Below are 54921 nucleotides of genomic sequence, written 5' to 3'. Positions count from 1 at the left end.
GACCGTGCAGACCGATCCGCACGAGCTGACTTCCGTAGTGCGCGTGGCGCTGGGCCGGGCGATTACCCAGCAGTGGTATCCGGGCAACGGCGAAGTGCAGGTTATCGGACTGGATACCACGCTGGAACGTCTGCTGCTGCAGGCGTTGCAGGGCGGCGGCGGTCTGGAGCCGGGCCTGGCAGATCGTTTGCTGGCGCAGGCGCAGGGCGCGCTGGCGCATCAGGAGTCGCTGGGCGCGCCGCCGGTGCTGTTGGTTAACCATCCGTTGCGCGCGCTGCTGGCCCGCTTCCTGCGTCGCAACCTGCCGCAGCTGATGGTGATTTCTAACCTGGAGCTGACCGATAATCGTCAGATCCGCATGACGTCGACTATCGGTGGTCATTGATGAAAAAGGCGCTGCTGTTTTTGTGCTGTCTGCCACAGCTGGCGTTGGCTGCCGGCGGCGCCTGGCACGCCTCCGCGCCGGGGCCGGGATTGCTGAATCGCGGGATGCAGTTAACGTCGCCCGCGCTGAAGGCGTCGGAGACGGTGACCGGCGCGATAACGGAGATCAGCTGGCGCTATGAGCTGACCGGCTCAATGCCTTCCGGTTTTGCCGCCTGGCTTTGTGCCGAAAGGCGTTGCGTGCCGCTTGACGGCGCGAGCGGCGCGACGCGAGGGTTAACCAATATTCATGCCGGAGAAACGCTGCACTTTGTCTATGGCGTGCAGGGACAAGGTCGGCTGCCTCAGACGCTGCGCGTGCTGAGTAATGAAGTGATGGTGAATTACCGGTAGCCTGGCGGGCAAAGCCAGGCAGTGCAGGGCAAAAGCAGGCAGTGCAGAAAGGGGCGAAGCGATTCGCCCCTTTTTTGCGTTCTGAAGCCGGAGAAAAGCCGCTGTGACTTGGGGCAGGTTACAGAAGTCGCTGCGGGGCAAGTGGCAGGCAGCAAGGGACGGTGCGGAACACGGACGCGCCGTAAATCCATCCGTGGAGGCTCGGTTGGCGCGTCCCTGCGCCAAACGGTCCGCTTATCCGCACTGCCCCTTACTGCGGTCAGGCAGCGGCGTTGCGGTAAGAATGGCTTTGGGATTGGCGATGGGTTACGCAAGTCTGCGGGAAAAGGTCGTTGCGATTAGAGGCAGGTTACAGAAGTCGCTGCGGGGTGAATGGCAGGCAGTAGGGGGCGGGTTGCAAAGGTCGCTGCGGCACTGAAGAAAAGCAAAAGGACAGACCGCTGCGGATTGAATGCGGCCTGTCTTTCCCGGTGAATTTAGCGAACCTGGACTAAACCGTTCCAGGTTTCCATATAGCGCGGGGCTTTCAGCTCGTCCACCTGATAATTGACCAGATCGAACAGCAGATCGTTGAGCGTCAGTCTGGCTTCCGCATCAATCTGGTTGTGAATTAATAGCCGGGTTAAAGCCTGGCAATATTGGGTGACTCTTTCCGGTTCCGCAATAAAAGTGACAGGATGAAAAGCCGTAATAGTCGACGCCGTTAGCTGTGGAAGGCGCTCGTCAGGCACCGGTTCTTCATAAGTCGTCGCCAGCTGTTCAAGGCTGGCGGCCATTTTTTTATAAAGAGAAAGACGCTCCATATCATTATCCGTTTCCATTAAGGCGGCAACCAGACGCTCGTTATATTCCGCCAGATCGATAAAGTCCATTCCCGCAGGTAGCGAGGAAAAATTTGTAAACTCAGGGCGAGTTTGGGTACACTGTTTTACAGCCATGATGTTAGTCCTCATAACATTGTGGTCAGAGGCTCGTCAGTGTTCCACCACTGGCGGGCTTCGCTATTTCTGCTTCGCTTCAGGCGTCGCCCATCAACTCTATGCTTTTTCTTTACGCCGTCAATACTCCATGGATCGTTTTCTTTCAAAGGATTGTGCCTTTATTTAGTTATGGAAAGCTGCTCGTAAAATAAGATGAAAATAAACAGGTGTTGCTTATTTTTTTGTGAGGCAGGCCGCAAGCAAGCGGCGTGAGATCGCACGGCTATTTATTGTCTGCAAAGAACTCAGCATTAATCCTGTTTAACTTTCGGTAATTAAATAACAATGTGGTCAGAAGGTGGGAAACGAAAGTAGCTCGGCAGTATTATTATATAACGGTGTTATTTTCAAATATTTTGTGCAGTTCCTGATAAACAGGCTGAATCAGTCCGCTTATCCGCATGGCCTCTTACTGCGGTCAGGCAGCGGCGTGGCGGTAAGGATGGTGCGGGATTGGCGATGGGTTACGCAAGTCTGCGGAAAAGGTCGTTGCGGCATGGGCGGCAGGTTACAGAAGTCATTGTAGGGCAGGCGACGGCATCAGGGAGCGGTTTGTCATAACAGACAAAACGTAAATAGTGCAATAAGGTGAACTTAATCATTTTTTTGCGGTGCGATGTGTGATGAAAATACGTTGCCCGCTTTTCAGGAAGAGGGGGAAATAACGGCGGGTATCCCACTCATTATGCTACTTATTTTCGAAAAGGATAGAGCGTATAAGGGGCAGTCCGCTTCAGCTAAACCAGAATAATTTTGGCATATCCTGGTCGCTAAATCACCTAATCAGGCCACCTGGAACCGCACAGATTTGTATAAGGATAATGCACATGGCATGGATTTATCAGCAATCTACGGGAAATCTTTATCACGATAGCGAGTATATCGACCGTGGTTATTCAGGTATGCTGACCAATAAGAATAATCCCGACCGACAGCAGGTAAGAGGAATGGGGCCGATCCCGCGTGGTAAATGGCGTATCACGCAGCGTACCCACACAAAAGGGCCAATGACGATCGTGCTCAGGCAAATCACTGGTGAAACCTTTGGGCGCACGGAGTTTCGTATTCATGGCGAACGTATAGGCAAACCAGCAGGCTTTGCTTCCCAGGGATGTATTATCCTGAGGTCTGCGACCCGGGATCGTATCTGGTCTTCCCATGACAGAGAGCTGGAGGTAATAAGATGAGAAATCTATCTTTCTTGTTGATGACGTTATGTCTGTTTTCCACTTCCGCAGCCTGTAGCTCAGTGATGGTCGAAGAAAACTGGGGGCAATTTATTAGCAATATTGCAAAAGGGAATAGCCAGACGATTGCGGTATTACCTGGAAAAATAAAAGCGATAAGTCATTCAATTACCGACCCACAGGCTATTGAGCTCGTTGAGGCAATAAGTTTTGCATTGATCAATAAGCCGTTGGCAACGCTTCAGGCAACGGAAGAAATAGGGACATCCGCTGATACGCTTGTTCAGCGATTTGATTCCGGCAGCATTTGCTCTGTACCTGCCATCCTGTCTTACACGAAATCTTCTGTGCTGAAATATTACGCTCTGGCAACGGAAGCGCTTAAAAAAGCAGGTAAACCAGCCGCAGAGTGCCTGAATATTATGCAGGCAGCTATGGCGGAAATTCAGCAGGAGGATGAGCGAGGCGAGATGAAATGGGGAAATAAAAGCTTTAATCCGGTACGGGCTTCCGGGTAAATTTTCCAGGCAGAATAAAACAGACTAAATCTTTAGCGATAAAAAGGGACGAAAGCTCGTCCCTTTGCGGATCGCCTGTTACATTCTTTCGACGGTTTCGATACCCAGCGTATCCAGACCCTGCTTCAGGGTTTTCGCGGTCAGCAGCGCCAGCTTCAGGCGGCTCTGCTTCGTCGCTTCGTCTTCGGCAGACAGGATCGGGCAGTGCTCGTAGAAACCAGAGAACAGACCGGCCAGATCGTAGAGGTAAGCACACATCACGTGCGGCGTGCCGTCGCGCGCGACCTGGGTGATGGTTTCTTCAAATTGCAGCAGGCGTACGGCCAGTGCCGCTTCGCGATCTTCAGCAATCACGGTTTTGCCCGTGACGGCGGATTCTTCAATGCCCGCCTTGCGGAACACGGAAAGCACACGCGTATAGGCATACTGCATATACGGCGCGGTGTTGCCTTCAAAGGCCAGCATGTTGTCCCAGTCAAACACATAATCCGTGGTGCGGCTTTTAGAAAGATCCGCATATTTGACCGCGCCGATACCCACCGTGTTGGCAAGCTTCGCCAGTTCGTCGGCTGGCATATCCGGGTTTTTCTCGCTAACCAGCTTCGTGGCGCGCTCGACCGCTTCGTCCAGCAGATCGGAAAGCTTGATGGTGCCGCCCGCGCGGGTTTTAAATGGCTTGCCGTCCTTGCCCAGCATCATGCCAAACGCATGGTGTTCTAAAGGCACGGACGTCGGCACATAACCGGCTTTACGCACGATGGTCCACGCCTGCTGTAGATGCTGGTGCTGACGTGAATCGATATAGTAGAGCACGCGATCGGCATGAAGCGTTTCATAACGGTATTTCGCGCAGGCGATATCGGTGGTGGTATAAAGATAGCCGCCATCCTTTTTCTGGATGATAACGCCCATCGGCTCGCCATCTTTATTTTTGTACTCGTCCAGGAAAACCACGGTAGCGCCTTCGCTTTCTACCGCCAGGCCTTTGGCTTTCAGATCGGCAACGATGCCCGGCAGCATATCGTTGTACAGGCTTTCGCCCATGACGTCTTTGCGGCTCAGCGTCACGTTCATGCGGTCGTAGACTTTCTGGTTCTGCGACATGGTGATGTCCACCAGACGCTTCCACATTTTACGGCAGTATTCATCGCCGCCCTGAAGTTTTACCACGTAGCCGCGCGCGCGTTCGGCAAAAGCCGGATCTTCGTCATAGGTACGCTTGGCTTCGCGGTAGAAGGCTTCCAGATCGGATAAAGCGATCTCTTCATGGGCTTCGTTCTGCTGTTTTTCCAGGTAAGCGATCAGCATCCCGAACTGCGTGCCCCAGTCGCCCACATGGTTGGCGCGGATCACGTTGTGGCCCAGGAAGGAGAGCGTGCGCACCGCCGCATCACCAATGATGGTGGAGCGAACGTGACCAACGTGCATCTCTTTGGCGACGTTAGGCGCAGAGTAGTCGATAACGATAGTCTGCGGTTCGACCGGCGACACGCCCAGGCGCGGCGCGTCGACAACGCGGTCTACCTGGGCGGCAAGCCAGTCGGCGTCAAGAAACAGATTGATAAAACCCGGTCCGGCGATTTCAACCTTGCTGGCGATCCCCTGTAGATCGAGATGGGTCAGCACCTCTTCAGCAAGCTGGCGCGGCGCCTTGCCCAGTTTTTTCGCAACGGCCATAATACCGTTTGCCTGGTAATCGCCGAACTGTGCCTTAGCGGACTGACGCACCTGCGGCTCGCAGTCGGCCGGAGCCCCTGCCGCGATCATCGCCTGACTGACTTTATCTGAGAGAAGAGCCTGAATATTCACCGGATTACCTTTATATGCAAAAACGCCTGCGCGCTGAGGCCAGGCCGTCATACTAAACGGAGTCGGACAGCAGAGTGGCTGTTCGCTACCGCTAAAAAAGAAGGGAAAAAGTATACTGCATTTAGGCTGTAGTTATCCAGGCGTGTAAACAGGAGAAGGCACAGGAAACAGCGGGCGCTGCTTCCTGGTTGTCTGGTCAGGTGCGACGACGGTGAGGGCGATGCGGGCTGGCGATAGTCGTCTTTTCGTTACGAAGCTTCCAGTGCCTCACCAGAGCAAAGCCCGTCATAACGATAAGCGCTGCAATAAGTATTAACATCAGCATTTGCTATTCCTTGTGTGAGAAGCGAAACGAATCTATAAGAAATAAGAATACCCTGGAGTCGACGAACGGGATTTAAGAATAGTCGCATTGTATAAATTTAACTAAATTAAAACATTAAGTTAAGCCAAATTTTCTAAATAATATGCTGGGACTAAACCAAATTTAACTAAAGAAAAGGATAATAATCCGCAATTATCGAGCTATCCTGGGCTGTTACGTTTTTCTTCATCAGGAAAGCTGGCCCGAAAACGGGGTGTGATGGCATAAAAATGATTAATATTTTTAAAGTAATTTAACGAGGAAGGCATGTTTTCAGGTAAAGTAGCGGAAGAATTAAACGATTTAGTTAAGGATTCTGGAGAGTTTCTATACAAAATTAACCATCTGGCGACGCGGCTCGGGCTGGATCTGGCTGCGCATCATGCCGATCACATCGCCGTACGCTGCCATCAGGTCGCGACGGCGGAACGCTGGAAAAAAGGTTTTTTGCAGCACGGCGTGCTGTTTTCAGAAAAGATGATAGGCGGACGGCCGGTCGCGCTGTTTGAGCTGCATGAACCATTACGGGTCGGGCCATGGCAAATCAGCATGGTGGAGCTGCCCTGGCCCGGTGAAAAAGTCTATCGGCATGAAGGCTGGGAGCACGTTGAGATCGTGCTGCCGGGCGATGAAGCGCAGCTGAGCGTGCGTGCGCTGGCGCTGTTGTCGGATGAGAGCCTCTCTAAACCAGGGATAGCCATTAAAAATAGCGCGCCGAAAGGAGAGGGCGAAAGGCTGCCTAATCCGACGCTCGCGGTCAGCGACGGCCAGGTGACGATCAAGTTCCATCCCTGGAGCCTGAAAGAGATTGTAGAGAGCGAGCTAGCGTCGTAACGTCCGCACGGCTTTTTCCATCCGTCGCACCGCTTCCACAATCAGATCGCGCGGGCAGCCAAAGTTAAAGCGTACAAAGCTATCGTCGCCAAAATCGCGCCCGGCGGAAAAGCCCAGCCCGTGCCGTTCAAAAAACAGCGCCGGGCTGGCAACATTAAGCTGGCTGGCGTCAATCCACGCCAGATAGGTCGCCTCCGGGCGGGCCAGCGAAAGCCCCTCAATAGCGTTGACACGCTCGGTCAGCCAGTCCCTTGAGGTTTTAAGATAGGCCAGCTGCTCGTCCAGCCACGGCTGCCCGTCTCGCCAGGCGGCCGTCGCGGCGACCAGCGCCAGGATATCCGGTTGCGGCACAATACCCAGGCGTGCTTTGTTGAAACGCGCGCGCAACGCTTTATCGGGAATAATGGCCAGCGAAGCGCCCAGCCCGGCAATATTGAACGTCTTTGAGGGCGAAATCAGCGTCACGGAGCGTCGCTGCGCGTCTTCGTTAAGACTGCCAAAAGGAATATGCTGCACGCCGTCTTCCAGCAGCAGGTCGCAGTGAATTTCATCAGAGCAGACGATCAGATCGTGACGTTGCGCAAAGCGCAGCTGTGCCTCCAGCTCCTCGCGACGATAAACCGTGCCGCCGGGATTTTGCGGATTGCACAGCATTAACAGTTTTTCGTTGCCGGTCATGGCGGTTGATAGCTCGTCAAAATCCGCCAGCCAGCGTCCCTCATGCAGTTTTAACGGCACGTTAAGCTGCGCGCGGTCGGCCAGCTTCGCCGCAGAGCGGAACGGCGGATAAATCGGCGTGGGCGCGACGGTGCCTTGATGCGGCTCGGTAAAAGCGCGTACCGCTAAATTCAGCCCGCTGACCACGCCCGGCAGTAAAACCAGCCATTCCGGATCGATTTTCCACTGATAGCGCGCCAGCATTCGCGCCGTGGTGACGGCAATCAGCTCATCCGGCGTGGTGCCATAGCCGAAAATACCATGGGCCACGCGCTGCTGAAGCGCGTTAATCACACATTGCGGCGAGCGGAAATCGGTATCTGCTACCCAGAGCGGCAAAATATCCTGACCGCCATATTTCTGCCATTTCAGACTATCGCTGTGACGGCGATCGATACGCTGGTCGAAAGTGCATGTCATGTTGGTGATTCCCGTTACTATTATTTTTAATGTTCGAAAGCAGACTAAACAGCGAAACAGATTTACACAACCAGCCGGCAGTCATTAACAGGAGAATGAAATGTTAAAACTGGAAGTATGCTGCTATGGGATTGATTGCGCGCTGGCCGCGCAAACCGCTGGCGCCGATCGGGTGGAGCTTTGCGCTGCGCCTTCGGAAGGCGGATTAACGCCTTCGGCTGGCAGCCTGTTGCAGGCTCGCGAAACCGTGTCCATACCCGTTCATCCCCTGGTGCGTCCGCGCGGCGGTGATTTCTGCTTCAGTGACAACGAGTTTCGTCAGATTAAAGACGATGTCGCCTGGATCCGCGAGCTTGGTTTTCCGGGCGTGGTGGTCGGCATACTGGATGTGGACGGGCATATTGATATCGCCAGGATGAAGCAGGTCATGGCGCTTTGCGCAGGCATGGAGGTGACCTTTCACCGCGCTTTCGATCTCTGTCACAACCCGCTGACGGCGCTGCGGCAGCTTACCGACCTGGGCGTGGCGCGCATCCTGACTTCCGGCCAGCAACAAAGCGCCGAAAGCGGTTTACCTTTATTAAGGGAACTTAATCAGCTTACCCAGGGTCCAATCATTATGGCCGGCGCTGGCGTCCGCATGAGCAACCTGCATAAGTTTGTGGAAGCCGGATTGCGTGAGCTACACAGCTCCGCCAGCCAGCGAATCGCCTCTGCAATGCGCTACCGTAAAGCCGGTGTTTCCATGACTTCCGTCGCGGAAACGGACGAGTTCAGCCGCGCCTGCGTTGACGGCGATATGGTGGAAGCCATGAAAGCCTCGCTCTCGCTCTCGTTTGGCTCGTCGGCAAGCGTAGCCTGACCCCGATTTTGCCGCACAGCACGCCAGGTTAACGACGTGATGTTTGCAAGTACCAGGCCTCATCATTTTGGTGAGGCTTTTTTTCTGCCGCAGAACCGAAATTCCTCTTACACTGAACACATCTCTGGCTGCTGCGAGTTCACTGATGAAAGTCATAATGACCGCCAACGTTTTTCTGCTGCCGCTCATGCTATTGGCGGGCGCGGCACAGGGCGCAGATACCTGTCCCGCCAACGCCGCACGGGTTAACGACAGCAACAGCCTGCTGCTGCTGGGCGGTACCGCGAAAGGGCCGATAAAACAGGTTGTAATGGGCGAGTTTGGTAAGGATGTCGACCAGCAAAAACGCATTCTCGGTGAGTTCGATCGCTGTGGCGCGCTGCTGCGGGCGGATATCAGCTTTGACAAGAACGAAGGTAACGTCGCGCTCAGAATGGTGCAAAGCATTACTCGCGTCGCCACCGGCTGGCAGGCCGACTACGTTCTGTCGATCTTCGTGCTGCAAAAGGGCAAGCTGGTGGAAGTCAGCAATAAACAGGGAACCGTCAACTATCTGACCGGTAAAACGGGCACCATTACCAGCTCGTCCGAGGCGTTTCTGTTGCAGGGAAAAAAGGGCTTTACGGAAACCACTAACAGCTACGACAGCCGTCAGCGGCTGATAAAAAGCGTGGCGAGAGGATCGGACGCGCAGGCCAACGGCGAGTTTCACTATAGCTGGAATGCGGAAAATCTGCTGATCGCCAGCCGCTCGGGCAACAGCGAAATGCAGTGGAGCTATGACGATAAAAAGCGGGAAAAGGGGCTACTGATGCAAACGCATAACCCCGATAGCGAGCTGACCACGCAGGATGAATGCCAGCTGTGGGACGAGCGGGGCAACTGCACGCTAAGCTACTCGCATGAGAGAGAAGTCTTTGCGCACGGTGAAGTGCTGCGCAATATCAGCGCGGCTTACCGCTTTGAATACTGGGATAAAGCGGAAGGCGCGGACAAATAAGCGGCCCGCGCCAAACGCTGTTATTTCACGGTCTGGCTGAAAGCGTCTACTGCCAGGATAGCGCTGACGATATCCTGCGCGCTAAGGTTAGGGTTAAGGTTCTTCAGCGTATCGCCTTCGCTGTTAGCCAGTTCGCCCACTTTCAGCAGGTTCTCCCAGCTTTCGTTTTCCAGATGCATCTCTTTTAGCGTGGTCGGCATTTTTATCGCGCGATAAAAGCGGACATAGCGTGCAATCTCTTCATCGGGCCGCTGCTCCAGCACCATTTGCGTCAGCGTGCCGTAGGCGACCTTTTCACCGTGCGTCAGATGGTGGATGTCGCCGTCGATAGCGGTAAAGCCGTTATGGATAGCGTGCGCGCCCGCTAAACCTGCGTTTTCAAAGCCCAGGCCGGAAAGCAGCGTATTGGCTTCCACTACCGCCTCTACGGCTGGCGTAACCACTTTTTTCTCTACCGCCTGATAAGCGCTGTATCCCCAGGTCAGCAGCGTTTTTTCGCAGGCTTCGGCAATCGCCATACCTGCAATCGTCGGATCGCCATCCACCATCGATTTGCTGTGCGAACGTTTGACCGCCTGCGCTTCGACAAAAGTCGCCAGACCATCAGCGATGCCGGAAGCGAACAGCCTGACCGGCGCCTGGGCGCAGACCTGCGTATCCACCAGCACCAGATCCGGGTTTTTGTTATAGAAGCGGTAGCTTTCGAATACGCCGCTGTCGGAGTAGATCACGGAAAGCGCGCTGCACGGCGCATCCGTCGAGGCGATAGTCGGTACAATCACCACCGGCCGCTTCAGCTCGTCGGCCACTGCTTTAACCGTATCCAACGTTTTGCCGCCGCCTACGCCGATCACCAGCTGCGCATCGGCCTCTTTCGCCAGCGCCGTAAGGCGAGCGATCTCATTGCCGGAAGCCTCGCCGTTGAACTGCTGATAATGAAACTCGACGTTGCGCTGCTGCAAAGCATCCTGCACCGTCTTGCCCGTCAGTTTCCAGACGATTTCATCCGCCACCACAAAAGCTTTATTGCCCAGTTCCGCTACGTAGTCGCCCAGCTGAGCCATGACGCCAGCGCCCTGAACGTACTTGCGCGGTGAAGAGAATACGAACTTACTCATGGGAACTCCTTTTGGTGAAATAAAAGTCGTACAGGTTCAACCGTAGACCTTTTAACGCAAAAAGGGGGGATGGAAATGTGACATAACGAAAATTGGTAGTAGGCAATCAGCCGCGTAATCGCTAAACTTTTTTTCCTTTCCAGGGAAATCAGTATGACCTCGTTATTAACCTTTCTGTTCGCCATTACGCTGCTGACCATGACGCCGGGTTTCGATACGGCATTGATCCTGCGTACGTCCGCCGCCAGCGGCTGGAAAAAAGCGCTGGCGACCAGCATGGGCGTCAATGCCGGCTGTATGACGTGGGGCACTGCGGTGGGCGTGGGGCTTGGCGCACTGCTTCTGGCATCGGAAGTGGCCTATAACATTTTAAGGCTGGCGGGCGCGGCGTATCTGCTATGGCTCGGCGTGGGGCTACTGTTAAAACCGCGCAGCGCCTTCCAGGACGCTCTGCCGCAGGCTAAGCAGGACGGCTATCGCCGCGTATTTATGCGTGGTTTTTTAGGCAATTTGCTTAACCCTAAGGTCGGCATCTTCTACGTCTCGTTTTTGCCGCAATTTATTCCTGCTGGTGGCTCGGTGGCGCTCTGGAGTATCGGCATGGCCTTTACCCACGTGGTCGTCGGCACGTTGTGGAACGGGATGCTGATCGCCTGCACGCATTACTTTGCGGAAAAGCTGCGTAAGCCGGCGGTGATAAAAATCATGGATCGCCTGACCGGCTGCGTCTTTATCGGCTTTGCCGCAAAGCTGGCGCTGGCGAAGCGTTAAGACCTGCCGGGGAAGGGGGAAAGCACGGATAATGAACGCACTTTTCGCGCGTCCCTGCGCGAAAATGGTCGTCCGGCTTTATTTACTACAGCGAGGCTAAAACCAGCAGCCACCCGCGCCGGACGAACTAAGGCTGGCTATCAGTCAGGCCGCTTATGCCCGAAGCTTGCGCACCGCGTCAGCCGCACGGGTAGCTAAAGCTGGCAGTTATGAGCCACGAGTAAAGCTAAGGCTTTACGCCCACGGCGACGCCGGTCGTGCTAAGGCTTGCGCGCCACCAGTACGGCACGCAGCGGCGCCGGATAGCCTTCGACGGTTTTGCTGCTGTCGTTGGGATCCAGAAACTCCGCCAGCGATTCGCTGGTCATCCAGTCGGTGCGGCGCTGCTCTTCCGTCGACGTCACGGAATAGTCCGCGATCTTCACATCAACAAAGCCGCATTTCTCCAGCCAGTTTTTCAGCGCGCCGGTAGAGGGAATAAAATAGACGTTGCGCATCTGCGCATAGCGTTCGCCTGGCACCAGCACCGCGTGCTCGTCGCCTTCGACCACCAGGGTTTCCAGCACCAGCTCGCCGCCGCTGACCAGCTGGTTCTTCAGCTGATAAAGGTGATCCAGCGGCGAGCGGCGATGATAGAGCACGCCCATCGAAAAAACCGTATCAAACGCTTTCAGCTCCGGCAGCTGCTCGATGCCGAGCGGCAGCACGTGCGCGCGCTGATCGTTGCCCAGCAGCTTGCGCACGGCCTCGAACTGGCAGATAAACAGCTGCATCGGATCGATGCCCACCACCAGATTTGCGCCCGCACCAACCATGCGCCACATGTGATAGCCGCTGCCGCAGCCGACGTCCAGCACGGTTCGGCCCGCCAGCGGGGAAATATGCGGCAGCACGCGGTCCCATTTCCAGTCGGAGCGCCATTCGGTATTAATATGCACGCCATACAGCGAGTAGGGGCCTTTGCGCCACGGCATCAGATTACGCAGCAGGCTTTCGATACCGCCGCGCTGCCGCTCACTGAGCTGGCTGCTGTCGGCGGTGACACCGTGCAGCAGATCCAACGTTTCCGGCACGATGGTCGGCAGATGCTCAACCGAGCGATCCCAGTTTTTAAAATGCCCGTGCAGCTGTTCGCGCTGCCAGGCGGCAATCTGTGCAGGCAGCGTTTCCAGCCAGTGCGACAGCGGGCTTTTGGCGATCAGCTGATAAAAATTACCGAAATCCATCAGTCCGTCCCAGCCTTAAGCGCAATTAACGAGCCAAAATTAAAGCACTGGAACCAGAGTTCGGCGTGCTCAAAACCGGCCAGGCGCAGGCGCTCTTTGTGCGTTTCCACGCTGTCGGTCAGCATCACGTTTTCCAGCATACTGCGCTTCTGGCTGATCTCCAGTTCGCTGTAGCCGTTAGCCCGCTTGAAGTCATGATGCATATTGAACAGCAGTTCGCCCACGCTGGCGTCGGCGAAGCTGAATTTTTCGGAAAGCACCAGTGCGCCGCCGGGACGCAGGCCTTGCCAGATGGTATTCAGCAGGCTCTGCCGCTCGGCAGGCTCTAAAAACTGCAGCGTAAAGTTCAGCACCACCAGCGAGGCGTTTTCAATCGGAACGGCGCGAATATCGGCCTCAATCACCTCGACCGGCGTGTCGGCGCGGAAAGCGTCAATATGGCGACGGCAGCGCTCCACCATCGCGGGCGAGTTATCAACGGAGATAATTTTGCAGCCTTCGGCTTTGATATTGCGGCGCACCGAAAGGGTGGCGGCGCCCAGCGAGCAGCCCAGATCGTAAACCTGGCTGTGCGGCTGTACAAAACGCTCGGCCAGCATCCCGATCATCGAAATAATATTGGAATAGCCAGGCACGGAGCGCTGGATCATATCGGGAAAAACTTCGGCCACGCGCTCGTCAAACGTCCAGTCGCCCAGTTTGGCAATCGGCGCGGAGAACAGCGTATCGCGGTTAGACATAGTGGTAAGTCCGGAACAAAAACGGAAAGGGCGTATTCTGGCAGAAAGCGGCGCGGGCTGCACCTTTTCCGCCTCAGCCCAGTGTGAAAACCAAATCCCAGGGCAGAAAAACAAGGTTAAGCACGATCATGCCCAGCAGCGATGCCAGCGTCAGGATCATACCGTTTTTCCGCCACAGCAGCGTGCTGGTGCGCATACCGTAGCTGTGCAGCGCGCGGCCCAGGAAAAAGAAGAGGCCGGTCAGGTGCAGCATCCACATTTCCGCGCCGTTCATTTCCATAATCACCAGCAGCAGCAGGGCGAGCGGAATATACTCTACGGCGTTGCCGTGAATACGAATGGCGGTCTGCAATTCATAAAAGCCGCCGTCGCCGTGCGCCACGTGATACTGGCGACGCAGCCGCACTACGTCAAAAGAAAACTTGATAATAAACAGTGCTCCCAGCACTACATACAGCGCGCTGACCATCCTTACTCCACCCGGTCGAAAATTTCTGGCGCCATCATAGCGGTGAAAAGAGCAGCTGTCAGCATATGTGCAGCGTCGCCCGGGATCAGAACAGACTGTCCTGCTGCGGCCAGTCCGGCGGCTCGCCGATATCGGGCACCGCCTGGCGCAACGCCCCCCACAGGCTCTGCACCATCGCCGGCGCAAAGGCCACGTCAGGCGTATGAATAAACAGCCACGGCTGGCCCTGTTCGCACCACTGCGGCAGCTTGTTTTGCCAGGCTGTAAACCATTTCAGGTTAGCGCTTACCTCGTCGCCGCCGATAAAACGGATCATTGGCTGGTCGGCTGTCATCACCGCATGCACCGGCAGGTGCGGTTTTTTGCGCTGCGCGTCAATAATGGCCGGATTGCTGGGTATGGCGGAATGGACGCCGCGCGTATCCAGGATCACCCGATTCACGCCGCGCTGATGCAGCCCCGCGTTCAGGGCTTTTTCAGCCTCGCCCTTGGCAAAAAATTCCGGATGACGCACTTCCACGCCGTAGCTGAAGCTTTTCGGCAGGCCGTCAAGAAAGGCCCAAAGCGCCGGGAGATCCGCCGGCGAAAACGCGGAGGGCAATTGCAGCCAGTACTGACCGATGCGGGAGGCGAGCGGCGTCAGCAGGCTGAAAAATTCGGCGGTCAGATCGCCGCTGTCGCGCAGCGCGGCCTTGTGGCTGATGGTGGCAGGAAACTTAAAGCAGAAGCGGAAATCGTCATGGGTCATATCGTACCAGCGCTGGACGATCTCAGGGCGCGGCAGCGCGTAGAGCGTTGTATTGCCTTCCACACAGTTAAAATAACGCGCGTAGTCGGCAAGGGTTTCCATGCCCAACTTTTTCCATTGCGGATGCTGCCACTGCGGCAGACCCAGATAAAAAGGTTTCATCGCTCCTCTCTTATCATGCCGACGATAACGATCGCTTCCCTGCGATCGCGGGGAAAATTACAGCGCGGCCATAATCTCGTCTGAGGTGCGTACACGACCCAGACGGGGGAAAATATGCTTAAAGCTGCCGTTGTGCTCTTCGCTGCTGCCCGCGCTACAGATATCTTCCGCGACGATCAGGTTAAAGCCCAGCTCCCAGGCGTTACGGGCGGTAGATTCCACGCCGATATTGGTCGAGATGCCGCCCAGCACAATAGTATCAATACCGCGACGACGCAGCTGCAGCTCCAGATCGGTGCCGTAAAACGCGCCCCACTGATGTTTGACCACTTCAATATCGCTGTCCTGTTTGCCCAGGGCTGTCGGCCAGTCCCACCAGTTTTCCGGCAGCGGGCCGCCGTGGCTGTTATCAACTACCTGCTTCGGCGCGTCGCCGAAATCTTTCGCCCAGCCCACGCGCACCAGCACGACGGGCGCATTGACGGCGCGGAATTTATCGGCCAGCTTTGCCGAACGGGCCACCACGTCTTCTGCCTTATAAGGGCCGCCAGCGAAAGGCAGAATGCCTTCCTGCAAATCGATCAGCACCAGCGCGGTGGTTGCAGCGTTTAATTCCAACATACTTGCTCCGGGTGTTTGGGGAAAACCGTTGAGAATACAGGCAGTCAGCCTTAATGCGCGATAACAACAATGTCAGAGACGCGGGAAATTTGTTAGCTTTTGTGAGGCGCAGGCTAATTGTAGCGACTTTCGGCATAGCTTGCAGGAAGCGACTCTTATCGCGCCGGGCTTTTTCCATTATAATAGCCGCCTTTTTCGCGGCGGCATCGCCCCGAACAGATAACTAAAGATGCTGCCCGCGAGCGGCGAAGTTAAAAGGATAGCGTTATGCGTACCGAGTATTGCGGACAGATCAACCTGTCTCACGTAGGCCAACAGGTGACACTTTGCGGATGGGTTAACCGCCGCCGCGATCTGGGCAGCCTGATCTTCATCGATATGCGCGACCGTGAAGGCATCGTGCAGGTCTTTTTCGATCCCGATCGCCAGGAAGCCTTTCAGCTGGCCTCTGAACTGCGTAACGAGTTCTGTATCCAGCTGACCGGCACCGTGCGTGCGCGTGACGAAAAAAACAAAAACAGCGAGATGGCGACGGGCGAAGTAGAAGTGTTCGCCACCGATCTGACCATTATCAACCGCGCCGAGCCGCTGCCGCTGGATCCCAATCAGACCAACAGCGAAGAAGCGCGCCTGAAATATCGCTATCTGGATCTGCGTCGTCCGGATATGGCGCAGCGCCTGAAGGCCCGCGCGAAAATCACCAGCTTCGTGCGCCGCTTTATGGACGACAACGGCTTTCTGGATATCGAAACGCCGATGCTGACCAAAGCCACGCCGGAAGGCGCGCGCGACTATCTGGTGCCGAGCCGCGTGCACAAAGGCAAATTCTATGCGCTGCCGCAGTCGCCTCAGCTGTTCAAGCAGCTGCTGATGATGTCCGGCTTCGACCGCTACTATCAGATTGTCAAATGCTTCCGCGATGAAGATCTGCGCGCCGACCGCCAGCCTGAATTTACCCAGATCGACGTCGAAACCTCCTTTATGACCGCGCCACAGGTGCGGGAAATCATGGAGAAAATGGTGCGCGAGCTGTGGCAGGACGTGAAAGGCGTCGAACTGGGCGATTTCCCGATGATGACCTTCGCCGAAGCAATGCGCCGTTACGGTTCCGACAAGCCGGATCTGCGTAACCCGATGGAGCTGGTGGACGTGGCCGATCTGCTGAAAGATGTAGAGTTCAAGGTCTTCTCCGGCCCGGCCAACGATGCCAAAGGCCGCGTCGCCGCGCTGCGCGTGCCGGGCGGTGCTCAGCTCAGCCGCAAGCAGATTGATGAATACGGCAAGTTTGTCGAAATCTACGGCGCGAAAGGCCTGGCGTGGATGAAAGTCAACGAACGCGCCAAAGGTCTGGAAGGCGTCAGCAGCCCGGTCGCCAAGTTCCTGAACGCGGACATCGTGGAAGCGATCCTGAGCCGTACCGAGGCCGCTGACGGCGACGCGATCTTCTTTGGCGCGGACAGCGAGAAAATCGTGGCCGACGCGCTGGGCGCGCTGCGCCTGAAGCTGGGTCGCGACCTGGATATTACCAACGGCAACGCCTGGGCGCCGCTGTGGGTCGTTGACTTCCCAATGTTTGAAGACGACGGCGAAGGCGGGCTGACTGCGATGCACCATCCGTTCACCGCGCCGCGCGACATGACACCAATCGATCTGAAAAACGCGCCGGAAACGGCGATCGCCAACGCCTATGACATGGTGATCAACGGCTACGAAGTGGGCGGCGGCTCGGTGCGTATTCACCGTGGCGACATGCAGCAGACGGTATTCGGCATTCTGGGCATCACCGAGCAGGAGCAGCGTGAGAAGTTCGGCTTCCTGCTGGATGCGCTGAAGTTCGGTACGCCGCCGCACGCTGGTTTAGCCTTTGGTCTGGATCGCCTGGTTATGCTGTTAACCGGCACCGACAACATCCGCGACGTTATCGCCTTCCCGAAAACCACGGCGGCGGCCTGCCTGATGACCGAAGCGCCAAGCTTCGCCAATCCGGCTTCGCTGACGGAGCTGGGGATCCAGGTGATAAAAAAGGATAAGCCTGAGAGCAACTAAGATGGCTTTCAAGCGGCCCGTATCGGTTCTGGTGGTGATCTTCGCCCGCGATACCGGGCGGGTGCTGATGCTGCAACGGCGCGACGATCCGGATTTCTGGCAATCCGTTACCGGCAGTCAGGAAGAGGGCGAAAGCCTGGCGGAAACCGCGCGGCGGGAAGTGCTGGAAGAAACAGGGATTGATATCAACGCCGGGCAGCTCACATTAGTGGACTGCCGGCGTCGGATAGAATTCGAAATCTTTGCGCATTTTCGCCACCGCTACGCGCCGGAGGTCACGCATAACAGCGAACACTGGTTTTATCTGGCGCTGCCTGCCGAACAGCCGGTCACGCTAAGCGAGCATCTGGCCTGGCGCTGGATGGCGGCCGCAGAAGGTGCGGCGCTGTGCAAGTCCTGGAGCAACCGCCAGGCCATTGAAGAATTTGTAGTTTAGCTCCCTGGCTTCTGGCTAATGGCCGGGTAAAGGGATGGAATTAGTTAAATGTTCAGGCTTTTATCGGCGCGGTGAGTTTGTTCGCTGCCGGCATGCGTCCGTGAGGACTGCGGACACTGCCAGCGGACAACATCACGCGCAGGATAGCCTGTCCGATCTATATCTGGAGAAAGAGTTAATGGCTGGTCACAGTAAATGGGCTAACACCAAGCACCGTAAAGCGGCTCAGGATGCCAAACGCGGTAAAATTTTCACCAAAATTATCCGCGAGCTGGTTACGGCAGCTAAGCTGGGCGGTGGCGATCCGGGTTCTAACCCGCGCCTGCGCGCGGCAATGGATAAGGCGCTGTCCAACAACATGACGCGCGATACCATGAACCGTGCTATCGCGCGCGGCGTGGGCGGCGAAGACGACAGCAACATGGAAACCATCATCTATGAAGGCTATGGTCCTGGCGGCACGGCGGTGATGGTGGAATGCCTGAGCGACAACCGCAACCGTACCGTTTCCGAAGTGCGTCACGCCTTCACCAAAACCGGTGGCAACCTGGGCACCGACGGCTCCGTGGCCTATCTGTTTACCCGCAAAGGCGTGATCTCTTTCGCTCCGGGTCTGGAAGAAGACACCCTGATGGATGCCGCGCTGGAAGCGGGTGCGGACGACGTGGTGACCTATGACGACGGCGCGATGGATGTCTTTACCGCGTGGGAATCGCTGGGCGAAGTGAAAGACGCGCTGGCCGCAGCGGGCCTGACTGCCGACAGCGCCGAAGTCACCATGATCCCTTCCACCAAAGCGGATATGGATGCGGAAACGGCGCCGAAGCTGCTACGCCTGATCGATATGCTGGAAGATTGCGACGACGTGCAGGAAGTTTACCATAACGGCGAGATCTCCGACGAGGTCGCGGCAACGCTGTAATGGCGCACTTCACGCAACGGCCGGGAGAGGCGTAATGGCGATCATTTTAGGTATCGATCCCGGCTCGCGGATAACCGGCTACGGTATTATCCGTCAGGTAGGTCGCCAGTTGACCTACCTGGGCAGCGGCTGCATCCGCACCAATTCGACCGATCTGCCGTCCCGCCTGAAGCTGATTTATGCGGGCGTCAGCGAGATCATTACCCAGTTTCAGCCGGAATACTTCGCCATTGAGCAGGTCTTTATGGCGAAAAACGCCGATTCGGCGCTGAAGCTGGGCCAGGCTCGCGGCGCGGCCATCGTGGCGGCGGTCAATCACGATCTGCCGGTGTTCGAATACGCGGCGCGTCAGGTCAAGCAAACCGTGGTCGGCATCGGCAGCGCAGAGAAAAGCCAGGTGCAGCATATGGTGAAAACGCTGCTGAAGCTCTCCGCCAGCCCGCAGGCGGACGCGGCAGATGCGCTGGCTATCGCCATCACCCACTGCCATCTCAGCCAGAATATTAACCGGCTGGGCGAAGGCAAACTCAACCTGGCGCGCGGTCGCCTGCGTTCCTGATAAGCTGGATATCTATCCAGCTTTTTTTATGATATAAATCCCCGCATTAACACATTTCTGAAGGAAGCTTACGGTGATAGGTCGTCTGAGAGGCAAGATTCTGGAAAAACAGCCGCCGCTGGTGCTGTTGGAAGTCGGCGGCGTGGGTTATGAAGTGCATATGCCGATGACCTGTTTTTATGAGCTTCCCGAGCTGGATCACGAAGCAACGCTGTTCACCCACTTTGTGGTGCGCGAGGACGCGCAGCTGCTGTTCGGTTTCAACAGCCGTCAGGAGAGAGCGCTGTTTCGCGAGCTGATCAAGGTTAACGGCGTTGGGCCAAAGCTGGCGCTGGCGATCCTGTCCGGCATGTCGGCGCAGCAGTTTGTTACGGCCGTAGAGCGCGAAGAGATCGCCTCGCTGGTGAAGCTGCCGGGCGTGGGCAAAAAGACCGCCGAGCGTCTGGTGGTCGAAATGAAAGACCGCTTTAAAGGGATGCATGGCGACCTGTTTGCCGCCGATGCGCCTTTCGCGCTGACCAGCGAAGTGCAGGCGCCTGCCGCAGGCAACAGCGCGGAAGAGGAAGCCGTTGCCGCACTGGTGTCGCTGGGGTATAAACCTCAGGAAGCCAGCCGGATGATCGGCAAAGTCGGCCGCCCGGATGCAGATTGTGAAACGCTGATCCGTGAAGCCCTGCGCGCAGCTATTTGAGGTAAAGCATGATTGAAGCCGATCGCCTGGTATCGCCGGGAACCTTCAGCGAAGAAGAAGTCATTGATCGCGCCATCCGGCCGAAGCTGCTGGAAGAGTATGTCGGCCAGCCGGTAGTGCGCGAGCAGATGGAGATTTTTATCCAGGCCGCCAAAATGCGCGGCGACGCGCTGGATCATCTGCTGGTATTCGGCCCGCCGGGGCTGGGAAAAACCACGCTGGCCGGGATCGTCGCCAACGAGCTGGGCGTCAACCTGCGCACCACCTCCGGGCCGGTGCTGGAGAAAGCGGGCGACCTGGCCGCCATGCTGACCAACCTTGAACCGCACGACGTGCTCTTTATCGATGAGATCCATCGTCTTTCGCCGGTGGTGGAAGAGGTGCTTTATCCGGCGATGGAAGACTATCAGCTGGATATTATGATCGGTGAAGGTCCGGCCGCGCGCTCCATCAAACTGGATCTGCCGCCGTTTACCCTGATTGGCGCGACGACGCGGGCCGGCTCGCTAACGTCGCCGCTGCGTGACCGTTTCGGTATCGTGCAGCGTCTGGAGTTTTATCAGGTGAAAGACCTTCAGCATATCGTCGGCCGCAGCGCCAGCTGTCTGGGCCTGCCGCTGAGCGAAGAGGGCGCGCTGGAAATCGCCCGCCGCTCGCGCGGCACGCCGCGTATCGCCAACCGTCTGCTGCGCCGCGTCAGGGATTTCTCCGAGGTCAAAGCGCAGGGCAGCCTGAGCGGCGACGTGGCCGCCAGAGCGCTGGATATGCTGAACGTGGACACGGAAGGCTTCGATTATATGGACCGCAAGCTGCTGCTGGCGATCATCGATAAGTTTACCGGCGGCCCGGTCGGGCTGGACAACCTGGCGGCGGCGATCGGCGAAGAGCGCGAAACCATTGAGGACGTGCTGGAGCCTTATCTGATCCAGCAGGGCTTTATTCAGCGCACGCCGCGCGGCCGGATGGCGACGCAGCATGCCTATAAGCACTTCGGCATCACGCGGGAAGAGTAAGCCATAAAAAAACCGGTCAGCGACGACCGGTTTTTTATTTTCCTGACGGACATTTCAGACCGCCGGTTTTTTTACCATGCTGAGCATAAACATCAGCGACGCGCCCAGCACCACCGACGGCCCGGCCGGCGTATCGTAAAAGGCGGAGAAGGTCAGGCCGGCAGTCACCGCCAGAATCCCCACCAGCACCGCGACCCCAGCCATCTGCTCCGGCGAGCGCGCAAACCGTCGTGCCGTTGCGGCAGGAATGATCAGCAGCGAGGTGATAATCAACGCGCCGACGAACTTCATCGCCACGCCGATGGTCAGCGCCGTTACCAGCATCAACACCATCTTAGTCCGCTGGATATTGACGCCGTCTACCTGGGCCAGCTCCGGGCTGATGGTCATGGAAAGCAGCGAGCGCCAGTTAGCCGCCAGCACCGCCAGCACCACGACCACGCCAGCGGCGATGGTATAAAGATCGGTCGGCGTCACGGACAGCAGATCGCCGAACAGATAGGCCATCAGATCCACCCGCACGCCGGACATCAGGCTGACCACCACCAGGCCCAGCGACAGCGCGCTGTGCGCCATAATGCCCAGCAGCGTATCGATAGCCAGATGCGGCCGACGCTCCAGCCAGACCAGCAGCAGCGCCAGCAGTAGCGTAACGGCGATCACCGCATAAAACGGGCTGACGTTCAGCAACAGTCCAAAAGCCACGCCAAGCAGTGAAGCGTGCGCCAGCGTATCGCCAAAATAGGACATGCGGCGCCAGACCACAAACGAGCCGAGCGGGCCAGCCGCCAGCGCCAGAAAGAAACCCGCCAGCCAGCCGGGCAGCAACAGTTCAATCACTTGGTTTGTCCTCTGCGTAAAACGATACGTCCCTGAAGGTCGTGACGATGGTTATGCTGATGGCGATAGATAGCCAGCTGCTCGGCGCCGCGCGGGCCAAACATAGAGATAAATTCCGGATGCTGAGAGACCGCCTCCGGCGTACCGGAACAGCAGATATGCTGATTCAGGCACAGCACCTCGTCGGTCTTTGCCATAACCAGATGCAAATCATGGGAAACCATCAGCACGCCACAGTTCAGCTCGCGCCGTAGCTGATCGATCAGATCGTAAAGCGCCACCTGGCCGTTCACGTCAACGCCCTGCGTCGGCTCGTCCAGCACCAGCAGCTGCGGCTGGTTGAGCAGGGCGCGGGCCAGCAGCACGCGCTGCATTTCCCCGCCGGAGAGCTTTTGCAGCGGCGCGTCCACCAGCTGTGCGGCCTGCACCCTTTTCAGCGCGGGCAGGATATCGCCGCGCTTGACGCCGCCGCGCAGCAGCATAAAGCGCTCGACGGTCAGCGGCAGCGTAGCGTCCAGATGAATTTTTTGCGGCACGTAGCCAATACGCAGCTGTTCGTGGCGCACCACGCTGCCTCGCGTTGGCGAAATTAGTCCCAGTACCACGCGCACCAGCGTAGACTTACCGGCACCGTTAGGCCCGAGCAGCGTTAATATTTTGCCCGGCTCCAGCGTCAGCGAAACGTTAGAAAGCACGGCGCGCTGACCAAAGCTGACGGAAATTTTTTCAAGGCTAATCAGTGAGGTCATAGTGATTACGGGTTGCAGAAGTTATCGAATGTTATAATATCACAATTCTTCGACCTGTCACGATGGACTGAATCATTATGTTACATAAAACCAAGCCCTTGTTAACGCTGCTTTCTGCCCTGGGATTTGCCGCTTCGCTGACCTCTACCGCCCAGGCTGCGGTAGTGGCCTCTGTTAAACCGTTGGGCTTTATCGCTGCCGCTATTGCCGATGGCGTTACGCCGGTGGAAATTTTACTGCCGGATGGGGCTTCAGAGCATGACTACGCGCTGCGTCCTTCGGACATTAAACGCCTGCAGAGCGCGGATCTTGTGGTCTGGATCGGGCCGGAAATGGAGGCTTTCTTGCCGAAGGCGGTCGCCGCGCTGCCCGCGCAAAAAAACCTCGAACTGGCTGAGTTAACGGCGGTTAAACCCCTGCTGGTTCGTGGGGCGGATGACGATGCGCACGAGCATGAGGAGGGCGCTGAAGCAGCGGATGAACATGCCCATGCGCACCACCACGGCGAATATAATATGCACTTGTGGATGTCCCCGGAAATCGCAAGGCAATCTGCGGTTGCAATCCATGCAAAATTATTGGAACTTATGCCGCAGAGCAGAGACAAACTAGACGCGAACCTGCAGCATTTTGAGGCAGAATTGGCCACGGCTGATACGCAAATAGCCGCTCAGCTTGAGCCGGTAAAAGGGAAGGGTTATTTCGTTTTTCACGATGCTTACACCTACTTTGAAAAACATTTCGGTCTGACTCCTGCGGGTCATTTTACCGTCAACCCTGAAATCCAGCCCGGCGCTCAGCGTTTACATCAAATTCGAACAGAGTTGGTTGAGCAAAAGGCCGTCTGCGTCTTTGCTGAGCCACAATTCAGGCCGGCCGTGATCGATGCTGTTGCCAGAGGAACCAAAGTGCGTACAGGAACGCTGGATCCGCTGGGAACGGACATCACTCCGGGAAGAGACAGCTATGTGAAATTCCTCTCACAGCTGTCCAGCCAGTACGCGAGCTGCCTGAAAGGAGCTTAGAGGAACTAATACGTGCAGCAAATTGCCCGCGCTGTCGCTATGGCGTTTAATACATTGCCGCGAACCCACCGCGTTATGCTGGGTTCGCTCACCGTTGTTACGCTGGCCGTCTCCGTATGGCGGCCTTTCGTTTACCATCCCACCGTCAGCGGTGAAAATCCGATCGTCAAAAGCATAGAGCTGGATAAAGAGCAGCTGCGTACGCTGTTGCCGGAAGCCAGCGAGCCAATCGATCAGGATATGCCTTCGCCTGATGACGACGTGCCGAAAGATGAGATAGACCAGGATGTGCCCAGCGAAACCGGCACGCATGATTACGTGGTGTCATCGGGAGATACGTTAAGCAGCGTTCTTAATCAGTATGGCATCGATATGGGAGATATCAACCAGCTGGTCAAGGTGGATAAGGATCTGCGTAACCTGCAAATTGGTCAGCAGCTCTCCTGGACGTTAACCGACGACGGCCAGCTGCAGCGGCTAACATGGGAAGCGTCGCGCCGCGAAACCCGCACCTACGATCGTTCCGGCAACACCTTTAAATCCTCCGCTGCGGTTCAGCAGGGCGAGTGGCAAAACAACGTGCTCTCCGGCACCGTGGAGGGCAGTTTCGTGACCAGCGCGCGAAACGCCGGGCTGAGCAGCGGCGAAATCAGCGCCGTGATCAAAGCGTTGCAGTGGCAGATGGACTTCCGTAAGTTGCGTAACGGCGACCGTTTCTCCGTGCTGATGTCACGCGAGATGATGGATGGCAAGAGCCAGCAGAGCCGCCTTGCCGGCGTTCGTCTGCAAACCGGCGGCAAAGACTACTATGCGATTCGCGCTGCCGACGGCAAATTCTACGATCGCAGCGGCGCCGGACTGGCGCACGGCTTTATGCGCTTCCCGACGGCCAGACAGTATCGCGTGTCATCCAACTTCAACCCGCATCGCCTGAATCCGGTGACCGGTCGTGTCGCGCCGCATAAGGGCGTGGACTTCGCTATCCCGCTGGGCACGCCGGTGCTGGCGGTAGGCGACGGTGAAGTGATCGTGGCAAAACGCAGCGGCGGCGCGGGCAACTATGTTGCCATTCGTCATGGCCGTCAGTATATGACGCGCTATATGCATATGAAAAAGCTGCTGGTGAAGCCAGGCGATAAAGTGAAGCGCGGCGAGCGCGTTGGTCTGAGCGGCAATACCGGCCGCTCAACGGGGCCGCATCTGCACTTTGAAGTCTGGATCAACAACCAGGCCGTCAATCCGCTCACGGCGAAGCTGCCGCGTATGGAAGGGCTGACCGGTAAAGACCGCAGCGATTATCTGGCGCAGGTTCGCGAAGTCACGCCACAGCTGCGCTTTAAGTAAGCATTAACTTTCCCGCGAAAAAAGCCGACGCTTTAGCCGTCGGCTTTTCTTTATGGGTAAAATGAGGCGGGCATTGCAAAATTGTGCGTCGGCACTATCATTAGCCGCTCAGAATTTGAGGCGAGTGCATGGAAAACAAGAAAAGCAATAATGAATTTATTCCCACCTTTCGGAAATCCTTTCTGCTGCCGCGCTATTGGGGAAGCTGGCTGGCGATTGGGCTTTGCGCCGGCATGGCCTGGCTCCCGGCAAAAATGCGGGATCCGTTACTGGGCGCGCTGGGGCGCTTCGCCGGAAAATACGCGAAGAGCGCGCGACGTCGTGCGCAAATCAATTTGTTTTACTGTATGCCTGAGGTAGCAGAAGCCGATCGCGAAAAAATCATTGATGAAATGTTCGCCACGGCGCCGCAGTCTATAGTGATGATGGCCGAGCTGGCTCTGCGTCCGGCCCATGCAGTGCAGCGTATCACCTGGCATAATAAAGAAATTATTGAGCAGATCGGCGCGCAAAATCAGAACATCATCTTTCTGGTACCGCACGGCTGGGCAGTGGATATCCCGGCAATGGCGCTGGCTTCGGAAGGGCATAAAATGGCGGCCATGTTCCATCACCAGCGGAACCCGGTAATGGACTATATCTGGAACGCGGTGCGCCGCCGTTTTGGCGGCCGTATGCACTCCCGGGATAACGGCATCAAGCCGTTTATCAGCTCGGTGCGCCAGGGATACTGTGGCTATTACTTGCCGGATGAGGATCATGGCGCAGAGCACAGCGAATTCGTGGATTTCTTCGCCACCTACAAGGCCACGCTGCCTGCGTTAGGGAGGCTGATGAAGGTCTGCCGTGCCCGCGCGGTGCCGCTGTTCCCGGTTTACAACAGCAAAACGCATCGGCTGGATATCTATTTGCGCTCGCCAATGGACGATCTGCTGGCAGCGGATGATAAAACGCTGGCGCGCAGAATGAATGAGGAAGTGGAGCTTCTGGTGCGGCCTAATCCTGAGCAGTACGCCTGGATTTTGAAGCTGCTGAAGACCCGCAAAGAGGGTGAGACTGAGCCTTACCGCCGCAAAGATATTTTTCCTCAAAAATAAAAAAAGCCCGGCCGTCTGGCGGTGCTTTCAGACTGCTGATAAACCTAAATAGCCGAGGCATCCTGCCGTTTTTTTACAGCAATTCGGCTGTTTCTCGGCGGCAGAGGCTGAGCGGATAAGCGGACCGTTTTCGCGCATGGACGCGCGAAACGAGCCTCCATGGACGGATTCACGGCGTGTCCGTGTTCCGATCTGCCTCTGCTGCTTTTCACCGGCCTGAAAGCGATTTGATGGCAGAGAATCAGTTTGTCGGCAACCCCAAAGCCCCGCCGTCTGGCGGGGCTTTTTTACTGTGCCAGCGCTATCCGTCGGTTACGCTCGCGCAGAAAGGCTTTCACCAGCCAGAACCAGAGCAGTCCGCAGGCCAGATTGACCAGGCTGAACCAGAAGCTGCCGCCGCTGAAATAGGCGCTTTTCACCGCTTCGATCCCTAACGTAAAGACCAGAATACTCACCATGCCCAGCATCGCGGCGACGCTGCCTTTGCCCGACGAGCTGGAAAACAGCGTCAGGCGGTACAGGCCGGCGTTAACCAGCCCCGTGCCAAAACCGTACAGGCTCAGGCCTGCGGTAAGCCAGAGGTAGCTGTGGGCGTTCAGCGCGCTGGCAAGCGTTGCTACCGCCAGGCCAATCAGGATCGGCCACGCGGCCAGCTTCAGCGGCTGCTCAATCGGTACGCGGCCGGACAGACGGCCCAGGGTCAGATTGCCGATAATCATCGCCACAAACACCGGCAGCTGGAGCAGCGCGTAGGTCATACGGGAAAGATGCTCGTCATGGATCAGGATCACCGGCGACAGCGCTACCCAGCCCAGGCAGGGAATACTGACCAGGCCGATAGCCAGCGAACCGCTCATCACCTGGCGATCCCGCACCAGGCTAAGATAGCCTTTGCCCAGCGACTTAACTGAAACGGAGGTGCTGCGGTCGCCCGCGGTTTCCGGCATCGTTCGCCACAGGCCGACCAGCGCTACCGCGCTGACGGCACCGAACAGCCAGAACATCGTGCGCCAGTCGCCCACCGAGAGAAAGGCGGCACCGGCCAGCGGGCCTGCCAACGGTGCCAGTAGCGCTACGTTAGCCATCAGCGCCATCATTTTCACGCTCAGGGCTTCGTTAAAGGCTTCCTGGATGGCGGCATAGCCGACCGCGCCAATAAAACAGAGGCTGGTGCCCTGCAGGAAGCGCATCAGGATAAACTGCCCGACGGAGCCGACCCAATGCGTCCCAACGCAGGCCAGGGTAAAAAAGGCCACGCCTGCCAGCATCACCGGCCTGCGGCCAAGCTTGTCGGAAAGCGGCCCCAGCAGCCATTGCAGCACGATGCCGCCGGCCAGATAGGCGGTTAGCGAGGCGGAAACCCATTCCGGGCCGACGCCGAACTCGTTGGTCACCAGCAGCATTCCGGGCTGGATCATGTCATGGGCGATATAGCTGGCGAACTCAAACAGCACCAGCGAAAGGGGAAAAATCAAATGGCGACGAGTAATGGCCGTCACCGGAACAAAAGCGGGCATTAAGGCTCCTTCCAGAGTAAACAGGATCTAAATCGCGACAGCATACGGGAGTTGTATGACGGGCGGATAAAAAGTTGCTGAAAAAATAGCGGAAAAGGGAACAGCAGGGTGGAAAAAGTTATCGGGCGCGAAGGCCCGATAACCGTAAGCGTTATTCTACCCGCAGCACGCGGCTGGTATTGGTGGTGCCGGTGGTGCTCATAACGTCGCCCTGGGTGACGATGACCAGATCGCCAGACATCAGGAAGCCTTTATCACGCAGCAGATTAATCGCATCATGCGCCGCAACCACGCCGTCATTGTTGCTGTCGAAATAGACCGGCGTCACGCCGCGATACAGCGCGGTGAGGTTTAACGTGTGCTCATGGCGCGACATCGCAAAAATCGGCAGGCCGGAAGTGATGCGTGAGGTCATCAGCGCGGTGCGGCCGGACTCCGTCATGGTGATAATCGCGGTAACGCCCTGAAGATGGTTGGCGGCGTACATCGCGGACATGGCGATGGCCTCTTCGATATTGTCGAACTGCACGTCCAGACGGTGCTTGGAGACGTTGATACTCGGGATTTTCTCCGCGCCAAGGCAGACCTTAGCCATGGCTGTGACGGTTTCCGCCGGATACTGGCCCGCTGCGGTTTCCGCCGACAGCATAACGGCATCGGTTCCGTCCAGCACGGCATTCGCCACGTCCATAACTTCTGCGCGCGTCGGCATAGGATTGGTGATCATCGACTCCATCATTTGGGTTGCGGTGATAACCGAACGGTTCAGCTGGCGAGCGCGGCGGATCAGCGCTTTCTGGATGCCGACCAGTTCCGGATCGCCAATTTCAACGCCCAAATCGCCCCTGGCGACCATCACCACGTCCGACGCCAGGATAATGTCATCCATGGCTTCCTGCGACGCTACGGCTTCCGCACGTTCAACTTTAGAAACGATTTTCGCCTCGCAGCCTGCTTCGCGAGCCAGACGGCGAGCGTAATTCAGATCTTCGCCGCAGCGTGGGAAGGAGACGGCCAGATAATCCACGTCGATTTTAGCGGCGGTGATAATGTCCGCTTTATCTTTTTCCGTCAGCGCGTCGGCAGACAGCCCGCCGCCCAGCTTATTGATGCCTTTATTATTGGAAAGCGGGCCGCCGACGGTGACTTCGGTAAAGACTTTCATGCCCTGGACTTCCAGTACTTTCAACTGTACGCGGCCGTCGTCCAGCAGCAGGATATCGCCCGGCACAACGTCGGCCGGCAGGCCTTTATAGTCGATACCTACCTTTTCTTTATCGCCTTCGCCTTTACTCAGGCTGGCATCCAGCAAAAAGCGGTCGCCCTGGTTAAGGAAGACTTTGCCTTCTTTAAAGGTGGATACGCGAATTTTAGGGCCCTGAAGATCGCCCAGAATGGCCACATGACGGCCCAGCTTTGCCGCAATTGCGCGCACGTTGCTGGCGCGCTGCATATGATCTTCTGGCGTCCCGTGTGAGAAGTTAAGTCGAACCACGTTGGCCCCGGCAGCGATAATTTTTTCGAGATTATTGTCGCGATCGGTAGCCGGACCCAGGGTGGTAACGATCTTGGTTCTTCTTAAACGTCGAGTCATGGGGAGTTCCTTGTGTTTAAAAACCACGGATGAAAGGTCAGGCCGTCACCCGCGGTGCATCTGTGCACATCTATACTGATGAAACAAAGCGGGAACCGTTCTGTTTCTTTTAGTATTGGTTCTGCAGACGGGCGGCAAAGCCCTCAATGGATACAATACTGGGACGCGTGGCTGAAGTCACCACCTTGTCTCCGTCCGCCGCCGCAATTTTAACAGGCGGCGTAATCTCACCAGGCGATCCGGTAGCAAAAAGGGAGCAAAAAGCTTAAGCGATTATTCCGATTCTGAAGAAAAAAACCGCCGAGAAAATGCCTTAAATTAGCCGTGTTTTCCGACAGACTGTAGCCACTCTGTACGCCGCTATTCTCACGGGCGCAGCATTTAATGCCAGAGCGAAGCCGCAAACCAACGGATAGTAGCGACTAATTTATCAACAGTAATCATTCACAACGCTCGCGAAATAATTATCACTTAAGTTTATTATCCACAGAGAGGACTTTCACGCTTAAAACAAAAGTGGAATTTGGTCGCCGATGACAATGCCCAATGAGTAATAATGTTGACGTTAAAAAAACCAGGTGTTAAAACATAACCATATTATAACAATTGATTTATTATTTTGTATCAGGGGAATAACAATAATAACTTTTGTGAGGGTGTATGCCGTTCCAATACTATGAAGACGTTATCGAAGACCTGGACTTATATAAAATATCAAAAATCATCCTGGAAGGAAATGCTGATGGCAGAGTGCTTTATATCATTCGTAATGCGGTAGACCCGGCGGTCTGTGAAAAAATAAAAAGTAATTTTTATGAAATTATGCGGATAAAAGGCAATCACCGCCCGGATGACGGCTTTGTGAAAACAGAACAGATAGGTTCTTCACAATTCCATAAAACCGGAATGGAATACATCAATGCCACCCTGGAGTCGGATGCGGACGTTCTGAATTTATATCAGGGTATGTCTGATGATGTAGTGAGAACGCTTTATATGGATAAACAGCTGGAAAATTTCTTTTCTCAGGAAAAAATTTCTTATCGACCGTCGGCGTTTAAAAGCCATAATGCCAATTTTGCCACCACCAGACGATGGCTGGACAACGGTAATATGTCGTTATGGCCACATGATGACAGCGCCCAGTTAAAATTTGCTGAGCAAGACGGTTATGAAATTGCAGCGGCTAAAAACGTTATTTCTTCCAATCTGTGCGTTTGCGATGCTGCTAACGGCGGGGAACTGAAGGTGTGGAACTGTAGGCCGGATGACAATATCCGTAAAGAATTTGATGTTCTGGACACAGGTTATCCTTATCCATTGGCGTTCGCTGATAGCTTTGAAAGTTTCACAGTGCGCTTAAAACCTGGCGATCTTTATTTTCTCAATGCTTCCTATCTCCATGGCGTGACCAGTTCGGTAGAGAACGAGAGGATCAGCTCCGGTCGCTTTATCGGTTATATCGATAATAAAGTGGTCTGGTGGACGTAGAAAAATGGAAATAGATAATATTGTTCAGGATTTACAAGGGCAGGGTTACGCTAAGTTTAATCTTAAGAACTTCACAGATTTCACCATTGCTGAAGATGAGCTTAAAATTTTAAAGGCTAATTTTGCCGATATGCCTTTGGATACCTATTCTGAAGGAAATCGATTAAGAAATTATATTCAGGTTGCCTGGCAGAACAACGAGGTAACTTATGGAAAGTTTGAACCTTATCAGCAAACTAAAAGATATAATCCCGTAACAGGTGGCGTGGTCAGAGACTATCAAAATATCGGTGCGGAAATCCTCAAAACAGCGCTGTTCAATAAGATAGTGAAAACAGATATCGACATTGTAAAAAATATCGAAGACATGCCGCCCGTTGAAGAGTTAATGATTGGTGTACATCTGTTTCGCTATAACGCGGGAAAAGAACCGGCGTACAGTTCTCCTGCATGGCTACACAAAGATGATGAGGACGTCGTTTTTATGCATCTGGTGGATGTTTCGGAAGATCTTGTCGGCGGAGAAAGCATAATAGCTAAGCATCCTAAGAGGATTGACCGTGTATTAAGGATGAAAAAAACCTTTGATACGTTAGTGGTTAATCATCGCTGTTTTCATGCGGTCACGCCAATGAGTGTGCCAGAGGAATATGACGATAATGCATTTTTGCACAGGGATATCATCCTGGTAACTTTCCAAAAAAGGGAAACGGGTGAAAGTATTGAATGAAAATATAGCAATTGTTACCGGAAGTAATGGCGGTATTGGCAAAGAAATCGTTTACTCCCTGCTCGAGAGGAACTATCAGGTATTCGGACTGGATCTTGAAAACGATATAGTTCGTGATGGCTTTAAATTTATCAGAACGGATTTGATGGACCTGAATGCTCTGAATGAAAATTCATTCAATGACTTACCGTTCGGCGAATACAACCTTCTGATCAACGCTGCCGGTATCAGGGAGATCGTACCCTTGCTGGACCTGAGTCTTGAAAACTGGTCGGCTGTATATGCAATCAATACCACCGCGCCTTTTCTAATTTCGAGAAACTTTTGCAGAAAGCTGGTCGCACAAAACAAAGAGGGAAGTATTGTTAACATTGCTTCTGTAAGCGGGATTCTGGCTGAACCTGACAGAACCGCCTATGTCTCGTCGAAACATGCTTTAATTGGCCTGACAAAACAGTTCGCTCTGGAGTTTGGTCGTCAAGGAATAAGGTGTAACTCAGTATCACCGGCTATTACCCGTACGGGAATGACTGAACACTATTTTCATGAAGAAGCCACCATGAAAAAAATATACAGTGGAATGTATTCAACCCGAACAGGCGAACCCCAGGATATTGCCGCCGTGGTTAATCTGCTCTCCGACAGAAATTCGCAATTTATCAACGGCGCGAATTTTGTTATTGATGGCGGATGGACCTGCGGCAAAGATTTGTAATAGCGGTCTGTTAACAGCTGCGTTAAATAATTACTGGAGAATATCAGTGATCGAAACCGTATGGATTTCATGGGAAGAACAGCAGGGCCTGAAAAGACTGGCTGAAAGTTTTAAAGAGTTTGATGATGAGATGCTTTTTTCCTCGCTCTCAAGTCTGAAAGAACAAGTTAAAAATATCCTTAGCCCGGAGACGTTCGCCGCTCTAATTGGTTTTATGCCTGGTGAAGGAAATATTCTGCGCGTCAACGGTCTGCCTTTTGACTATAACGTTAAAGAGACACCTTATACCGGCTATGTTGATAACGCCGATCTGCCGATAGCCAGCGTCATGCAGTTTGCTGTTTTCGCAGCCTGCGGTATTTTCCCGATATCTTATCTGCGTGAGAACAAAGGGCTCCTGTTCCGTCACGTGGTGCCGACGCGAAAAAGGGCAAAAAGAGTCAGCTCTCACGGCAGCGCATTAACGTTGGATATGCATGTTTCAAATCCGATCCTGCCGATAATCCCGGAGGAAACCAATAATGTATCAGGTTCGCCGGAAATTTTATCTTTCTATGGTATACGCCCGGATCCGGACGTCTTCACAGAAGTCGTGGAGCTGGATGAGGTGTTGCAACAGCTTGAACAACGCGTTATTGACGAGCTATGTGAGAAAAAATACTACTTTCGGATGCCATCGTCATTTAATGGCGATGAGTTGAAAGGGCCGCTAGCTATCCTTGGCATCAAAGACGGGATGTACTACAACAGGACAGATATGGATACGGTTATTCCTGTTGACTATCCTGCGCTGGTCAGCTTAAACATTTTTATGGAAGCCACCAAGAAGGTTAAGCATTATCACCGCCTTCAGCTTCCACCAGGCGATATGTTGCTGTTTAAAAATCAGCGTACCCTGCATTCCCGACAGAAGTTTGTAGCCCGATATAACGGGCTGGATCGCTGGATGGTGCGCCTGTACGGTAGTGCAAACATGGCCCGCCATCACGCGGCAGATGAATCAAAAAGATACCTTGGGTTAACTTATTAATATTATGAAAAATCTTATCATCAGTGATTCAGTCGTCAACCTGAGTAAAATCGATGCGGCGCTGACCGATAACGCTTGCGTAGTGAAAGGTTACTATCCGGAAGAAGCGGATACTTCTCCCTTTGTTGCCATCGGCTCCAGTCTACATGAAGCTGTAGCCGACAGTGAAAATATTGTTATTTCACTCGAGGAAGATAAGTGGGACAACATATTACTGGGATTAGCAGGGATTCTTACCAGAATTTCGGAAGAAACTAAAATTTTCAACTATACCGCCCTCGATCAAGAGAAGTTAAAAATCTATACGCAATTTTTAACCTCAAAAAACCTTGTATTTATAAATAAGGTCTGATTCAGGTAGCCATTTCCCCGGTTTATGTTGCAAAAAAATAGAAGCTAACAAACGCTGCCTGGCTTTGCTGCGGGCGGCTTTTTTACATGGAAAAAAGTAATGATTACCGCGCAATTAGGCTCCTCACATTATTGTAGTTACAGAATTTTAACAGTAAGATAAAACGGCGATTAAAAAAATAATTTTCATTGGGAGTGAGCAATGCTTTCTAAAAAGTCCGCTGGTATCAAATCCTCTGCTGTCAGAGAATTGCTGAAATTCAGCAAAATTCCCGGTGTTATATCGCTTGCAGGAGGAATTCCTGCCACCGATCTTATCGATGTTGAAGGTATCGATACCGTTCTCAAAGATATTTTATCTCGTGAGCACAGAGGTTTATTCCAGTATAGCGTTACCGAAGGCGAGGAACACCTGCGTGAGCAGCTTTCTCGCTGGAACAGCGGGCATAATCTGAATGTGGATGCGGAAAGCATTATTATTACTAACGGGTCGCAACAGGCTATCGATCTTTTAAGTCGCGTTTTCCTTGAAAAGGGTGACAAAGTATTTGTTGAACGGCCAACTTATCTGGCGGCGCTGCAAATTTTTGGCTATACCGACGCCACGGTCGTTGAGCTGGAATATGATTCTGAAGGTATTGAACTGAACCTGCTGGAAAAAGAGATGGCGGCAGGCGGGGTGAAAATGGTTTACCTTACGCCAAACTTCGCCAACCCTACCGGTAATACCATCAGTTATGAACAGCGCGTGAAAATCGCTAAGCTGTCGCAACAATACCAGGTGGTTATTATTGAAGACGATCCTTATGGGCATCTGCGCTTCAGCGGTGACCCCGTTCCCTCAATATTTTCTGTCGCGCAAAGTCTGTTCGGTAAAAATCATAACGTCTGCTATATGTCCAGCTTCTCAAAAATCTTCTCACCAGGATTACGATTGGGCTGGCTGGCCGTGCCCGAACATTTCCACATGGCAACGGTTGTCGCCAAGCAGGCATTAGATTTGCATACTTCTACTTTAAATCAAAGCATAGCCGCACATTATATTGAGTCCGGTAGAATCAATGAAAGAGTGGAGATATTAAAGGCCACCTACAAAGACCGACGCGATTACCTGATTGGATCCTTACATGAATATTCAGGCGGCGATATCACGTGGAATACGCCTGATGGGGGAATGTTCCTGTGGTGTCACCTCGCGGAGGGTATCGACGCCTCGCAGCTTTTGCAGGAATGTATTAAAGAAAATGTCGTGTTCGTACCCGGAGAAGTGTTTTTTGCGCGGGATCCGCAAAAAAATTCACTGCGGCTCTCTTATTCCATGCTTACCGCAGAAACGGCGCGGGAAGCAGTGATACGAATTTCCAGGGCGCTGAAAAAAATAAAATAGTCCAATAAGGATCGTTAGCTTTACGGCTAATGGTTCTCGATCGCAGCGCGGCTTTTGCCGCCCTTAATCGTGCCTGCTGTTAATGAACGGGGCAGGTTACGTATGTAAAAAATGCAGCGGCAGACAGTAAAACATAAGATTATTTAGAGGGAAGTTTATGAATAAGCATGGCGATTATATCCTTCTGGTAGGGGCAGAAGTCCCTTTCCGCGAACGTGCCTTTGCCGGCGCTTTACGCGCTTCTGAAGGAATGGATGTTTTTACCGTCAGTAATACTATTTTTTCTCATACGCTTAAATATTTTGATGGCTATATTTGTGCACCCATCTCGGATCATGAGAAAGTTCTACAGGAAGTTATACGGTACGAGGAATTAACCGGAAGAACGCCGAGGGCGGTTATTCCTACCAATGATTTTACCGTAGTTACTGCTGCCTTCGTTGCTAAACATTACGGATTACCCCACAACGATCTCTCCGTTGTCGAAAGATGCAGAGATAAATTTATCATGCGGGAATGTTTGCAAAATGCGGGCCTGCCGGTGCCAAAATATTATCAGGTTGCCAAACTTGACGAGCTACGTAGCGCCGTTGCGCAGACAGGTTATCCGGCCATTATTAAACCACGCCTTATGGCGGGCAGCCTGGGCGTAATAAAAGTTTCTTCGGAAGAAGAGCTGGTGCGCGCTTTCGAAAAAAGCATTGCCGATGTCAAAAGCATCAATGGCGAAGCCAATGCCGACGAAAGTTTATTTATTGTCGAAGAATTTATCGCATATGAGTTTGAAGTCAGTGTGGAAGTCCTGAATACCCCTGATTTTAGCCGTGTTATTGGCGTGACGGATAAATACCTTGGCGCGCCGCCGCATTTCGTTGAACTGGGGCATGTAGTACCTTCCCGATTTACCTCCCATCGCGATCTTATTGAACTTGCTGAAAGAACCTGTCGTACGTTAGGGATTAAATACGGTATTGCTCATTTCGAAGCCAAAGTCAGCGCTAAGGGCGAGATTAAAATTATTGAAGTAGCCGCCAGGACGGGCGGTGATAGCATCATGAGTCTGGTTGAAAAGGTTTATGGCTATAACCCTTATCAGCTGCATGTCTCATCCTATATTAATCCTGAAATGGTTTTCGCTTCCCGCCTCGACTCCGCCAAAGGCATTGCCGCTATTGCTTTTATGAAAGCGGAAACGGGGAGGCTTACGCAGATAAACGTGCCTGCCTCGTTGCCTGAAGAAATCCTGCATCTCAATGTCATGGCCGTACAGGGCCAACAGATTTTTCCGCTGGACTCGTGGCGTAACCGGGAAGGTATTATCGAATTTTTCTGGCCGGGCGAAACGCAAAGTGAAACGCTGTTTACCCGACATCTTGAAATGGCAAAAACGCTTTCAGCGCAAACTTTTATAACGGAATCTGTGTAACAGAGTAAAGGAGTCGTTTTGGGCGCTTTTAATTTTCATAAATTCATCATTAGCAGAGGACTGGGCGCCCTTTGCGATCAGTTTCTGATGTTCGCCGTTCCTTTGGCTATCCTTAAATCAACCGGTTCGACCAGCCTGTCTGCTTTATCATTTGTTATCGAGTGGATACCCCGAGTGCTGTTTTTTCCGATTGCCGGAAGTTTACTGCAGGGGAAAAACTTCAAAAAAATATTTTTGTCGTTAGATGTCTTCAGATGCGCAGCCCTGGCGGCTGCTTTTTTACTGGTTAACATCACCGGCATATTTGCCACGCTGACCACGCTGATGGCCATCATGTCTCTGTGTTACGTCCTGAATTTTGTCTCGATCGAGTCCATTATACCGGCCAATGTTCCACGTGAAGAGTATGCCAGAGTGCATTCCAGGATACAGACGGTAGAGCAATTTTCACAGATCCTTGGGCCAGCCATCGCCATTGTTATTTATAGCCACGCACACGTAAATGGCATTCTTTTAATCTCGGCCGCGCTGTTTTTGCTGTCGGCCGCGAACCTTTTAACATTATCTATTGCCTCGCCTGAATCCGCAGGAGTGACTAAGGTCAAAGATATCCTGCGCTCTAATCGCGAAGCCTTTGTTTATCTTTTCGAAGACAAGAAAATTATTTATCTGTGCACTATGACATGGATTGTCAATATCATTTATGGCGTGGTTTTAGCTATCTCTCCGGCCGTTATCCTTAAGCATTTTAAGCTGGAGTCGGGAGCGTTAGGCCTGATGCAAAGCGTTGCGGCTTTAGCGTCAGTGCTGCTTTTTTACCTTATTCCTCGGTTGACGCTTCGCTTCAGCGTGACGCTGATTGGGCAACTTTCACTGTTAATCATATTAGCGAGCGGCCTGTTTCTTGGACTGGCAGGTAATTATTATGCTTACGTGGCGCTTTATGCGCTTCTGAGCGCCTTTGACGGAGGCTTCAGCGTTTATATCAGAATTATGCGTAGCACGATTATTCCTGCTGCAATTTTGTCCAGGGTAATCGGCGTGGTCGGCATGTTGAATTTGCTTTCTATTCCAGTAGGCGGCCTCGCCGTAAGCCTGCTCTCTGAAAAGACCACGCTGCAGAACATCATTCTACTGGCCTTTGCGCTCTCGTTTGTACTGACCATAGTCCTGCTTTTTGTTGGTCGACTAAAGTTTGGCTATAAAAAATATTTCCCTCAGGTGCCAAAAGAGGCGAGCTGATATTTTGCCATCGCTGATGCTCGCGTTCTGCAAGGGGGAAGGTTTAGCTCTCTTCGCGACATTCTGGATACTGCTGCATGGCGGATTATGAAAAGACTGGCGCAACTTCTGTTGTAACTTTAAACAGTGACAGTGCTTTTTTACTATCTGTTTCGTCGATTTCTTTTAAAGGCGAAATCGATGATTTTTTGCTGCGGTAAAAAGCGTTAGTTAACTGTCGTTGAGCTGCTTTTCGCTGATTTTAACGCATTATCCTCGTTATATTCCGTGTGCTTCTGGTCGGAACGCTTAGTAAGCGAGCGGAAATTTTAAGCACAAACTGCCTGTGTATTGGGCGGCAAAAAGCTTTGAGACTGGCTACTCTGTGCTGGCGGGGCGTCGCCAGGTTTACGCCGACCCGGCAAAAGCAGTACATTGTATTGAAAGAAAATTAAAAGCCTGACCGCGCTGGGATCCGCCGGTCGGGTTTATCCTGCAACGAGGAGAATAGAATGGCGGTTACACAAACAGCCCAGGCATGCGATCTGGTGATTTTTGGTGCCAAAGGCGACCTTGCACGCCGGAAACTGTTGCCTTCCCTGTACCAGCTGGAAAAAGCCGGACAAATCCATGAAGAGTCACGCATTATTGGCGTGGGCCGCGCGGAATGGGATAAAGCGGCTTATACCAAAGTCGTTCGTGAAGCGCTGGAAACCTTTATGAAGGAAACCATCGACGAGGCGCTTTGGGATAAGCTGAGCAGCCGACTCGACTTCTGTAATCTGGACGTTAATGACGCGGCCCACTTTACCAAACTGGGCAAAATGCTTGACCAGAAAAAGCGCGTCACCATCAACTACTTTGCTATGCCACCGGGAACGTTCGGCGCCATCTGTAAAGGTCTGGGCACCGCTAAACTGAACACGCAGCCTGCACGCGTCGTGATGGAGAAGCCGCTGGGCACCTCGCTGGAAACCTCGCGCGAGATCAACGATCAGGTGGGCGAATACTTCGAAGAGAACCAGGTTTTCCGTATCGACCATTATTTGGGAAAAGAGACGGTACTGAACCTGCTGGCGCTGCGCTTCGCCAACTCGCTGTTTGCCTCTAACTGGGATAACCGCACCATCGATCACGTGCAGATTACCGTGGCGGAAGAGGTGGGTATCGAAGGACGCTGGGGTTACTTCGATAAAGCGGGCCAGATGCGCGATATGATCCAGAACCACCTGTTACAGGTTCTGACCATGATTGCGATGTCGCCGCCGGCCGATCTGACCGCTGACCGTATCCGCGATGAAAAAGTCAAAGTGCTGCGCTCGCTGCGCCGTATCGACCACACTAACGTGCGCGATAAAACCGTGCGCGGACAGTACACCTCCGGCTTTGTGCAGGGCAAAAAAGTCCCTGGCTATCTTGAGGAAGAAGACGCCAACAAATCCAGCAATACCGAAACCTTCGTCTCTATTCGTGTCGATATCGACGACTGGCGCTGGGCTGGCGTGCCGTTCTACCTGCGTACCGGCAAGCGTCTGCCGACCAAGTGTTCGGAAGTCGTGGTTTATTTTAAAAACCCGGCGCTGAATCTGTTTAAAGATTCCTGGCAGGAACTGCCGCAGAACAAGCTGACCATTCGTCTGCAGCCGGATGAAGGGGTGGATATCCAGATCCTGAATAAAGTACCGGGGCTGGATCACAAGCACAATCTGCAAACCACCAAACTGGATCTAAGCTTCTCGGAAACCTTTAACCAGTCGCACCTGGCCGACGCCTACGAGCGTCTGCTGCTGGAGACGATGCGCGGCATCCAGGCGCTGTTTGTACGTCGCGACGAGGTGGAAGAGGCCTGGAAGTGGGTCGATTCCATCATGGAAGCCTGGGCGGCCGATAACGAAGCGCCTAAACCGTATCAGGCCGGGACCTGGGGGCCGGTTGCCTCAGTCGCGATGATTACCCGCGACGGCCGTTCCTGGAACGAGTTCGAATAAAACGCTCGACTAACCCGCTTCGGCGGGTTTTTTTACGCCTGGCGTCGGCCTGTAAAAAATTGAACCGCAGTTTCAAAAATATCTTTGGCGCATGGACGCACCCGCTCATAATCCTGTATGGTAGCAGACGATCACTTTTCGGACGCCGCGCGCGTCGTTTTTGCCCGCCTTATTGAAGCAGGCAGGCCTGACAGGAGAAGCAGGACGATGAGTAACTGGGAAACAAGCGCTGAAAAAATTCTTACCACCGGGCCGGTCGTACCGGTCATCGTAGTCAACAAGCTGGAACATGCGGTGCCGATGGCGAAAGCGCTGGTCGCGGGCGGGGTGAAAGTGCTTGAGGTAACCTTGAGAACGGCCTGCGCAATGGATGCGATAAAAGCGATGATCGCAGAAGTGCCTGAAGCCATCGTCGGCGCGGGCACGGTGCTGAACGTGCAGCAGCTGCGGGAAGTGACCCAGGCGGGCGCGAAATTTGTTATCAGTCCCGGCATCACCGAGCCGCTGCTACAGGCTGCCGTGGAAGGGCCAATCCCGCTAATTCCGGGGATCAGTACCGTATCTGAGCTGATGGCCGGCATGGATCACGGCCTGCGCGAGTTTAAATTTTTCCCGGCGGAAGCCAACGGCGGCGTGAAAGCGCTCCAGGCCATCAGCGGACCTTTCCCACAGGTTCGCTTCTGTCCGACCGGCGGCATCTCTCCGGCCAACTACCGGGACTATCTGGCGCTGAAAAGCGTGCTGTGCATCGGCGGTTCGTGGCTGGTGCCGGCGGATGCGCTGGAAGCAGGGGATTACGATCGCATTACGCAGCTGGCTAAAGAGGCGGTAGCAGGCGCGCGCTAATGCCGTTCAGAGCGTAAAACTAAAAAAGGATGGCTGGCGGCCATCCTTTTTGCTGAGGCGGGTACAGCGCCGGCCGCCAGCTTTACAGAGGCGGGAGCGCATCAGCCGCTGATTTTACGCTAACGATGCAGAAGCGCGCACAGCGTCAACCGCTGACTTTTACGCCAGCAGCGCAGAAGCGGGGCAGCATCAGCCGCAGATTTTACGCTAATTATGCAGTAGCGCGCACGGCGTCAACCGCTGACTTTTACGCCAGCGGCGCAGGCGACAGCACGCTGCACGGCCTCATCAATATCGTCACCGGTTGCCAGCGCAACGCCCATGCGACGTTTGCCCTGAACTTCCGGCTTGCCGAACAGACGAAGCTGCAAGCCCGCGCCAAGTACCGTATCCAGATTGGCGAACTGCACGTTATCGCTGCTCAGTTCCGGCAGGATCACCGCCGAGGCCGCCGGGCCATACTGGCGGATGCCGCCAACGGGCAGGCCAAGAAAAGCGCGGACATGCAGCGCAAATTCCGAAAGATCCTGAGAAATCAGCGTTACCATGCCGGTGTCGTGCGGGCGAGGGGAAACCTCGCTAAACACCACTTCATCCCCGCAAACGAACAGCTCCACGCCAAACAGCCCGTGCCCGCCCAGTGCGATAACCACTTTCTCGGCAATCTGCTGCGCGCGCTGTAAAGCCAGCTCGCTCATCTGCTGCGGCTGCCAGGATTCGCGGTAGTCGCCATCTTCCTGGCGGTGGCCAATCGGCGCACAGAAGTGGATCCCGTCGGCAGCGCTGACGGTCAGCAGCGTGATCTCAAAATCGAACTTCACTACGCCTTCCACTATCACCCGGCCTGCACCGGCGCGTCCGCCCTGTTGGGCATATCCCCATGCGGCAGCAAGCCCTGCGGCCTCGCGGATAAAACTTTGCCCCTTGCCGGAAGAGCTCATGACCGGCTTCACGATGCAGGGAAAGCCAATTTCCTGCGCGGCCTGATTAAAGTCCGCCACGTTGTCGGCAAAGCGATAAGAAGAGGTCGGCAGCGCCAGCTCTTCTGCAGCCAGGCGGCGGATACCTTCGCGGTTCATGGTCAGACGAGCGGCGCGAGCCGTCGGCACCACGCGCTGCCCCTGTTTTTCCAGCTCAATCAGCATATCGGTAGCGATGGCTTCGATTTCCGGCACGATATAGTCCGGACGCTCCTGCGCCACCAGCGCTTTCAGCGCCTCGCCATCCAGCATATTGATTACGTGACTGCGATGGGCGACATGCATCGCCGGTGCATCGGCATAGCGATCCACCGCAATGACTTCAACGCCCAGACGCTGACATTCCAGCGCCACTTCTTTACCCAGCTCGCCAGAGCCAAGCAGCATTACACGCGTTGCCGCAGGACGCAGCGCAGTACCAAGAGTTGTCATAAATCTCTACCTGATTAGAGGAAAAAATGCGGGCGCAGTATAAACGAAAACGATTGCGTCTTCATCCGATTTCCGGGCTTGAGAAAAATTCCCGGCCTGATATACTGTATAAAAATACAGTTAAACGAGGTGGGCACTATGGCTGTTGAAATCAAATATGTTGTCGTCAGAAAAGGTGAGGAAAAGATGACTTTCGCCAGTAAGAAAGAAGCCGACGCTTATGACAAAATGCTGGATATGGCCGAAGTGTTCTGCGACTGGCTGAGCGCTGCGCCATTGGATATGGATGAAAATCAGCGCGAGGCGTTGGGGATGTTCCTGTCGGAAAACAAAGATGCCGTGCAGCATATCCTGCGTACCAGCAAAATGCCGGAAGCGGAGTCCTCCCGTCCCGTTGCGTCAGTCGCTGCGTTAACCGCTGAGGATGCCGATGCCGATGCGGAAGAGAAGAAGCCCAAAGCGGGGCGCATTAAAGCAGCCTGAGGCGGTCTCGTCTGTAGTATGTGACGTTGTGGCTTGTTTACCAGCCCTGTCGCTACCAGATGCCCTGATAAGAGGGCGTTATCAGTAGCAGCCTGTCCTCGGACAGGCTTTTTATCTTTCTGTTTAGCGTTTACAGACCACAGCTTTTCAGGTTCAGGCGATTGTCGCCTGCGCACAGCAGCGTTTCAGCGCGTGCATGGCTTCTTTCGCCGCATCGGAAGGCGAGCGCTGTTTAATCTCATCATTAAAGACTTCCAGCCCAACCGGCCCGCTGTAGCCTTCCGCTTCCAGATAGTCCAGCAGCGTATAGAGCGGGAAGTTGCCCTGGCCCGGCAACAGCCGATGGTGCCTTGCCGTTTCCACCAGTTCGCTGCCGGAAGGCAGCGTGGCTAAATCGGAAAGCTGTACCAGGAAAATTTTGTCCATCGGGATGCCGTTTAAGTCGGCCACGGTTCGGTTGCGTACAAAAATATGGAAGGCATCCACGACCAGGCCCAGATTAGGCTCGTTAATACGCTGTACCAGCTGCCAGGCGGCGGCCGTAGTATTGATATGGGTGCTCCATGCCATCGCCTCAAAGGCGACCCGCAGCCCACGCTTTCCCGCTTCCTGCGCCAGCCAGCGAATATCCTCTTCTTCACGCCCGGCGATACACTCTTTTTGCGTAGAGGCTGGCGTCAGCAGGGTGGTGGCGCCCAGCGCCGCCGCTGTCTCCATCATTTTCAGCGCGTCGCGGCGTTTTTCCTCGCGCTGATCGTCCGGTGCGCCGTCAAAATCCAGCAGCACCTGGTAATCCGTCAGGGCAAGCCGCTGTTCCTCAAGCAGGCTGGCTACAGCCTGAGGCGTACCTTCAGCCGGGTCCACATCCTGCCGCCACAATTCCAGCTGGCTGAAGCCAGCCTGAGCGGCGGCGATAATTTTCTCTTCCGTTGTGCCGCTCAGTAAAACCGTATTAATAAAAAGTGGATTATGTTGAAAACGCATCCTGTTCCCCTTAAAGCTCAATAGCAAAAAAATGGACAGAGAGCCGGTAAACGGTCCGACCTTTTGACTCTCGCCTGCTGACAAGTATAGCGACCTGTGCCGATTCGCCAGCCTCATCAGCGCGCTAAAGGTTTTCCAGGCTTTGCCTGACTTGACGCTTCCTGACGTTAGCCGCTCTATGCTGGTTTTTTTACAATAAGGAGAGCATATGACTAACTGGCTGCAACAAATTCAAACCGTGTTAGGGAAAGGCAAGGGCGGCGGCGAGGGCCTGAGTAAAATGCTGGCGCCGGGCGCTTTAGGCGGCCTGGCCGGGCTGCTGATCGCCAATAAATCTTCCCGTAACCTGCTGAGCAAATACGGTAAAAACGCGCTGATTATTGGCGGCAGCGCGGCGGCGGGCGCGCTGCTCTGGAACAAGTACAAGCAGCGCGTCAGCGAAACGCATCGTGAAGAGCCGCAGTTTGGGCAGCAGGCCACCGCAGTGGACAGACGCGCGGAGCGGCTGGTGCAGGCGCTGGTGTTTGCGGCAAAAAGCGACGGGCATATTGACGGCGAAGAACGTAAGGCCATCAATGAGCATATTCATCAGACGGGGCTGGGCGCGGAAGGCGAGCAGCTGTTGCAGCGCGCTATCGATATGCCGCTGGATCCTAAAATGCTGGCGCAGGATGTGAAAAACGAAGAGGAAGCGCTGGAACTCTACTTCCTCAGTAATCTGGTCATTGATGTCGATCACTTTATGGAGCGCAGCTATCTGCAGGCGCTGGGCGACGAGCTGAAAATTCCGCAGGACGTCCGCGAGAGCATGGCGAAAGATATCCAGCAGGAGAAGCAAAAGCTGGTCGCCTGACTCTTTCCGGGCGCCTTACCCGGCCCGGAAAGCTTTTTTAACGTTGTTTATCAACTCTTGTCAACGCGCTGCGCTTGGCAATCACCGCCGTAGCTGCCACCCTTACTCTGTATAACTGATTCAGCGGGGCAGCAAATGATAAAACCACCAGTCGCTAAAAAAATACCTTACGAGATGAGCGCGCACGGCGAGACGCGCATAGACAATTACTATTGGCTGCGTGACGACAAGCGTGAAGATACGGCCGTGCTGGACTACCTGCATGCGGAAAACGACTACGGGCAGGCCGTAATGCAGACGCAGCAGGCGCTGCAGGAAAAATTACTGAAAGAGATGGTCGATCGCGTGCCGCAGCGCGACAGTTCCGTTCCCTATGTCAAAAACGGCTATCGCTACCAGCGACGCTATGATGAGGGCAACGAATATGCCGTCTACACCCGCCAGCCGGAAGAAACCGCCACGCCGGAAGAGTGGGAGGTGCTCGTTGACGGCAACCAGCGCGCCGCCCACAGCGAATTTTATACGCTGGGCGGCCTCGGCATCAGCCCAAACAATGAAGTGATGGCGCTGGCGGAGGATTTTCTGTCGCGCCGTCAGTACGGCATCCGCTTCCGCAACCTTAAAACCGGCAACTGGTATCCGGAGGTGTTGGATCACGTCTCTTCCAGCTTCGTCTGGGCCAGCGACAGCCGCACTTTTTACTATGTGCTGAAGGATAAACAGACGCTGCTGCCCTGGCAGGTATGGCGTCACCGGCTGGGCACCCCACAGCGGGATGACGAACTGGTCTATGAAGAGCAGGATGAGACTTTTTACGTCAGCCTGCATAAAACGATGTCCGAGCACTTTATTCTGATTGTGCTCAATAGCACCACTACCAGCGAAATCCGGCTGCTGGACGCCGAATTTGCCGATGCACAGCCGCAAATTTTCTGCCCGCGCCGTAAGGATCACGAATACAGCCTGGATCATTACGATCACCATTTTTACGTGCGATCCAACCGCGAAGGCAAAAATTTCGGCCTGTATCTCACCGATCATGTGAAAGAGGAAAAATGGCAAACGCTGATTGCGCCGCGCGATCACGTTATGCTGGAGGATTTTGCGCTGTTTCGCGACTGGCTGGTGGTGGAAGAGCGTCAGCGCGGCCTGACCAGCCTGCGGCAGATTAACTGGCAGAGCGGAGAAGATTACGGTATCGCTTTTGACGATCCGGCCTATGTCACCTGGCTTTCCGTCAATCCCACGGCGAATACCAGCAAGCTGCGCTATGGCTACTCCTCAATGACCACGCCGGATACGCTGTTCGAGCTGGATATGGACAGCGGCGAGCGGAAAATCCTCAAGCAGATGGAAGTTAAGGGTTTTGACGCCAACGACTACCGCAGCGAACATCACTGGATCAAGGCCCGTGACGGTGTCGAAGTGCCCGTTTCGCTGGTCTATCATCGACAGCACTATCGACCTGGTAAAAGCCCGATGCTGGTTTACGGCTATGGCTCTTACGGCAGCTGTATGGATGCGGACTTCAGCTCCAGCCGCCTGAGCCTGTTGGATCGCGGCTTCGTCTTCGCGCTGGCGCACATTCGCGGCGGCGGCGAGCTGGGCCAGCAGTGGTACGAAGATGGCAAATTGCTGAACAAGCTCAATACCTTTCATGATTTTATCGACGTGACCAATACGCTGGTGGAAAAAGGCTATGGTAACCCGGAAAAGCTCTATGCCATGGGCGGCAGCGCTGGCGGCCTGCTGATGGGCGCAGTTATCAATATGGCGCCGACGCGCTTTCACGGCGTGGTGGCGCAGGTGCCGTTTGTGGATGTGGTCACCACGATGCTCGACGAATCTATCCCGCTGACCACGGGAGAATATGATGAGTGGGGCAATCCGGCGGACGAGCGTTACTATCGCTATATGCGTCAGTACAGCCCTTATGACTGCGTCACCGCGCAGCACTATCCGCATATGTTGGTGACCACCGGGCTGCATGATTCCCAGGTTCAGTATTGGGAACCGGCGAAATGGGTCGCGAAACTGCGTGAGTTTAAAACAGACGATAATCTGCTGCTGCTTTGTACCGATATGGATGCGGGGCACGGCGGTAAATCAGGCCGTTTTAAATCTTATGAGGGCGTGGCGCTGGAATACGCTTTCCTGATTGGCCTGGCGCAGGAGACGCTAAGCGCCGCCAGCGCCCGTTAATCCGCCGACAGAGCCCGTTCCATTGCGCTTTTGAGATCGGGCTTCAGATCCGGGATATTTTTTAGCATCCACTTCAGGTATCCCGGATCGCGTTTCACCACATCATCAATACGGCTACCGCGATATTTGCCGAACGGGAAAGTGGCGCTGGAGCCGCGAACCTGCATCCGGCGCACCATTTCTGGCGCATCCCAGCCGGAAAATTCCATAATACGGATCAGCAAAGCCGCCGTAACGTAGCAGTCGTACAGCGCCCGGTGAGCGTGGAGATCCGCTGGCGGCGTCACGTCCAGCTGTAAAGCTTCACGCAGCGCCTGGTTGCCGTATTTTTTTCCGGGCCACAGGCCTCTCGCCAGCGTCATAGTACAAATCCATTCGCCCGGCATTTCCGGCAGCATCCGACGGTCAAAGCTGGCATTGTGAGCGACGTAGTAAGGGCTGCCGTGATAGCGGCCAATCGCTTCTTCAATGGTGGGCTTGCCCAGCACCATCGTTTCAGTGATGCGGTGGATGGCCATAGCCTGACGGCTGATGGGCCGATCCGGACTGATCAGATCGCTCATAGGGTTCACGATCCTGCCGTCGATAACGTCAACGGAGGCGACTTCCACTACGCCGCCCTGCAAGCCACAGGTTTCGGTATCTATTACGCGTAACATAATTTCTCTCTTTCAGAGGGCGGTAGCCGTGCGTAAATCGTGTACTTCGCCCTGCCATTTACTGTCCTGACGTCGGGCGATAACCAGCTGCTCGCCACGACCGCCAGCGATAACCTGCCGGCCATTTTCATCCCAGACGGCGCTTTTCCCCGCGCTGTCAAAACCGCCCGTGGGCAGAGCGTGGTTAGCCATCAGCACGGCAATATTGAACTTACGCGACCAGCGCGCCAGATATTCGCAATCCTTGTGATAACCTTTTTCAGAAAGGAGCACGCTGGTGGCATAAAGATTAGCGCCACGATGCGCGGCATCGCGAGCGTAGTCTTCCACGCTGATATCGGCGCAGACCGCCATCGCCACATGATGATGTTGGTAGCCAAACACGGGAACGCTTTGTCCGGGATGGAAGAAGGGTTTTTCCGCCTCTACCAGATTGCGTTTAAAATAGGCCAGGCGCGTGCCGTCAGGCAAAAAAGCCAGCGCGCAAAGGCGTATTTTATCGCCATCCTGCAAAGGAACGCCGGTAACAATACTCATACGGTATTCTGTCGCCGCTTCGGCAAAAGCGTTAAGGCGCACATCGTCTATCGACATCGCCAGCTGGCTGGCAAGCGCAAGCTCATAGCCGGTGATGGAAAGCTCCGGGAACAGCAGTAAATCAACCTGATGTTCAGCGGCCTGACGAACAAAAGCCAGATGGCGTTCTATATTCCACTCGATTTCTCCGGGACGAGACCCTGATTGCGCGGCGGCGATGCTCCAGACGGACATAAATATACTCGCGATACGGTTTTTGAGACGTTATCTCAACCGAAGCGACCAGGAAACACAAGTTATTCGCGTAACTATTTTTGCTTCGGCTCATACGGCAGGCGGGAAAGGCTGAGCGACGCCTGTCGATAATGCGTCAGCCGCTGACGAAACCAGTCGCGCAGGGCCTCCGGCTGCTCGCGCTCCACCATCTCCGCCACGACCGGCATATTGTAGCGCTCTTTAAACGCCACGCCTGCGGCAGCTATATCAACATTGATTTTGTCTTTTTCTTCCTGCGGCAGCACCGCCAGATTGTAGTTCATGATGGCCTCCATTGACTCGCGGCAAAAATAAAGCAGACGGCCGCGTTTCGCAAGCCTGACGGCGGGGTAAAGCCCTTAACGACTCGACACTTTATTGGTAGCGGAGTATTCTTTCGGCCTTGTCGCAGCCCCGGGCTGCACCAAACGGGATGGATTCAATGCGTAGGTCAATGATTTTCGCGCTGGCGCTGAGTGCCGCCGCTTTTTCACAGCAGGTTTCTGCTCACGCCCACCTTAAAAGCCAGTACCCGGCAGCGAATGCCAATGTGGAAGCTTCGCCGCAGGCGCTGACGCTGACGTTTTCGGAAGATATCGAACCGGCTTTCAGCGGCGTTGAGGTCACGAACGCTCAGCAGCAGGCCATGCCGCTCTCCGAAGCCGAGCGTGCACCAAAGCAGCATAATCAGCTAATCGTGCCGCTGGCGAAGCCGCTGAGCAGCGGACAGTATCAGGTCAACTGGCATGTGCTGTCGGTTGATGGTCATAAAACTAAAGGAACCTACACCTTTAGCGTGCAGTAATATGTCCCTCAGCCTGTTTTATCTGCTTTCTCGCTGGCTGCATTTTGCCGCGTTGATGACGCTGACGGGCGGCGCAATCTACACCACGTTGTTGGCGCCCGCGCGTTTCCGGCCGCATCTGGCACGGCGTCTTCACCGGCTGCTGGTGGCGGCTTCGCTGCTTGCGCTGGCAACGGCGATAATGCTGCTGGTGGCGCAAACCGGTCTGATGGCCGACGGCTGGCGCGATATTGGCGATAGCGCCATATGGCAGGCGGTGCTGCAAACACGTTTCGGGCAGGCCTGGCAATGGCAGCTGCTCGCCGCGCTGTTGGGCGTCGTCGCCTTATCAGCCAGGGGACAGCTGCGGCAGTGGCTGTTATTACTGAGTGGGGCGGGGCAGCTGGTTGGGCTGGCCTTTGTGGGCCATGCGACCATGCTGGATGGCACGGCCGGTTGGCTACAGCGTCTGAATCATAGCGTACATCTGCTGTCGGCTGCCTTCTGGGCGGGCGGCCTGCTCCCGGTAGTGATTTTGATGCGCGATATGGCGCGTTTCCCGGCGGGCTATGACGCTATCCGTACGCTGATGCGCTTTTCCCGTTACGGTCATCTGGCTGTGGCATTGGTTATTATCAGCGGCACGATTGACGCTTTTATCCTGCTGCCTGGCTGGCCGCCGGCATTTGGGCGCTACAGCCAGCTGTTGCTGCTGAAGGCGCTATTGGTAGCGGTGATGTGCGGCGTCGCGCTGTTTAATCGTTACTGGCTGGTGCCGCGCTTTCAGCCCGACGGGGACCGCGCCCGGCACCTTTTTATCCTGACCACGCTGGCCGAGCTGCTGCTTGCCGCGCTGGTAATAGCGCTGGTGAGCGTCTTTGCTACTCTGGAGCCAGCCTGAATTTTTACCGCCTGCTGTTGGGCGTTTCTACAAGAGGTAGTGCAACATCATGAAAAAATTAGTCGGCCTGATGCTAGCTTTAAGTTTTTGTTCCAGCGCGATGGCGTCAGAGGTGATTACCGTCAGCCGCTTTGAAGTGGGCAAGGACAAATGGGCCTTTAACCGCGAAGAGGTGATGCTAACCTGTACCAAAGACGGCGCGCTGTACGCAATTAATCCCAGCACGCTGATGCAGTATCCGCTGAACGATATCGCAAAGCAGCAGCTGAAAAGCGGGCAGGTGAAAGGCCAGCCGATCGACGTTATTCAGATTGATGACCCTGCGCAGCCGGGCCAGAAAAAGAGCCTGACGCCAATTATTGAGCGTGCGCAAAAGCTGTGTGATTAAACGTTTTGCCGCGCTGGCTTCCCGGCCAGCGCGGTAGCAGTAATTGTCCACTCCTGCCATCTTGTCACTGTTTCTGCCGTTACGATCACAGAGCTGTCATATTTTAGCTGGCCCTGAACCCTACAGCTGGAAAATCTCCGCGCCTGAACTACCTTATAAAGAGCAAGGCGTCATAGCCTGCATAAATGCCAACTTTTAGCGCACGGCTCCTACCAGAGCCATTCCCCTGGACCAAAGACAGGAATCGTCTTTGGTCTTTTTTTGTTAGGGGTTTTAAAACAGAAACTTACATTTAAATCAATCATTTAAGATCCCCCCAGTTGCACCTTATTACCCCCTGTAAGAACCTATGTAGACACTTTGTAGTCACTTTTTTGGGCCATTCTTGCCAGCAGATTGTTGGTCACGGCCTCTTCCAGATGATCAGGTGCGCATGACGCATGGTCACGCCGATATCGGAATGGCCTGAGATGCGTAGCAATACCACGATATTACCTCCGGCCATCATAAAGTGGCTGGCAAAGCCGTGACGCACGCCGTGGCTCATTTGGCCTTCTGGTAACTATTACGAAGCATTAATCGCGCAAAGTGATATAAAGCCTTTTGAATTTCGTAGTGAACGCCATCAATTAGATCTGGTACTCAGGAAACTGAATGATGTTGATAGTGTGATTATTGAGTATGTTCTTAGACCAGAAGCACATGCTGACAGTGTCCGGGTTAAAGGAGATTTCAGTATCAACGAAAGTTATTTTCCTGAGATACTGAAACGGCTGGATGAAATGATTACGTGGCAGAATTAAACATCCCGGCATCAGGTATGTTTATCAGATAATCCCCGCCGGGCGGGGATTGGTATCATGCTGGCTTTCACGGCCAGACAATATCCGGCGTGCCGGTATCAACGGTCTGCACGTACTTCATGCACGCGGTCAGTAATGCCTTAATTTGAGCGTAGTACGGCAACGTGATTCAGCCCGGCCACTCTCGCGTGCCAGAATTACGTTGAATTAAGGTTGCCGGACTGTTTTTTAAATGTATAACTTAATTATTTTTTAAAGGAAAAAAAGAAATAAATTATCCAGTTTATAGCGGGGGTGATAGGATGCTATTCTGCAATGACTCATAAGGGACTTATAAAGCCATGGCTTACATCGATGCTAATCTTATCAAAAACGAAACGCTGCTTTATCGCGGTGAGGTAACATTATGGGCCTTACTGCCCTGGGTGATTTGGGGTGTCCTTTTAGGCGCTATTACGGCAGGTTTAGGGTTATTGTTGATACCTTTTGGCTATTTTGTAATACGTTCTAACGAAGCCGGGATAACGGACAGACGCGTAATTGCTAAAACTGGTATTATCAAGCGAGATACAATCGAGATAGGGTTGAATAAAGTTTCCAGTCTGCAAATAAAACAAAGTATCGCAGGCCGTATTCTCGGCTATGGTTCTTTAATTATTTGCGATGTAGGTGCATCCCGTGCCCCTATAAAGTATATAAAGGATCCTATGGCGTTCAGACGCCGTTTTTTTGAGCTACAGGAAGAGAACGACGTGAAGTAATAGCGCCGCATGGAAAGTTAACCCAGCCGAAGCGCTGGGTTTTTTATTGGCTGAAGACTGTAATCCTGCAATGTTTAATGCATAGTGGTAGCTGTATATTCGGCTACCATATTGAATAATGCCAGAAAGCTTTTTTTGCCGACTGGCGTAATGGCGTAATGGCGTAATGGCGTAATGGCGTGATGGCGTAATGGCGTGATGGCGTGATGGCGTGATGGCAGCTCATCCATCCCTCACGGCAGCGTCAGGAAAAATGCAGTTAGTTGCCTGGCAGAAGCAAGCCTCAGCTATCTGCCGGGGTTGCTTTATGCGTGGGCTGCCTGAAAAGTATTTATGATGTACTTTCGGGATAACCCAGCAGGTAAAAAGGACATTGCGTTAAGCAGAAAAGTGGGTCTTCCGTACAATTATTACCAGGGAAAACGGCCCCCTACGTTTAACTCCTCAGAACCAAAATCAGGTGATTCTCCTCGTCTTGCCCGAATTTTTTCATCTTTTGTTGGCTTATGTGTATCGGCCCTGCTGGGGGGTTTACCCGGAAGGCTATCACAGCCAAACCCTTTGCAAATTTTCAGGGAAGGCGTCTTGTCCTGAGGCTGTGGGTTTGAGCATGCCGCAAGGGTAAGGGAAAGGCTCACCAGCGCAATATATTTCATTAACATTTTAAGTTCCTTTTAATAATGCCAGTTTCCATAGTAATGCTGATAATTTAAACAAAGCGTCTACGAGTACAAATTAATCGTTTGCGGTACTGGCACCATCCGTTAGTGCAATCGCCATACGCATTTTTTTTGCTACTTAACCTAATTTTTTCAATTCTGTTGCCGATAAGAGCCTCTGACTATTGTAGTTTCAGCCTGCCAATATGAGTGACGGCTGGTCTGTTTTTTAAACACATGGTGTTTTTTAACAAGGAATAAAAAATGAAAAAAGTAGTAAAATGGGTGTTCTTCGTTATTGTTGCGCTAATTGTGATTCGCGCGCTTACCGGCCCCAGCGAGCAGAGTAAAAACGCGGCAAATACCGGCCAGGCGCAGCAGGGTAGCGCGACAGCATCCTCTTCACCGCAAAAAGAGGTTTACCATGTTTCCGCCACTAAACTTTTTAAAGATTATGAAGCAAACGAAGTTGCCACAGATGAGGCGATGAAAGGGAAACTTATTGCCGTAACGGGCACGGTACAGTCTATCGATAAAGATTTTACCAATGCCATTATTATCAGACTGAAAACCCCGAATCAGTTTATGGCCGCCAGTATGGAGATGCAGGATTCTGAGAAAAACACGGCTTTAACGCTCAAGAAGGGCAGTCAGGTTGAGGTGGTTTGTCAGCGCATGTCACGCGTTATCGGCACGCCTTCTGGCCGTCGCTGCGTATTTAATTAACGTGCGCACGGACTATTTCTGAAACACAGCCCGGCTTCCGGCTGGCTTAAAATAGCGTGAACGCCCTGGCCACCGAGCCGGGGCTTATTTTTGCCGCAGCAGGCGCAAAGTAAGCTATCAATTTAACAGGGTCAAACTATCCCGGAAATAAGGGCCGCATCCCGTATTAAGCGGTCTGGATTATCGGCCTGTTTTAACTCATCAAACAGGGAAAGGAGAGACGCTGCTGCAAAATAATACCGGCGGGAAGCCGGTATCGAAAAGCGTAACGGCCTTGATTACGACTGCGGCTGACCTACCGGGCCTGCGCCCAGCGTACCGCCCGGCACGGACTGCGCGCTTGGTGCATGAGGACGGCCGTCGTTACCTACCGCGCTGCTGCGATTCATACAACCCGCCAGGGATAAAACGGCCAGCAGAGCGATAAGACCTTTAGTGCAATTTTTCATAATATTTTCCGTGGGTTGAAAAAGATTCAGAGCCTTAAGCGTAGCCTGGCGTTTGTTGATTGCCAGCAGCGGCCTGACAAAAACAGAGCGGAAAAATTTTCCTGCTTCTTTATCGGACGGTGACAGAAAAATCCTCTACTACACTTAACTAACTGCAAACTAAAGGAGGCAGTTATGTTTAAACATGAAACGAATAAAGAACGTAAAGATGAAGGCGACGTGCATAAAGGTCTGCCGGAAGCCGCGCCTTCGGCTGGTAATGCTTACGAGGAAGACGATTATCCGGCCAAGGATGCGCCTGATGAACACGGTGAAGTGCCGCGGACTCGCGATGATAGCCAGGCAGATAAAAAAGATCCTTATCAGGAAAAATAAGGTTTACTCAGGCCCGCTGCGGGCCTGATGCCCGCAGGTTATACGATTGCTTTAGGGTTGTGGACAGCGCTATTCTTTAGCTTCTGAAAAAAGGAAAAGCGCCTTGCAAAGGAGAGTGCAATGAAACATAGCCGCAAATATCGGGTCTGTTACTACGGCAGCCTGATAACCATTTTCTTTTTTCTGTCGCATACTTGCCTGCCGGCCCACGATCTCATCTTCCATCCTTTTCTGCTGCTTACCTGGATTTTTATTATTCGGGGTATAGTCGCGCTGTGGCAGGATGCTGTACGTTTTTGGCAGTGGTTTAACGGCTGACGCGCGCTTAAGCAAATAAATCTGCCGCCTGGTAACGATACTGGCTGGAGTAGGATCGGTACTGACTCCGGGCCCGCTAGCGCGTTATTATGAAAAAGCCCTGGATAAGGGTGAATAAACGCCGAACGTTTATTCTTCTGGTGCCGGGTAAAGTGCTTTTCAACACGATACTTTACCTTTCAGGCTTGTTTATCAGAGATGAAAGCTCTACGCTGCCGTTTCCACGCCACGCGATTTACGCGTCTGGCGTACTGGCAGGAGCAAGCCTGATGAAAAGTAGCAAAGAGATTTCGATCGATCAGTTTACCGACAGCGAAAAAGAGCTGATTGACGCTAAAGTGAAAGCCCTCACGCTGAAAAAAGGCCATGTTCCTTCGCAAAAAGAAGAAAAAGAGATCCTGAAAGAGGCCAAACGGCTGGTAATGAAGGATCGCGTCATCAAAGAGACCAGCAAAGCCGTCGTGGCTAAAAAACCACGCAAGCCCGCCGCCGCCAAAGAAAGCGAAGTCAAAGAGTTTAACTGGTCTGCCTCCCTGCGCAAAAATCCACGGGCGCTAAAAGGCAGCTAGCCGATAAACACTAAATGCAGCGCCCTGAATAAGACTTCCAGCAGCAAGGCGCCGCCGATGATAACCAGTGCCAGCATCAGACTGAACTGTTGATCTGTTTCCATGTTATTGCCGCTCCCTGATAAGTTAACAGACTATACTTTAGAGCCTGTTAACTGAACATTTCGTAAACATTCCAGTCATTTTTCCTTCAGGATGCAACTATGGTGTATCAATACCTTAACGGCACGGCGTGGCGGCATATCTATATTGTGGGTGATATTCATGGCTGTCTCGCCATGCTGCACGAAGAGTTAGAGGCTCAGCGATTCGATGCCGGGCAGGATCTGCTGATAGCCGTAGGCGATTTGATCGATCGTGGCCCGGACAGCCCTGGCTGCGTGGCGCTGTTGAATAAGCCCTGGTTTCGCAGCGTGCGCGGCAATCATGAAGAGATGGCTATCGGGGCGCTGACGCGGGGCG

General features: G+C 54.0%; 60 protein-coding genes and 1 pseudogene (2 of these 61 running past the window's edge). 39 read left to right on the top strand and 22 right to left on the bottom strand.

What is annotated here, in order from left to right:
- Both flhA and flhE read left to right on the top strand, forming a co-directional pair.
- Positions 1–385, top strand: the 3' end of a protein-coding gene (gene flhA / locus ACVWZ0_RS13455; protein WP_253460668.1) for a flagellar biosynthesis protein FlhA. It extends 1697 nt beyond the left edge of the window; 385 of the gene's 2082 nt are visible here — the last part of the coding sequence; its start codon lies beyond the left edge, outside the window; it ends in the stop codon at positions 383–385.
- A complete protein-coding gene (gene flhE / locus ACVWZ0_RS13450) occupies positions 385–777 on the top strand; it encodes a flagellar protein FlhE (RefSeq protein ID WP_253460671.1) in 393 nt (130 codons plus the stop codon). The genes flhA and flhE overlap by 1 nt, the downstream gene beginning before the upstream one ends.
- Before the next feature lie 476 nt (positions 778–1253).
- Here the strand turns inward: flhE and ACVWZ0_RS13445 are convergent, their stop codons facing one another.
- Positions 1254–1715 carry a hypothetical protein gene (locus tag ACVWZ0_RS13445; RefSeq protein ID WP_253460673.1) on the bottom strand — a complete coding sequence of 154 codons (462 nt, stop codon included), beginning with the start codon at positions 1713–1715 and terminating at the stop codon, positions 1254–1256.
- 869 nt (positions 1716–2584) lie between these two features.
- Between ACVWZ0_RS13445 and ACVWZ0_RS13440 the strand changes: the two genes are divergently transcribed.
- The gene (locus tag ACVWZ0_RS13440; RefSeq protein ID WP_253460676.1) at positions 2585–2944 is read left to right on the top strand and encodes a tlde1 domain-containing protein; all 360 of its coding nucleotides are present in this window, start codon (positions 2585–2587) and stop codon (positions 2942–2944) included.
- A complete protein-coding gene (locus ACVWZ0_RS13435) occupies positions 2941–3462 on the top strand; it encodes a hypothetical protein (RefSeq protein WP_253460679.1) in 522 nt (173 codons plus the stop codon). Before ACVWZ0_RS13440 ends, ACVWZ0_RS13435 begins: the two co-directional genes overlap by 4 nt.
- 78 nt (positions 3463–3540) lie before the next feature.
- Here the strand turns inward: ACVWZ0_RS13435 and argS are convergent, their stop codons facing one another.
- Together argS and ACVWZ0_RS13425 are read right to left on the bottom strand one after the other, a co-directional pair.
- Positions 3541–5271 carry an arginine--tRNA ligase gene (gene argS, locus ACVWZ0_RS13430; RefSeq protein WP_253460682.1) on the bottom strand — a complete coding sequence of 577 codons (1731 nt, stop codon included), beginning with the start codon at positions 5269–5271 and terminating at the stop codon, positions 3541–3543.
- 196 nt (positions 5272–5467) lie between these two features.
- Positions 5468–5596, bottom strand: a complete 129-nt coding sequence (locus tag ACVWZ0_RS13425) for a hypothetical protein (protein WP_301252226.1) — start codon at positions 5594–5596, stop codon at positions 5468–5470.
- 306 nt (positions 5597–5902) lie between these two features.
- Here ACVWZ0_RS13425 and ACVWZ0_RS13420 point away from each other — a divergent pair, with 306 nt between their 5' ends.
- On the top strand, positions 5903–6469 hold the full coding sequence (locus ACVWZ0_RS13420; protein WP_253460685.1) for a VOC family protein: 567 nt from the start codon (positions 5903–5905) through the stop codon (positions 6467–6469).
- Here the strand turns inward: ACVWZ0_RS13420 and ACVWZ0_RS13415 are convergent.
- Positions 6458–7606 carry a MalY/PatB family protein gene (locus ACVWZ0_RS13415; protein WP_253460688.1) on the bottom strand — a complete coding sequence of 383 codons (1149 nt, stop codon included), beginning with the start codon at positions 7604–7606 and terminating at the stop codon, positions 6458–6460. The genes ACVWZ0_RS13420 and ACVWZ0_RS13415 overlap by 12 nt on opposite strands.
- Before the next feature lie 100 nt (positions 7607–7706).
- On the opposite strand from ACVWZ0_RS13415, the gene cutC reads away from it, so the two are divergent.
- Complete coding sequence (cutC, locus tag ACVWZ0_RS13410) at positions 7707–8468, top strand: copper homeostasis protein CutC (RefSeq protein ID WP_253460691.1); 762 nt, start codon at positions 7707–7709, stop codon at positions 8466–8468.
- 157 nt (positions 8469–8625) lie between these two features.
- Complete coding sequence (locus tag ACVWZ0_RS13405) at positions 8626–9468, top strand: hypothetical protein (RefSeq protein ID WP_253460694.1); 843 nt, start codon at positions 8626–8628, stop codon at positions 9466–9468.
- Between the two features lie 20 nt (positions 9469–9488).
- On the opposite strand, the gene ACVWZ0_RS13400 is transcribed toward ACVWZ0_RS13405, so the two are convergent.
- Positions 9489–10586 carry a glycerol dehydrogenase gene (locus ACVWZ0_RS13400; protein WP_253460697.1) on the bottom strand — a complete coding sequence of 366 codons (1098 nt, stop codon included), beginning with the start codon at positions 10584–10586 and terminating at the stop codon, positions 9489–9491.
- Positions 10587–10739: 153 nt separating this feature from the next.
- On the opposite strand from ACVWZ0_RS13400, the gene ACVWZ0_RS13395 reads away from it, so the two are divergent.
- Positions 10740–11357, top strand: a complete 618-nt coding sequence (locus ACVWZ0_RS13395; protein WP_253460700.1) for a LysE family translocator — start codon at positions 10740–10742, stop codon at positions 11355–11357.
- A 260-nt stretch (positions 11358–11617) separates the two neighbouring features.
- Here ACVWZ0_RS13395 and cmoB read toward each other — a convergent pair whose 3' ends face one another.
- The 5 genes from cmoB to ACVWZ0_RS13370 form a co-directional block, all read right to left on the bottom strand.
- Positions 11618–12586: a tRNA 5-methoxyuridine(34)/uridine 5-oxyacetic acid(34) synthase CmoB gene (gene cmoB, locus ACVWZ0_RS13390; RefSeq protein WP_253461296.1), complete on the bottom strand. Its 969-nt coding sequence runs from the start codon at positions 12584–12586 to the stop codon at positions 11618–11620.
- Positions 12583–13323 carry a carboxy-S-adenosyl-L-methionine synthase CmoA gene (gene cmoA / locus ACVWZ0_RS13385; RefSeq protein WP_125287922.1) on the bottom strand — a complete coding sequence of 247 codons (741 nt, stop codon included), beginning with the start codon at positions 13321–13323 and terminating at the stop codon, positions 12583–12585. The genes cmoB and cmoA overlap by 4 nt, the downstream gene beginning before the upstream one ends.
- Positions 13324–13396: 73 nt before the next feature.
- Positions 13397–13792 (bottom strand): MAPEG family protein, encoded by a 396-nt coding sequence (locus ACVWZ0_RS13380; protein ID WP_253460703.1) that lies wholly within the window; start codon positions 13790–13792, stop codon positions 13397–13399.
- Positions 13793–13877: 85 nt separating this feature from the next.
- Positions 13878–14702: a DUF72 domain-containing protein gene (locus ACVWZ0_RS13375; RefSeq protein ID WP_253460706.1), complete on the bottom strand. Its 825-nt coding sequence runs from the start codon at positions 14700–14702 to the stop codon at positions 13878–13880.
- Between the two features lie 57 nt (positions 14703–14759).
- Entirely contained in the window at positions 14760–15323 is a 564-nt protein-coding gene (locus ACVWZ0_RS13370; RefSeq protein ID WP_253460709.1) for a hydrolase, read from the bottom strand.
- Between the two features lie 267 nt (positions 15324–15590).
- Between ACVWZ0_RS13370 and aspS the strand changes: the two genes are divergently transcribed.
- The 6 genes from aspS (at position 15591) to ruvB (ending at position 20990) form a co-directional block, all read left to right on the top strand.
- Positions 15591–17369 (top strand): aspartate--tRNA ligase, encoded by a 1779-nt coding sequence (gene aspS, locus ACVWZ0_RS13365; RefSeq protein ID WP_253460712.1) that lies wholly within the window; start codon positions 15591–15593, stop codon positions 17367–17369.
- Between the two features lies 1 nt (position 17370).
- Positions 17371–17805, top strand: coding sequence for a dihydroneopterin triphosphate diphosphatase (gene nudB / locus ACVWZ0_RS13360; protein WP_253460715.1), 435 nt, complete (start codon positions 17371–17373; stop codon positions 17803–17805).
- A gap of 178 nt (positions 17806–17983) precedes the next feature.
- Positions 17984–18727 (top strand): YebC/PmpR family DNA-binding transcriptional regulator, encoded by a 744-nt coding sequence (locus ACVWZ0_RS13355; RefSeq protein WP_253460718.1) that lies wholly within the window; start codon positions 17984–17986, stop codon positions 18725–18727.
- Between the two features lie 34 nt (positions 18728–18761).
- Positions 18762–19286, top strand: coding sequence for a crossover junction endodeoxyribonuclease RuvC (ruvC, locus tag ACVWZ0_RS13350; RefSeq protein ID WP_253460721.1), 525 nt, complete (start codon positions 18762–18764; stop codon positions 19284–19286).
- 73 nt (positions 19287–19359) lie between these two features.
- Entirely contained in the window at positions 19360–19977 is a 618-nt protein-coding gene (ruvA, locus tag ACVWZ0_RS13345; protein ID WP_125287914.1) for a Holliday junction branch migration protein RuvA, read from the top strand.
- Positions 19978–19985: 8 nt separating this feature from the next.
- Positions 19986–20990 (top strand): Holliday junction branch migration DNA helicase RuvB, encoded by a 1005-nt coding sequence (ruvB, locus tag ACVWZ0_RS13340; protein WP_125287913.1) that lies wholly within the window; start codon positions 19986–19988, stop codon positions 20988–20990.
- 54 nt (positions 20991–21044) lie between these two features.
- Here the strand turns inward: ruvB and znuB are convergent, their stop codons facing one another.
- On the bottom strand, positions 21045–21830 hold the full coding sequence (gene znuB, locus ACVWZ0_RS13335; protein ID WP_253460724.1) for a zinc ABC transporter permease subunit ZnuB: 786 nt from the start codon (positions 21828–21830) through the stop codon (positions 21045–21047).
- Positions 21827–22579: a zinc ABC transporter ATP-binding protein ZnuC gene (gene znuC / locus ACVWZ0_RS13330; RefSeq protein ID WP_253460726.1), complete on the bottom strand. Its 753-nt coding sequence runs from the start codon at positions 22577–22579 to the stop codon at positions 21827–21829. The genes znuB and znuC overlap by 4 nt, the downstream gene beginning before the upstream one ends.
- A gap of 77 nt (positions 22580–22656) precedes the next feature.
- Between znuC and znuA the strand changes: the two genes are divergently transcribed.
- The 3 genes from znuA (at position 22657) to lpxM (ending at position 26045) form a co-directional block, all read left to right on the top strand.
- Positions 22657–23604 carry a zinc ABC transporter substrate-binding protein ZnuA gene (gene znuA / locus ACVWZ0_RS13325; protein WP_253460729.1) on the top strand — a complete coding sequence of 316 codons (948 nt, stop codon included), beginning with the start codon at positions 22657–22659 and terminating at the stop codon, positions 23602–23604.
- Between the two features lie 12 nt (positions 23605–23616).
- Positions 23617–24948, top strand: coding sequence for a murein DD-endopeptidase MepM (gene mepM, locus ACVWZ0_RS13320; protein ID WP_253460731.1), 1332 nt, complete (start codon positions 23617–23619; stop codon positions 24946–24948).
- A gap of 128 nt (positions 24949–25076) precedes the next feature.
- Complete coding sequence (gene lpxM, locus ACVWZ0_RS13315) at positions 25077–26045, top strand: lauroyl-Kdo(2)-lipid IV(A) myristoyltransferase (RefSeq protein ID WP_253460734.1); 969 nt, start codon at positions 25077–25079, stop codon at positions 26043–26045.
- 287 nt (positions 26046–26332) lie between these two features.
- On the opposite strand, the gene ACVWZ0_RS13310 is transcribed toward lpxM, so the two are convergent.
- Together ACVWZ0_RS13310 and pyk are read right to left on the bottom strand one after the other, a co-directional pair.
- Entirely contained in the window at positions 26333–27562 is a 1230-nt protein-coding gene (locus ACVWZ0_RS13310) for an MFS transporter (protein ID WP_253460737.1), read from the bottom strand.
- Positions 27563–27713: 151 nt separating this feature from the next.
- The gene (gene pyk / locus ACVWZ0_RS13305; protein ID WP_125287906.1) at positions 27714–29156 is read right to left on the bottom strand and encodes a pyruvate kinase; all 1443 of its coding nucleotides are present in this window, start codon (positions 29154–29156) and stop codon (positions 27714–27716) included.
- A gap of 660 nt (positions 29157–29816) precedes the next feature.
- Between pyk and ACVWZ0_RS13300 the strand changes: the two genes are divergently transcribed.
- The 10 genes from ACVWZ0_RS13300 to ACVWZ0_RS13255 all read left to right on the top strand — a co-directional run bounded on the left by ACVWZ0_RS13300 (position 29817) and on the right by ACVWZ0_RS13255 (position 40341).
- Positions 29817–30647: a hypothetical protein gene (locus tag ACVWZ0_RS13300; RefSeq protein ID WP_253460740.1), complete on the top strand. Its 831-nt coding sequence runs from the start codon at positions 29817–29819 to the stop codon at positions 30645–30647.
- A 4-nt stretch (positions 30648–30651) separates the two neighbouring features.
- Positions 30652–31377 (top strand): 2OG-Fe dioxygenase family protein, encoded by a 726-nt coding sequence (locus ACVWZ0_RS13295; RefSeq protein ID WP_253460743.1) that lies wholly within the window; start codon positions 30652–30654, stop codon positions 31375–31377.
- Complete coding sequence (locus tag ACVWZ0_RS13290) at positions 31361–32092, top strand: SDR family NAD(P)-dependent oxidoreductase (RefSeq protein ID WP_253460746.1); 732 nt, start codon at positions 31361–31363, stop codon at positions 32090–32092. Before ACVWZ0_RS13295 ends, ACVWZ0_RS13290 begins: the two co-directional genes overlap by 17 nt.
- A 46-nt stretch (positions 32093–32138) precedes the next feature.
- Entirely contained in the window at positions 32139–33122 is a 984-nt protein-coding gene (locus ACVWZ0_RS13285; protein WP_253460749.1) for a TauD/TfdA family dioxygenase, read from the top strand.
- 4 nt (positions 33123–33126) lie between these two features.
- Positions 33127–33474: a hypothetical protein gene (locus tag ACVWZ0_RS13280; RefSeq protein WP_253460752.1), complete on the top strand. Its 348-nt coding sequence runs from the start codon at positions 33127–33129 to the stop codon at positions 33472–33474.
- Positions 33475–33675: 201 nt separating this feature from the next.
- Positions 33676–34860: an aminotransferase-like domain-containing protein gene (locus ACVWZ0_RS13275; RefSeq protein WP_253460755.1), complete on the top strand. Its 1185-nt coding sequence runs from the start codon at positions 33676–33678 to the stop codon at positions 34858–34860.
- Positions 34861–35017: 157 nt separating this feature from the next.
- Complete coding sequence (locus ACVWZ0_RS13270) at positions 35018–36286, top strand: ATP-grasp domain-containing protein (RefSeq protein ID WP_253460758.1); 1269 nt, start codon at positions 35018–35020, stop codon at positions 36284–36286.
- Between the two features lie 18 nt (positions 36287–36304).
- Positions 36305–37528: an MFS transporter gene (locus ACVWZ0_RS13265; protein ID WP_253460762.1), complete on the top strand. Its 1224-nt coding sequence runs from the start codon at positions 36305–36307 to the stop codon at positions 37526–37528.
- Between the two features lie 491 nt (positions 37529–38019).
- The gene (zwf, locus tag ACVWZ0_RS13260) at positions 38020–39495 is read left to right on the top strand and encodes a glucose-6-phosphate dehydrogenase (RefSeq protein ID WP_253460765.1); all 1476 of its coding nucleotides are present in this window, start codon (positions 38020–38022) and stop codon (positions 39493–39495) included.
- Between the two features lie 207 nt (positions 39496–39702).
- Positions 39703–40341: a bifunctional 4-hydroxy-2-oxoglutarate aldolase/2-dehydro-3-deoxy-phosphogluconate aldolase gene (locus ACVWZ0_RS13255; RefSeq protein ID WP_253460768.1), complete on the top strand. Its 639-nt coding sequence runs from the start codon at positions 39703–39705 to the stop codon at positions 40339–40341.
- Positions 40342–40574: 233 nt separating this feature from the next.
- Here the strand turns inward: ACVWZ0_RS13255 and purT are convergent, their stop codons facing one another.
- A complete protein-coding gene (gene purT / locus ACVWZ0_RS13250) occupies positions 40575–41753 on the bottom strand; it encodes a formate-dependent phosphoribosylglycinamide formyltransferase (RefSeq protein ID WP_253460771.1) in 1179 nt (392 codons plus the stop codon).
- A gap of 138 nt (positions 41754–41891) precedes the next feature.
- On the opposite strand from purT, the gene ACVWZ0_RS13245 reads away from it, so the two are divergent.
- On the top strand, positions 41892–42236 hold the full coding sequence (locus tag ACVWZ0_RS13245) for a YebG family protein (protein WP_125287894.1): 345 nt from the start codon (positions 41892–41894) through the stop codon (positions 42234–42236).
- A gap of 153 nt (positions 42237–42389) precedes the next feature.
- Here the strand turns inward: ACVWZ0_RS13245 and ACVWZ0_RS13240 are convergent, their stop codons facing one another.
- Positions 42390–43220, bottom strand: coding sequence for a sugar phosphate isomerase/epimerase family protein (locus tag ACVWZ0_RS13240; protein WP_253460774.1), 831 nt, complete (start codon positions 43218–43220; stop codon positions 42390–42392).
- A gap of 208 nt (positions 43221–43428) precedes the next feature.
- Between ACVWZ0_RS13240 and ACVWZ0_RS13235 the strand changes: the two genes are divergently transcribed.
- Together ACVWZ0_RS13235 and ACVWZ0_RS13230 are read left to right on the top strand one after the other, a co-directional pair.
- Positions 43429–44073 (top strand): tellurite resistance TerB family protein, encoded by a 645-nt coding sequence (locus tag ACVWZ0_RS13235; RefSeq protein ID WP_253460777.1) that lies wholly within the window; start codon positions 43429–43431, stop codon positions 44071–44073.
- Between the two features lie 138 nt (positions 44074–44211).
- Positions 44212–46275: a prolyl oligopeptidase family serine peptidase gene (locus tag ACVWZ0_RS13230; RefSeq protein WP_253461298.1), complete on the top strand. Its 2064-nt coding sequence runs from the start codon at positions 44212–44214 to the stop codon at positions 46273–46275.
- Here ACVWZ0_RS13230 and exoX read toward each other — a convergent pair.
- From exoX to ACVWZ0_RS13215, 3 genes are all read right to left on the bottom strand, one after another.
- Complete coding sequence (exoX, locus tag ACVWZ0_RS13225) at positions 46272–46934, bottom strand: exodeoxyribonuclease X (RefSeq protein WP_253460780.1); 663 nt, start codon at positions 46932–46934, stop codon at positions 46272–46274. The genes ACVWZ0_RS13230 and exoX overlap by 4 nt on opposite strands.
- A gap of 12 nt (positions 46935–46946) precedes the next feature.
- Positions 46947–47705 (bottom strand): carbon-nitrogen hydrolase family protein, encoded by a 759-nt coding sequence (locus ACVWZ0_RS13220; RefSeq protein ID WP_253460783.1) that lies wholly within the window; start codon positions 47703–47705, stop codon positions 46947–46949.
- A gap of 74 nt (positions 47706–47779) precedes the next feature.
- Positions 47780–48010 carry a DNA polymerase III subunit theta gene (locus ACVWZ0_RS13215; protein ID WP_125287889.1) on the bottom strand — a complete coding sequence of 77 codons (231 nt, stop codon included), beginning with the start codon at positions 48008–48010 and terminating at the stop codon, positions 47780–47782.
- 149 nt (positions 48011–48159) lie between these two features.
- Here ACVWZ0_RS13215 and yobA point away from each other — a divergent pair, with 149 nt between their 5' ends.
- Genes yobA through ACVWZ0_RS13200 form a run of 3 tightly spaced genes read left to right on the top strand, consistent with a single transcriptional unit; the run spans position 48160 to position 49799 of the window.
- The gene (gene yobA / locus ACVWZ0_RS13210; RefSeq protein WP_253460786.1) at positions 48160–48531 is read left to right on the top strand and encodes a CopC domain-containing protein YobA; all 372 of its coding nucleotides are present in this window, start codon (positions 48160–48162) and stop codon (positions 48529–48531) included.
- A 1-nt stretch (position 48532) separates the two neighbouring features.
- Positions 48533–49411 (top strand): copper homeostasis membrane protein CopD, encoded by an 879-nt coding sequence (gene copD / locus ACVWZ0_RS13205; protein WP_253460789.1) that lies wholly within the window; start codon positions 48533–48535, stop codon positions 49409–49411.
- 49 nt (positions 49412–49460) lie between these two features.
- Complete coding sequence (locus tag ACVWZ0_RS13200; protein WP_125287886.1) at positions 49461–49799, top strand: YebY family protein; 339 nt, start codon at positions 49461–49463, stop codon at positions 49797–49799.
- 347 nt (positions 49800–50146) lie between these two features.
- Here the strand turns inward: ACVWZ0_RS13200 and ACVWZ0_RS13195 are convergent.
- Positions 50147–50361 (bottom strand): annotated as a pseudogene (locus tag ACVWZ0_RS13195) (site-specific integrase); the annotation flags it as partial.
- 582 nt (positions 50362–50943) lie between these two features.
- On the opposite strand from ACVWZ0_RS13195, the gene ACVWZ0_RS13190 reads away from it, so the two are divergent.
- A complete protein-coding gene (locus ACVWZ0_RS13190; protein ID WP_253460792.1) occupies positions 50944–51363 on the top strand; it encodes a PH domain-containing protein in 420 nt (139 codons plus the stop codon).
- A 410-nt stretch (positions 51364–51773) separates the two neighbouring features.
- Here the strand turns inward: ACVWZ0_RS13190 and ACVWZ0_RS13185 are convergent, their stop codons facing one another.
- Positions 51774–52025, bottom strand: a complete 252-nt coding sequence (locus ACVWZ0_RS13185) for a hypothetical protein (RefSeq protein WP_253460795.1) — start codon at positions 52023–52025, stop codon at positions 51774–51776.
- Between the two features lie 261 nt (positions 52026–52286).
- On the opposite strand from ACVWZ0_RS13185, the gene ACVWZ0_RS13180 reads away from it, so the two are divergent.
- Positions 52287–52748, top strand: a complete 462-nt coding sequence (locus ACVWZ0_RS13180) for an OB-fold putative lipoprotein (RefSeq protein ID WP_253460798.1) — start codon at positions 52287–52289, stop codon at positions 52746–52748.
- A gap of 278 nt (positions 52749–53026) precedes the next feature.
- Here the strand turns inward: ACVWZ0_RS13180 and ACVWZ0_RS13175 are convergent, their stop codons facing one another.
- Entirely contained in the window at positions 53027–53197 is a 171-nt protein-coding gene (locus ACVWZ0_RS13175; RefSeq protein ID WP_253460801.1) for a hypothetical protein, read from the bottom strand.
- 174 nt (positions 53198–53371) lie between these two features.
- Between ACVWZ0_RS13175 and ACVWZ0_RS13170 the strand changes: the two genes are divergently transcribed.
- From ACVWZ0_RS13170 to ACVWZ0_RS13155, 4 genes are all read left to right on the top strand, one after another.
- Positions 53372–53572: a hypothetical protein gene (locus ACVWZ0_RS13170; protein ID WP_253460804.1), complete on the top strand. Its 201-nt coding sequence runs from the start codon at positions 53372–53374 to the stop codon at positions 53570–53572.
- 120 nt (positions 53573–53692) lie between these two features.
- Positions 53693–53890 carry a hypothetical protein gene (locus ACVWZ0_RS13165; protein ID WP_253460807.1) on the top strand — a complete coding sequence of 66 codons (198 nt, stop codon included), beginning with the start codon at positions 53693–53695 and terminating at the stop codon, positions 53888–53890.
- A gap of 269 nt (positions 53891–54159) precedes the next feature.
- Entirely contained in the window at positions 54160–54459 is a 300-nt protein-coding gene (gene yjbD / locus ACVWZ0_RS13160) for a DUF3811 domain-containing protein (protein ID WP_125287823.1), read from the top strand.
- A 203-nt stretch (positions 54460–54662) separates the two neighbouring features.
- Positions 54663–54921 carry the 5' end (the start) of a metallophosphoesterase gene (locus ACVWZ0_RS13155; protein ID WP_253460810.1) on the top strand. 389 nt of this gene lie beyond the right edge of the window, so only the first 259 of its 648 coding nucleotides appear in the window; the start codon lies at positions 54663–54665; its stop codon lies off the right edge, out of view.

This window comes from Erwinia sp. TECH1 (assembly GCF_054057575.1).
Note: the sequence above shows the minus strand (reverse complement) of the source record. Positions and strands in the feature narration are given on the sequence as shown.

What these genes read in the sequence shown, in the direction of transcription:
- flhE (WP_253460671.1), top strand. Translation starts at nt 385, where the DNA reads ATGAAAAAGGCGCTGCTGTTTTTGTGCTGTCTGCCACAGCTGGCGTTG.
- ACVWZ0_RS13445 (WP_253460673.1), bottom strand. Translation starts at nt 1,715, where the DNA reads ATGGCTGTAAAACAGTGTACCCAAACTCGCCCTGAGTTTACAAATTTT.
- ACVWZ0_RS13440 (WP_253460676.1), top strand. Translation starts at nt 2,585, where the DNA reads ATGGCATGGATTTATCAGCAATCTACGGGAAATCTTTATCACGATAGC.
- ACVWZ0_RS13435 (WP_253460679.1), top strand. Translation starts at nt 2,941, where the DNA reads ATGAGAAATCTATCTTTCTTGTTGATGACGTTATGTCTGTTTTCCACT.
- ACVWZ0_RS13425 (WP_301252226.1), bottom strand. Translation starts at nt 5,596, where the DNA reads ATGCTGATGTTAATACTTATTGCAGCGCTTATCGTTATGACGGGCTTT.
- ACVWZ0_RS13420 (WP_253460685.1), top strand. Translation starts at nt 5,903, where the DNA reads ATGTTTTCAGGTAAAGTAGCGGAAGAATTAAACGATTTAGTTAAGGAT.
- ACVWZ0_RS13415 (WP_253460688.1), bottom strand. Translation starts at nt 7,606, where the DNA reads ATGACATGCACTTTCGACCAGCGTATCGATCGCCGTCACAGCGATAGT.
- cutC (WP_253460691.1), top strand. Translation starts at nt 7,707, where the DNA reads ATGTTAAAACTGGAAGTATGCTGCTATGGGATTGATTGCGCGCTGGCC.
- ACVWZ0_RS13405 (WP_253460694.1), top strand. Translation starts at nt 8,626, where the DNA reads ATGACCGCCAACGTTTTTCTGCTGCCGCTCATGCTATTGGCGGGCGCG.
- ACVWZ0_RS13400 (WP_253460697.1), bottom strand. Translation starts at nt 10,586, where the DNA reads ATGAGTAAGTTCGTATTCTCTTCACCGCGCAAGTACGTTCAGGGCGCT.
- ACVWZ0_RS13395 (WP_253460700.1), top strand. Translation starts at nt 10,740, where the DNA reads ATGACCTCGTTATTAACCTTTCTGTTCGCCATTACGCTGCTGACCATG.
- cmoA (WP_125287922.1), bottom strand. Translation starts at nt 13,323, where the DNA reads ATGTCTAACCGCGATACGCTGTTCTCCGCGCCGATTGCCAAACTGGGC.
- ACVWZ0_RS13380 (WP_253460703.1), bottom strand. Translation starts at nt 13,792, where the DNA reads ATGGTCAGCGCGCTGTATGTAGTGCTGGGAGCACTGTTTATTATCAAG.
- ACVWZ0_RS13375 (WP_253460706.1), bottom strand. Translation starts at nt 14,702, where the DNA reads ATGAAACCTTTTTATCTGGGTCTGCCGCAGTGGCAGCATCCGCAATGG.
- ACVWZ0_RS13370 (WP_253460709.1), bottom strand. Translation starts at nt 15,323, where the DNA reads ATGTTGGAATTAAACGCTGCAACCACCGCGCTGGTGCTGATCGATTTG.
- aspS (WP_253460712.1), top strand. Translation starts at nt 15,591, where the DNA reads ATGCGTACCGAGTATTGCGGACAGATCAACCTGTCTCACGTAGGCCAA.
- nudB (WP_253460715.1), top strand. Translation starts at nt 17,371, where the DNA reads ATGGCTTTCAAGCGGCCCGTATCGGTTCTGGTGGTGATCTTCGCCCGC.
- ACVWZ0_RS13355 (WP_253460718.1), top strand. Translation starts at nt 17,984, where the DNA reads ATGGCTGGTCACAGTAAATGGGCTAACACCAAGCACCGTAAAGCGGCT.
- ruvC (WP_253460721.1), top strand. Translation starts at nt 18,762, where the DNA reads ATGGCGATCATTTTAGGTATCGATCCCGGCTCGCGGATAACCGGCTAC.
- ruvB (WP_125287913.1), top strand. Translation starts at nt 19,986, where the DNA reads ATGATTGAAGCCGATCGCCTGGTATCGCCGGGAACCTTCAGCGAAGAA.
- znuC (WP_253460726.1), bottom strand. Translation starts at nt 22,579, where the DNA reads ATGACCTCACTGATTAGCCTTGAAAAAATTTCCGTCAGCTTTGGTCAG.
- znuA (WP_253460729.1), top strand. Translation starts at nt 22,657, where the DNA reads ATGTTACATAAAACCAAGCCCTTGTTAACGCTGCTTTCTGCCCTGGGA.
- lpxM (WP_253460734.1), top strand. Translation starts at nt 25,077, where the DNA reads ATGGAAAACAAGAAAAGCAATAATGAATTTATTCCCACCTTTCGGAAA.
- ACVWZ0_RS13310 (WP_253460737.1), bottom strand. Translation starts at nt 27,562, where the DNA reads ATGCCCGCTTTTGTTCCGGTGACGGCCATTACTCGTCGCCATTTGATT.
- pyk (WP_125287906.1), bottom strand. Translation starts at nt 29,156, where the DNA reads ATGACTCGACGTTTAAGAAGAACCAAGATCGTTACCACCCTGGGTCCG.
- ACVWZ0_RS13300 (WP_253460740.1), top strand. Translation starts at nt 29,817, where the DNA reads ATGCCGTTCCAATACTATGAAGACGTTATCGAAGACCTGGACTTATAT.
- ACVWZ0_RS13295 (WP_253460743.1), top strand. Translation starts at nt 30,652, where the DNA reads ATGGAAATAGATAATATTGTTCAGGATTTACAAGGGCAGGGTTACGCT.
- ACVWZ0_RS13280 (WP_253460752.1), top strand. Translation starts at nt 33,127, where the DNA reads ATGAAAAATCTTATCATCAGTGATTCAGTCGTCAACCTGAGTAAAATC.
- ACVWZ0_RS13275 (WP_253460755.1), top strand. Translation starts at nt 33,676, where the DNA reads ATGCTTTCTAAAAAGTCCGCTGGTATCAAATCCTCTGCTGTCAGAGAA.
- ACVWZ0_RS13270 (WP_253460758.1), top strand. Translation starts at nt 35,018, where the DNA reads ATGAATAAGCATGGCGATTATATCCTTCTGGTAGGGGCAGAAGTCCCT.
- zwf (WP_253460765.1), top strand. Translation starts at nt 38,020, where the DNA reads ATGGCGGTTACACAAACAGCCCAGGCATGCGATCTGGTGATTTTTGGT.
- ACVWZ0_RS13255 (WP_253460768.1), top strand. Translation starts at nt 39,703, where the DNA reads ATGAGTAACTGGGAAACAAGCGCTGAAAAAATTCTTACCACCGGGCCG.
- purT (WP_253460771.1), bottom strand. Translation starts at nt 41,753, where the DNA reads ATGACAACTCTTGGTACTGCGCTGCGTCCTGCGGCAACGCGTGTAATG.
- ACVWZ0_RS13245 (WP_125287894.1), top strand. Translation starts at nt 41,892, where the DNA reads ATGGCTGTTGAAATCAAATATGTTGTCGTCAGAAAAGGTGAGGAAAAG.
- ACVWZ0_RS13240 (WP_253460774.1), bottom strand. Translation starts at nt 43,220, where the DNA reads ATGCGTTTTCAACATAATCCACTTTTTATTAATACGGTTTTACTGAGC.
- ACVWZ0_RS13235 (WP_253460777.1), top strand. Translation starts at nt 43,429, where the DNA reads ATGACTAACTGGCTGCAACAAATTCAAACCGTGTTAGGGAAAGGCAAG.
- exoX (WP_253460780.1), bottom strand. Translation starts at nt 46,934, where the DNA reads ATGTTACGCGTAATAGATACCGAAACCTGTGGCTTGCAGGGCGGCGTA.
- ACVWZ0_RS13220 (WP_253460783.1), bottom strand. Translation starts at nt 47,705, where the DNA reads ATGTCCGTCTGGAGCATCGCCGCCGCGCAATCAGGGTCTCGTCCCGGA.
- ACVWZ0_RS13215 (WP_125287889.1), bottom strand. Translation starts at nt 48,010, where the DNA reads ATGAACTACAATCTGGCGGTGCTGCCGCAGGAAGAAAAAGACAAAATC.
- yobA (WP_253460786.1), top strand. Translation starts at nt 48,160, where the DNA reads ATGGATTCAATGCGTAGGTCAATGATTTTCGCGCTGGCGCTGAGTGCC.
- copD (WP_253460789.1), top strand. Translation starts at nt 48,533, where the DNA reads ATGTCCCTCAGCCTGTTTTATCTGCTTTCTCGCTGGCTGCATTTTGCC.
- ACVWZ0_RS13200 (WP_125287886.1), top strand. Translation starts at nt 49,461, where the DNA reads ATGAAAAAATTAGTCGGCCTGATGCTAGCTTTAAGTTTTTGTTCCAGC.
- ACVWZ0_RS13190 (WP_253460792.1), top strand. Translation starts at nt 50,944, where the DNA reads ATGGCTTACATCGATGCTAATCTTATCAAAAACGAAACGCTGCTTTAT.
- ACVWZ0_RS13185 (WP_253460795.1), bottom strand. Translation starts at nt 52,025, where the DNA reads ATGTTAATGAAATATATTGCGCTGGTGAGCCTTTCCCTTACCCTTGCG.
- ACVWZ0_RS13180 (WP_253460798.1), top strand. Translation starts at nt 52,287, where the DNA reads ATGAAAAAAGTAGTAAAATGGGTGTTCTTCGTTATTGTTGCGCTAATT.
- ACVWZ0_RS13175 (WP_253460801.1), bottom strand. Translation starts at nt 53,197, where the DNA reads ATGAAAAATTGCACTAAAGGTCTTATCGCTCTGCTGGCCGTTTTATCC.
- ACVWZ0_RS13170 (WP_253460804.1), top strand. Translation starts at nt 53,372, where the DNA reads ATGTTTAAACATGAAACGAATAAAGAACGTAAAGATGAAGGCGACGTG.
- ACVWZ0_RS13165 (WP_253460807.1), top strand. Translation starts at nt 53,693, where the DNA reads ATGAAACATAGCCGCAAATATCGGGTCTGTTACTACGGCAGCCTGATA.
- yjbD (WP_125287823.1), top strand. Translation starts at nt 54,160, where the DNA reads ATGAAAAGTAGCAAAGAGATTTCGATCGATCAGTTTACCGACAGCGAA.